This is a genomic window from Serratia sp. 201, assembly GCF_037027545.1.
GTDB classification, from domain to species: Bacteria; Pseudomonadota; Gammaproteobacteria; order Enterobacterales; family Enterobacteriaceae; genus Serratia; species Serratia bockelmannii.
Window position 1 is genome coordinate 398,632 of record NZ_JAXCHC010000004.1, and the last position, 57,671, is coordinate 456,302.

General features: G+C 59.7%; 48 protein-coding genes and 1 other annotated feature (1 of these 49 running past the window's edge). Of the genes, 32 read left to right on the forward strand and 16 right to left on the reverse strand.

Going from position 1 to position 57,671, the window contains the following annotated elements; all coding sequences use genetic code 11:
* Window positions 1-522, forward strand: the 3' portion of a protein-coding gene (gpmB, locus tag WA302_RS20685; protein ID WP_025305227.1) for a 2,3-diphosphoglycerate-dependent phosphoglycerate mutase GpmB. It extends 126 nt beyond the left edge of the window; 522 of the gene's 648 nt are visible here — the last part of the coding sequence; the start codon falls outside the window, past its left edge; its stop codon occupies window positions 520-522.
* Here gpmB and robA read toward each other — a convergent pair.
* Window positions 519-1,388: an MDR efflux pump AcrAB transcriptional activator RobA gene (gene robA / locus WA302_RS20690; RefSeq protein ID WP_025305228.1), complete on the reverse strand. Its 870-nt coding sequence runs from the start codon at window positions 1,386-1,388 to the stop codon at window positions 519-521. The two genes, gpmB and robA, sit on opposite strands and share 4 nt — an antisense overlap.
* A gap of 342 nt (window positions 1,389-1,730) precedes the next feature.
* Here robA and creA point away from each other — a divergent pair, with 342 nt between their 5' ends.
* A complete protein-coding gene (gene creA, locus WA302_RS20695; protein WP_004933005.1) occupies window positions 1,731-2,210 on the forward strand; it encodes a protein CreA in 480 nt (159 codons plus the stop codon).
* A gap of 51 nt (window positions 2,211-2,261) precedes the next feature.
* Here creA and arcA read toward each other — a convergent pair whose 3' ends face one another.
* Window positions 2,262-2,978, reverse strand: coding sequence for a two-component system response regulator ArcA (arcA, locus tag WA302_RS20700; protein WP_025305229.1), 717 nt, complete (start codon window positions 2,976-2,978; stop codon window positions 2,262-2,264).
* Between the two features lie 629 nt (window positions 2,979-3,607).
* Between arcA and WA302_RS20705 the strand changes: the two genes are divergently transcribed.
* The 5 genes from WA302_RS20705 (at window position 3,608) to thrC (ending at window position 9,339) form a co-directional block, all read left to right on the forward strand.
* Window positions 3,608-4,294: a tRNA/rRNA methyltransferase gene (locus WA302_RS20705; RefSeq protein ID WP_025305230.1), complete on the forward strand. Its 687-nt coding sequence runs from the start codon at window positions 3,608-3,610 to the stop codon at window positions 4,292-4,294.
* Window positions 4,295-4,506: 212 nt separating this feature from the next.
* Complete coding sequence (gene thrL, locus WA302_RS20710) at window positions 4,507-4,575, forward strand: thr operon leader peptide (protein WP_086581142.1); 69 nt, start codon at window positions 4,507-4,509, stop codon at window positions 4,573-4,575.
* Window positions 4,514-4,631, forward strand: a sequence feature (Thr leader region). Its footprint overlaps the gene before it by 62 nt.
* A gap of 24 nt (window positions 4,632-4,655) precedes the next feature.
* Window positions 4,656-7,115, forward strand: coding sequence for a bifunctional aspartate kinase/homoserine dehydrogenase I (gene thrA / locus WA302_RS20715; protein WP_049205431.1), 2,460 nt, complete (start codon window positions 4,656-4,658; stop codon window positions 7,113-7,115).
* A gap of 1 nt (window position 7,116) precedes the next feature.
* Entirely contained in the window at window positions 7,117-8,046 is a 930-nt protein-coding gene (gene thrB, locus WA302_RS20720; RefSeq protein WP_164068037.1) for a homoserine kinase, read from the forward strand.
* A 3-nt stretch (window positions 8,047-8,049) separates the two neighbouring features.
* Window positions 8,050-9,339, forward strand: coding sequence for a threonine synthase (gene thrC / locus WA302_RS20725; RefSeq protein WP_060448179.1), 1,290 nt, complete (start codon window positions 8,050-8,052; stop codon window positions 9,337-9,339).
* A 46-nt stretch (window positions 9,340-9,385) separates the two neighbouring features.
* Here the strand turns inward: thrC and yaaA are convergent, their stop codons facing one another.
* Both yaaA and WA302_RS20735 read right to left on the reverse strand, forming a co-directional pair.
* Window positions 9,386-10,162: a peroxide stress protein YaaA gene (gene yaaA / locus WA302_RS20730; RefSeq protein ID WP_336064717.1), complete on the reverse strand. Its 777-nt coding sequence runs from the start codon at window positions 10,160-10,162 to the stop codon at window positions 9,386-9,388.
* 105 nt (window positions 10,163-10,267) lie between these two features.
* The gene (locus WA302_RS20735; protein ID WP_033641226.1) at window positions 10,268-11,704 is read right to left on the reverse strand and encodes an alanine/glycine:cation symporter family protein; all 1,437 of its coding nucleotides are present in this window, start codon (window positions 11,702-11,704) and stop codon (window positions 10,268-10,270) included.
* Window positions 11,705-12,087: 383 nt separating this feature from the next.
* Between WA302_RS20735 and tal the strand changes: the two genes are divergently transcribed.
* The 3 genes from tal to WA302_RS20750 all read left to right on the forward strand — a co-directional run bounded on the left by tal (window position 12,088) and on the right by WA302_RS20750 (window position 15,212).
* Complete coding sequence (tal, locus tag WA302_RS20740; protein ID WP_004932982.1) at window positions 12,088-13,041, forward strand: transaldolase; 954 nt, start codon at window positions 12,088-12,090, stop codon at window positions 13,039-13,041.
* 151 nt (window positions 13,042-13,192) lie between these two features.
* Window positions 13,193-13,780: a molybdopterin adenylyltransferase gene (gene mog / locus WA302_RS20745; protein ID WP_015376607.1), complete on the forward strand. Its 588-nt coding sequence runs from the start codon at window positions 13,193-13,195 to the stop codon at window positions 13,778-13,780.
* A gap of 124 nt (window positions 13,781-13,904) precedes the next feature.
* Window positions 13,905-15,212: an MFS transporter gene (locus WA302_RS20750; protein WP_049205425.1), complete on the forward strand. Its 1,308-nt coding sequence runs from the start codon at window positions 13,905-13,907 to the stop codon at window positions 15,210-15,212.
* A 44-nt stretch (window positions 15,213-15,256) separates the two neighbouring features.
* Here the strand turns inward: WA302_RS20750 and satP are convergent, their stop codons facing one another.
* Window positions 15,257-15,856 carry an acetate uptake transporter gene (gene satP / locus WA302_RS20755; RefSeq protein ID WP_025301520.1) on the reverse strand — a complete coding sequence of 200 codons (600 nt, stop codon included), beginning with the start codon at window positions 15,854-15,856 and terminating at the stop codon, window positions 15,257-15,259.
* A 324-nt stretch (window positions 15,857-16,180) separates the two neighbouring features.
* Here satP and dnaK point away from each other — a divergent pair, with 324 nt between their 5' ends.
* From dnaK to nhaR, 4 genes are all read left to right on the forward strand, one after another.
* Complete coding sequence (gene dnaK, locus WA302_RS20760) at window positions 16,181-18,094, forward strand: molecular chaperone DnaK (RefSeq protein WP_004932972.1); 1,914 nt, start codon at window positions 16,181-16,183, stop codon at window positions 18,092-18,094.
* 106 nt (window positions 18,095-18,200) lie between these two features.
* Window positions 18,201-19,325, forward strand: coding sequence for a molecular chaperone DnaJ (gene dnaJ, locus WA302_RS20765; protein WP_004932969.1), 1,125 nt, complete (start codon window positions 18,201-18,203; stop codon window positions 19,323-19,325).
* A gap of 235 nt (window positions 19,326-19,560) precedes the next feature.
* Entirely contained in the window at window positions 19,561-20,727 is a 1,167-nt protein-coding gene (gene nhaA, locus WA302_RS20770; protein WP_025301521.1) for a Na+/H+ antiporter NhaA, read from the forward strand.
* 192 nt (window positions 20,728-20,919) lie between these two features.
* The gene (gene nhaR, locus WA302_RS20775; RefSeq protein ID WP_004932962.1) at window positions 20,920-21,819 is read left to right on the forward strand and encodes a transcriptional activator NhaR; all 900 of its coding nucleotides are present in this window, start codon (window positions 20,920-20,922) and stop codon (window positions 21,817-21,819) included.
* A 71-nt stretch (window positions 21,820-21,890) separates the two neighbouring features.
* Here nhaR and rpsT read toward each other — a convergent pair whose 3' ends face one another.
* Window positions 21,891-22,154, reverse strand: coding sequence for a 30S ribosomal protein S20 (gene rpsT / locus WA302_RS20780; protein ID WP_004932960.1), 264 nt, complete (start codon window positions 22,152-22,154; stop codon window positions 21,891-21,893).
* A gap of 390 nt (window positions 22,155-22,544) precedes the next feature.
* Here rpsT and ribF point away from each other — a divergent pair, with 390 nt between their 5' ends.
* From ribF to ispH, 5 genes are read left to right on the forward strand one after another with little or no spacing between them, the layout of a single operon-like run.
* Complete coding sequence (ribF, locus tag WA302_RS20785) at window positions 22,545-23,483, forward strand: bifunctional riboflavin kinase/FAD synthetase (RefSeq protein ID WP_049207243.1); 939 nt, start codon at window positions 22,545-22,547, stop codon at window positions 23,481-23,483.
* A gap of 32 nt (window positions 23,484-23,515) precedes the next feature.
* Entirely contained in the window at window positions 23,516-26,332 is a 2,817-nt protein-coding gene (ileS, locus tag WA302_RS20790; protein WP_025301523.1) for an isoleucine--tRNA ligase, read from the forward strand.
* Window positions 26,333-26,345: 13 nt separating this feature from the next.
* On the forward strand, window positions 26,346-26,855 hold the full coding sequence (gene lspA / locus WA302_RS20795) for a signal peptidase II (RefSeq protein WP_025301524.1): 510 nt from the start codon (window positions 26,346-26,348) through the stop codon (window positions 26,853-26,855).
* 1 nt (window position 26,856) lies between these two features.
* The gene (gene fkpB, locus WA302_RS20800; protein WP_038628869.1) at window positions 26,857-27,327 is read left to right on the forward strand and encodes an FKBP-type peptidyl-prolyl cis-trans isomerase; all 471 of its coding nucleotides are present in this window, start codon (window positions 26,857-26,859) and stop codon (window positions 27,325-27,327) included.
* A complete protein-coding gene (gene ispH, locus WA302_RS20805) occupies window positions 27,308-28,261 on the forward strand; it encodes a 4-hydroxy-3-methylbut-2-enyl diphosphate reductase (RefSeq protein WP_025301526.1) in 954 nt (317 codons plus the stop codon). Before fkpB ends, ispH begins: the two co-directional genes overlap by 20 nt.
* 272 nt (window positions 28,262-28,533) lie before the next feature.
* Here the strand turns inward: ispH and WA302_RS20810 are convergent, their stop codons facing one another.
* Window positions 28,534-29,460 carry a LysR family transcriptional regulator gene (locus tag WA302_RS20810; RefSeq protein ID WP_025301527.1) on the reverse strand — a complete coding sequence of 309 codons (927 nt, stop codon included), beginning with the start codon at window positions 29,458-29,460 and terminating at the stop codon, window positions 28,534-28,536.
* Window positions 29,461-29,651: 191 nt separating this feature from the next.
* Here WA302_RS20810 and pvcA point away from each other — a divergent pair, with 191 nt between their 5' ends.
* The 8 genes from pvcA (at window position 29,652) to kefC (ending at window position 41,379) form a co-directional block, all read left to right on the forward strand.
* The gene (gene pvcA / locus WA302_RS20815; RefSeq protein ID WP_025301528.1) at window positions 29,652-30,617 is read left to right on the forward strand and encodes an L-tyrosine isonitrile synthase; all 966 of its coding nucleotides are present in this window, start codon (window positions 29,652-29,654) and stop codon (window positions 30,615-30,617) included.
* A 95-nt stretch (window positions 30,618-30,712) separates the two neighbouring features.
* Complete coding sequence (locus WA302_RS20820) at window positions 30,713-31,576, forward strand: TauD/TfdA dioxygenase family protein (protein ID WP_025301529.1); 864 nt, start codon at window positions 30,713-30,715, stop codon at window positions 31,574-31,576.
* A 24-nt stretch (window positions 31,577-31,600) separates the two neighbouring features.
* Complete coding sequence (locus WA302_RS20825; RefSeq protein ID WP_025301530.1) at window positions 31,601-32,860, forward strand: glycosyltransferase; 1,260 nt, start codon at window positions 31,601-31,603, stop codon at window positions 32,858-32,860.
* A gap of 263 nt (window positions 32,861-33,123) precedes the next feature.
* Window positions 33,124-33,945, forward strand: a complete 822-nt coding sequence (gene dapB, locus WA302_RS20830; protein ID WP_043135993.1) for a 4-hydroxy-tetrahydrodipicolinate reductase — start codon at window positions 33,124-33,126, stop codon at window positions 33,943-33,945.
* Window positions 33,946-34,415: 470 nt separating this feature from the next.
* A complete protein-coding gene (gene carA, locus WA302_RS20835; protein WP_071826157.1) occupies window positions 34,416-35,564 on the forward strand; it encodes a glutamine-hydrolyzing carbamoyl-phosphate synthase small subunit in 1,149 nt (382 codons plus the stop codon).
* Between the two features lie 16 nt (window positions 35,565-35,580).
* A complete protein-coding gene (carB, locus tag WA302_RS20840) occupies window positions 35,581-38,805 on the forward strand; it encodes a carbamoyl-phosphate synthase large subunit (RefSeq protein ID WP_142590890.1) in 3,225 nt (1,074 codons plus the stop codon).
* Between the two features lie 170 nt (window positions 38,806-38,975).
* On the forward strand, window positions 38,976-39,533 hold the full coding sequence (gene kefF, locus WA302_RS20845; RefSeq protein ID WP_025301534.1) for a glutathione-regulated potassium-efflux system oxidoreductase KefF: 558 nt from the start codon (window positions 38,976-38,978) through the stop codon (window positions 39,531-39,533).
* A complete protein-coding gene (kefC, locus tag WA302_RS20850; protein ID WP_025301535.1) occupies window positions 39,526-41,379 on the forward strand; it encodes a glutathione-regulated potassium-efflux system protein KefC in 1,854 nt (617 codons plus the stop codon). The genes kefF and kefC overlap by 8 nt, the downstream gene beginning before the upstream one ends.
* Before the next feature lie 36 nt (window positions 41,380-41,415).
* On the opposite strand, the gene WA302_RS20855 is transcribed toward kefC, so the two are convergent.
* On the reverse strand, window positions 41,416-42,030 hold the full coding sequence (locus tag WA302_RS20855; RefSeq protein ID WP_025301536.1) for a LysE family translocator: 615 nt from the start codon (window positions 42,028-42,030) through the stop codon (window positions 41,416-41,418).
* Window positions 42,031-42,157: 127 nt separating this feature from the next.
* Here WA302_RS20855 and WA302_RS20860 point away from each other — a divergent pair, with 127 nt between their 5' ends.
* The 4 genes from WA302_RS20860 (at window position 42,158) to WA302_RS20875 (ending at window position 46,115) form a co-directional block, all read left to right on the forward strand.
* Entirely contained in the window at window positions 42,158-42,958 is an 801-nt protein-coding gene (locus tag WA302_RS20860) for a threonine/serine ThrE exporter family protein (protein WP_043135990.1), read from the forward strand.
* A complete protein-coding gene (locus tag WA302_RS20865; protein WP_015376621.1) occupies window positions 42,955-43,419 on the forward strand; it encodes a threonine/serine exporter in 465 nt (154 codons plus the stop codon). Before WA302_RS20860 ends, WA302_RS20865 begins: the two co-directional genes overlap by 4 nt.
* Before the next feature lie 143 nt (window positions 43,420-43,562).
* Entirely contained in the window at window positions 43,563-44,045 is a 483-nt protein-coding gene (gene folA / locus WA302_RS20870) for a type 3 dihydrofolate reductase (protein ID WP_025301539.1), read from the forward strand.
* A 180-nt stretch (window positions 44,046-44,225) separates the two neighbouring features.
* A complete protein-coding gene (locus WA302_RS20875; protein ID WP_142590888.1) occupies window positions 44,226-46,115 on the forward strand; it encodes a PhoX family protein in 1,890 nt (629 codons plus the stop codon).
* Window positions 46,116-46,165: 50 nt separating this feature from the next.
* Here the strand turns inward: WA302_RS20875 and apaH are convergent, their stop codons facing one another.
* The 6 genes from apaH to lptD all read right to left on the reverse strand — a co-directional run bounded on the left by apaH (window position 46,166) and on the right by lptD (window position 52,927).
* Window positions 46,166-47,017 (reverse strand): bis(5'-nucleosyl)-tetraphosphatase (symmetrical) ApaH, encoded by an 852-nt coding sequence (gene apaH / locus WA302_RS20880; protein ID WP_043135986.1) that lies wholly within the window; start codon window positions 47,015-47,017, stop codon window positions 46,166-46,168.
* 2 nt (window positions 47,018-47,019) lie between these two features.
* Window positions 47,020-47,397, reverse strand: a complete 378-nt coding sequence (apaG, locus tag WA302_RS20885) for a Co2+/Mg2+ efflux protein ApaG (RefSeq protein ID WP_016929119.1) — start codon at window positions 47,395-47,397, stop codon at window positions 47,020-47,022.
* 12 nt (window positions 47,398-47,409) lie between these two features.
* Entirely contained in the window at window positions 47,410-48,228 is an 819-nt protein-coding gene (gene rsmA, locus WA302_RS20890) for a 16S rRNA (adenine(1518)-N(6)/adenine(1519)-N(6))-dimethyltransferase RsmA (RefSeq protein ID WP_025301542.1), read from the reverse strand.
* A complete protein-coding gene (gene pdxA / locus WA302_RS20895) occupies window positions 48,221-49,222 on the reverse strand; it encodes a 4-hydroxythreonine-4-phosphate dehydrogenase PdxA (RefSeq protein WP_373276036.1) in 1,002 nt (333 codons plus the stop codon). Before pdxA ends, rsmA begins: the two co-directional genes overlap by 8 nt.
* The gene (gene surA / locus WA302_RS20900; protein WP_025301544.1) at window positions 49,200-50,501 is read right to left on the reverse strand and encodes a peptidylprolyl isomerase SurA; all 1,302 of its coding nucleotides are present in this window, start codon (window positions 50,499-50,501) and stop codon (window positions 49,200-49,202) included. The genes pdxA and surA overlap by 23 nt, the downstream gene beginning before the upstream one ends.
* A gap of 65 nt (window positions 50,502-50,566) precedes the next feature.
* Entirely contained in the window at window positions 50,567-52,927 is a 2,361-nt protein-coding gene (gene lptD, locus WA302_RS20905) for an LPS assembly protein LptD (RefSeq protein WP_336064718.1), read from the reverse strand.
* A 228-nt stretch (window positions 52,928-53,155) separates the two neighbouring features.
* Between lptD and djlA the strand changes: the two genes are divergently transcribed.
* Window positions 53,156-53,977: a co-chaperone DjlA gene (djlA, locus tag WA302_RS20910; RefSeq protein WP_025301546.1), complete on the forward strand. Its 822-nt coding sequence runs from the start codon at window positions 53,156-53,158 to the stop codon at window positions 53,975-53,977.
* Between the two features lie 45 nt (window positions 53,978-54,022).
* Here djlA and rluA read toward each other — a convergent pair whose 3' ends face one another.
* Together rluA and rapA are read right to left on the reverse strand one after the other, a co-directional pair.
* Window positions 54,023-54,673, reverse strand: a complete 651-nt coding sequence (gene rluA / locus WA302_RS20915; protein WP_043135978.1) for a bifunctional tRNA pseudouridine(32) synthase/23S rRNA pseudouridine(746) synthase RluA — start codon at window positions 54,671-54,673, stop codon at window positions 54,023-54,025.
* Between the two features lie 57 nt (window positions 54,674-54,730).
* On the reverse strand, window positions 54,731-57,637 hold the full coding sequence (gene rapA, locus WA302_RS20920) for an RNA polymerase-associated protein RapA (RefSeq protein ID WP_049205418.1): 2,907 nt from the start codon (window positions 57,635-57,637) through the stop codon (window positions 54,731-54,733).
* Window positions 57,638-57,671: the final 34 nt, after the last annotated feature.

Here is a 57,671-nt window from a genome sequence, read left to right on the forward strand (position 1 = left end):
GTCAGCAAAGAAGGCATTACGCACATCATTACCAGCGATCTGGGGCGCACGCGCCGCACCGCGCAAATCATCGCCGAAGCCTGTGGCTGCGAAGTGATTGGCGATCCGCGTTTGCGTGAGCTGCACATGGGGGTTCTGGAAGAACGCCTGATCGACAGTTTGACGCCGCAGGAAGAGCAGTGGCGCAAACAGATGGTCGATGGTACTCCTGACGGCCGTATCCCTCAAGGCGAATCCATGGAGGAACTCGGCGAGCGCATGCGCGCCGCGCTGGAGAGCTGCCTGATGCTGCCGGAAGGCAGCAAGCCGCTGCTCGTCAGTCATGGCATCGCTTTGGGGTGTTTGATCAGTACGGTGCTGGGGCTGCCGGCCTATGCGGAACGCCGCTTGCGCTTGCGCAACTGCTCACTGTCGCGCGTCGATCATCAGCAGAGCCCGTGGCTGGCTTCCGGCTGGATCGTGGAAACGGCGGGCGATGTCACGCATCTGGACATGCCCGCGTTGGACGAACTGCAGCGTTAACGCCGAATCGGGATCAGGTAATCGCACTTGATCTCGATAGGCGCCTGATGCGGACGGCGCTCGCCTTTCGGGTAGAAGCGTTCGATGTCGTGCCCTTTGCGGCGCGTCAGCTGGAGCGCCGGCAGGCAGGTGCCGTACACCGTCAGAATAAAGTCTTGCAGGTTCTCGGTTGGCCCTTCGTAGCTGAACATCGCAAACTCACCGCCCGGCAACACCAGCGGCTGGCCTTCCTGTACCTTGTCAGGCACCTGATCCGGCTCCAGCGCCGTGGTATACAGCACTTCCTGTTCGTCGTCCTTCTCCTGGCTTGGGCGCGAGTGGTGCAGCCCGTACAGCACCGGCGGCAGGGTTTCGACGTCACCGAGGAACTGACGCCAGAACTGCGAGCGCAGTTCAGTGCGCACGGTGGTGATCTGTTCCAGCGTACAGGAGTAGCTTTGGGTCAGGCCGACCAGGTGTTTGTCTGGCAGCGAGACGAATTCCGGCTGCGGCAGAGTGAAGGCCCCCAGACGGATCGGCGGACAGATGCCGAACGCATTCCAGTCCTCGGCGCGGCGGTACAGCGCCGGCGTTTGCGCAAACTGTTTTTTGAAGGCGCGGGTGAAGGTCTGCTGCGAGTCGAAACGATATTGCAGGGCGATATCCAAAATCGGCCGGCTGGTCAGACGCAGCGCGACGGCGGCTTTGGACAGTCTCCTTGCCCGGATGTAAGCACCGATGGCATTACCGGTAATATCTTTGAACATCCGTTGCAGATGCCATTTGGAGTAGCCGGCCTTGGCCGCCACGTTATCCAGCGACAAGGGTTGGTCCAAATGGCTTTCCAGCCAGCTAAGCAGATCACGAATGATACCGGCTTGATCCATAGATCTTCCTCGTAAAGCTTGGGGGTAGGAACCCGAACTGTTGATTCGTCACGCTGGTGCTGCGCTATCAGACCGATCCATGAGCCATTATGCGTTGCACTCTTTGCCTCTGCTGCGCATGCCGCGCCAGAGTTGGATTGGGGTACACCGTAGTGGGCGCAAAGAAATAACGACGCCGCATCATAGCAACTTTTTTACTCCGCGACTCTCAAAGATTTTTGTCACGCTCTGTGCTAAAACGGACGGTGCGGACCCGTATAAAACCGATTCCGTGAGCTTAGACATAAATAATGGCGATCGCCGAACCTATTTTTGCGGCAAGGTTATATCGGAGTTAAGTAAATGAAAAAAAGCTGGATATTTTTATTCGGTTTGGTTTGCGCAACCGTGGGAAGCGCACAGGCGGAGCAAGTGGGTTCCGTTGATACGGTGTTTAAATTGTTGGGGCCGGACCACAAAATCGTGGTCGAAGCGTTCGACGATCCGGATGTTAAAAATGTAACTTGTTATATCAGCCGCGCCAAAACCGGCGGCATCAAAGGCGGCCTGGGGCTGGCGGAAGACACCGCCGACGCGGCCATTTCCTGCCAGCAGGTCGGGCCTATAGAGCTGAGCGACAAGATCAAAAATGGCAAGGCGGAAGGCGATGTGGTGTTCCAGAAACGCACTTCGCTGGTGTTCAAGAAGCTGCAGGTGGTGCGCTTCTACGACGCCAAGCGCAATTCACTGATCTACCTGAGCTATTCCGACAAGGTGATCGATGGCTCGCCGAAAAATGCGCTGAGCGCGGTGCCGATCATGCCGTGGGCTGAGACGAAATAAAAAAACGGGGTTCAGCATGCTGAACCCCGTTTTCATGACGGCAGGCGGGAGTTACTCTTCCAGCTCGCCGCAGAAGCGGTAGCCTTCGCCGTGAATGGTGGCGATGATTTCCGGCGTGTCCGGCGTCGATTCGAAGTGTTTGCGAATGCGACGGATGGTGACGTCCACGGTGCGGTCATGTGGCTTCAGTTCGCGACCGGTCATCTTCTTCAGCAGTTCGCCACGGGATTGGATCTTGCCCGGGTTTTCGCAGAAGTGCAGCATGGCGCGGAATTCGCTGCGCGGCAGTTTGTACTGTTCGCCGGCCGGGCTGATCAGCGAGCGGCTGTTGATGTCCAGTTCCCACCCGTTGAACTTGTAGCTCTCGACCAGGCGGCGCTCTTCGCCCAGGCTGCCCAGATTCATGGTGCGCGACAGCAGGTTACGTGCGCGGATAGTCAGCTCACGCGGGTTGAACGGCTTGGTGATGTAATCGTCGGCGCCGATTTCCAGGCCGAGGATCTTATCCACTTCGTTATCGCGGCCGGTCAGGAACATCAAGGCGACGCTGGCCTGTTCACGCAGTTCGCGCGCCAACAGCAGGCCGTTTTTGCCTGGCAGGTTGATGTCCATGATGACCAGATTGATATCATTTTCAGACAGGATATTGTGCATCTCTGCACCATCATTGGCTTCATGAACAATGTAGCCTTCCGCCTCGAAAATGCTCTTCAGGGTGTTACGAGTGACTAACTCGTCTTCGACAATCAGAATGTGCGGGGTCTGCATATTTGCTACCTAAAATTGCCAACAAAATAGAAAATAGGAAGTACAGAAGTCTCTGTTTTCTTAGAGGAGGGCAGAGATAGCGCCACGTTCCCTCTCAGCAAATGACTAAAGTACGTAAACTCGTTCTTGATGCACTTTCCATCTCATGTCAACAAGATCGCTAGCCTGGTGGGGATGCTGTTCCCTACAACCCCTGGGGTGCCAAATCGGCGCATATCCTAACCCCATTAACAGCAATATAACAGCGCGTGCCGAATTCATCACCCAACAAAACTACGCTTTGTTGACATATATCAAATTCAATTGTAGCACGTTAACAGATTTGTGAAAAACACTTACAGAAATGCCAGTTTAAGTCACAGAACCTCAAATTCTGTGAACGATTCAGCATTATCGGGCCCGATAGGATACAATTATTCGCTTATTGATCATCGTCTTGTTTTAACTCATTGATAAATAAATACAGTAAAACATAAGCATGAATAATGACTATTACGGCGGATTTATTAGCTCAACGAGCCGTTTAATCTTGTTTGTTGCTATTAACGCGTTTATTGTTACGCAATTGTAAATATAAGCGGGCGCTGCGATACCGTCAAAAGCGCAGGCCCGCCTTCGGTGGAAGAGTGATGCAGCTTCATATTGTTTTAGTGGCTCCGGCGCGGCCGGAAAACGTCGGCGCGGCGGCGCGCGCGATGAAAACCATGGGCTTCGCTTCGTTGCGCATCGTCGACAGCGAGGCGCACCTGCAGCCGGCTGCACGCTGGGTGGCACATGGGGCCGGCGAGATCCTCGACGGCGTGCAAACGTTCGCCACGTTGGAACAGGCGCTGGCGGATGTAGACTTCACGGTCGCCACCACCGCCCGCAGCCGCGCGCGTTTTCACTACTACTGCACGCCGCCTGAGCTGCTGGAACAGCTGAGTGAGCGTAAGCAGTGGGTCGGCCAGGCCGCGCTGGTGTTCGGCCGCGAAGATTCCGGCCTGACCAACGAAGAGCTGGCGCTGGCAGATTTGCTGACCGGCGTGCCGATGCAGGCGGACTACCCGTCGCTTAACCTGGGCCAGGCGGTGATGGTGTACTGTTACCAGTTGGCGAGCCTGATGGGCGTCAGCACGCCGCAGGAAAAGGTGGCGTCGGAAGGGCAACTCAAAGCGCTGCGCCACCGCGCCGATGCCTTGTTGAACGCTTTGGATGTCGGCGATGACCAAAAATTGCGCGATTGGCTGCATCAGCGCCTCGGGGCGTTGCAACAGCGAGACACGGCGATGTTGCATACGCTGCTGCACGACATCGAAAAAAAACTCGCCAAGTGATAGCGGCTCCATCAGACGGTTACCCAGCGTGATCCACTAGTAAATCGGCTTTAAGTTGTTTTTTTGTTCTGTCGTTTTGCTTTTCACCTCCGATATCGCGCAATGTCGCCGCTGAACGGAAAATAAGCAAAAAAAAGAAATAGTTTGACTTGGGATAGCGATTGCTTTAACCAATAGAGGGGACAGAGTATTTCATGAGACAGACAGACAACATGCGCAACATCAGCCTGAAAACCACAATTATTACCACCACCGATACCACAGGTAACGGGGCGGGCTGACGCGCACAGGAAACACAGAAAAAAGCCCGCACCTAATCAGTGCGGGCTTTTTTTTCGGCTTAAATTCGGAGAGATGACACATGCGAGTGCTGAAATTTGGCGGAACCTCGGTAGCGAATGCGGAACGTTTTCTGCGCGTCGCCGACATCATGGAGAGTAACGCGCGTCAGGGACAGGTAGCCACGGTCTTGTCCGCCCCCGCAAAGATCACCAACCATCTGGTGGCGATGATCGACAAGACGGTGGCGGGTCAGGACATTCTGCCGAATATCAGCGACGCCGAGCGGATCTTTGCCGATCTGCTGAGCGGCCTGGCGCAGGCGCTGCCGGGCTTTGAATACGATCGCCTGAAAGGCGTGGTCGATCAGGAGTTCGCGCAACTCAAGCAGGTGCTGCACGGCGTCTCGCTGTTGGGGCAGTGCCCGGACAGCGTGAACGCGGCGATCATCTGCCGCGGCGAAAAACTCTCCATCGCCATCATGGAAGGGGTGTTCCGCGCCAAGGGCTATCCGGTCACGGTGATCAACCCGGTGGAGAAGCTGCTGGCGCAGGGCCACTACCTGGAGTCTACCGTGGACATCGCCGAGTCCACGCTACGCATCGCCGCCGCGGCGATCCCGGCCGACCACATCGTGCTGATGGCCGGTTTCACCGCCGGTAACGACAAGGGCGAGCTGGTGGTGTTGGGCCGCAACGGCTCCGACTATTCCGCCGCGGTGCTGGCCGCCTGCCTGCGCGCCGACTGTTGCGAAATCTGGACCGACGTCGACGGCGTGTATACCTGCGATCCACGCACCGTACCGGACGCCAGGCTGCTGAAATCGATGTCGTACCAGGAGGCGATGGAGCTCTCCTACTTCGGCGCCAAAGTGCTGCACCCTCGCACCATCACACCGATTGCCCAGTTCCAAATCCCTTGCCTGATTAAAAACACCTCTAACCCGCAAGCCCCCGGCACGCTGATCGGTAAAGACAGCACCGATGACGCGATGCCGGTCAAAGGCATCACCAACCTGAACAACATGGCGATGATCAACGTCTCCGGCCCGGGCATGAAAGGCATGGTCGGCATGGCCGCACGGGTGTTCGCCGTGATGTCGCGCGCCGGCATTTCGGTGGTGCTGATCACCCAATCCTCTTCCGAATACAGCATCAGCTTCTGCGTGCCGCAGGGTGAACTGCAGCGCGCCCGCCGGGCGCTGGAAGAGGAGTTCTATCTGGAGTTGAAAGACGGCGTGCTGGATCCGCTGGACGTCATGGAACGCCTGGCGATCATCTCGGTGGTCGGTGACGGCATGCGCACCCTGCGTGGCATCTCCGCGCGCTTCTTCTCCGCGCTGGCGCGCGCCAACATCAATATCGTCGCTATCGCCCAGGGCTCTTCCGAGCGTTCAATTTCGGTGGTGGTCAGCAATGATTCCGCCACCACCGGCGTGCGCGTCAGCCACCAGATGCTGTTCAACACCGATCAGGTGATCGAAGTGTTCGTCATCGGCGTCGGCGGCGTCGGCGGGGCGCTGATCGAGCAAGTCTACCGCCAGCAGCCGTGGCTGAAGCAAAAACATATCGATCTGCGGGTGTGCGGCATCGCCAACTCGCGCGTGATGCTGACCAACGTGCACGGCATCGCGCTGGACAGCTGGCGCGACGAGCTGGCCGGCGCGCAGGAGCCGTTCAATCTCGGCCGCCTGATCCGGCTGGTGAAGGAGTATCATCTGCTGAACCCGGTGATCGTCGACTGTACCTCCAGCCAGGCGGTGGCCGATCAATACGTGGACTTCCTGGCGGACGGTTTCCACGTGGTGACGCCGAACAAAAAGGCCAACACCTCGTCGATGAACTATTATCAGCAACTGCGCGCGGCCGCTGCCGGTTCGCACCGCAAGTTCCTCTATGACACCAACGTCGGCGCCGGTCTGCCGGTGATTGAGAACCTGCAAAACCTGCTGAACGCCGGCGATGAGCTGGTGCGCTTCTCCGGCATCCTGTCCGGGTCGCTGTCCTTTATCTTCGGCAAGCTGGACGAAGGGATGTCGCTGTCGGCCGCGACCCTGCAGGCCAGGGCCAACGGCTACACCGAACCGGATCCGCGCGACGACCTGTCCGGTATGGACGTGGCGCGCAAGCTGCTGATCCTGGCGCGCGAGGCCGGTTACAAACTGGAACTGAGCGATATCGAGGTTGAGGCGGTGCTGCCGCCGTCCTTCGACGCGTCGGGCGATGTGGATCAGTTCCTGGCGCGGCTGCCGGAGCTGGATAAAGAATTCGCGCGCAACGTGGCCAACGCCGCCGAGCAAGGCAAGGTGCTGCGCTATGTCGGCCTGATCGACGAAGGGCGCTGCAAGGTGTGCATCGAGGCGGTGGACGGCAACGATCCGTTGTATAAAGTGAAGAACGGCGAGAACGCGCTGGCCTTCTACAGCCGCTATTATCAGCCGCTGCCGCTGGTGCTGCGCGGCTACGGCGCCGGTAACGATGTGACCGCAGCGGGCGTGTTTGCCGATCTGCTGCGCACACTGTCATGGAAGTTGGGAGTTTAATATGGTTAAGGTGTATGCACCGGCCTCGATCGGTAACGTCAGCGTCGGTTTCGATGTGCTGGGCGCGGCGGTTTCGCCGATCGACGGCACGCTGCTGGGCGACTGCGTCAGCGTCGAAGCCGCCGAAACGTTCAGTTTGCAGAATGCCGGGCGCTTCGTCAGCAAGCTGCCGGCCGAGCCGAAAGAGAACATCGTTTATCAATGCTGGGAGCGCTTCTGCCAGGAGATCGGCCGCGAAGTGCCGGTGGCGATGCGGTTGGAAAAGAACATGCCGATCGGATCGGGGCTGGGTTCCAGCGCCTGTTCGGTGGTGGCTGGGCTGATGGCGATGAACGAATTCTGCGATCGGCCGCTGGATAAAATGACGCTGCTCGGCCTGATGGGCGAGCTGGAAGGGCGCATTTCCGGCAGCGTGCATTACGACAACGTGGCGCCATGCTATTTGGGTGGCCTGCAGCTGATGCTGGAAGAAGAAGGCATCATCAGCCAGGAGGTGCCGTGCTTCGACGATTGGCTGTGGGTCATGGCCTATCCCGGCATCAAGGTGTCCACCGCCGAAGCGCGCGCCATTTTACCCGCACAATACCGTCGTCAGGATTGTATCAGCCACGGCCGCTACCTGGCCGGCTTTATTCACGCCTGCCACACCCGGCAGCCGCGGCTGGCCGCCAAATTAATGCAGGACGTGATCGCTGAACCGTACCGCACCCGGCTGTTGCCGGGCTTCGCCGAAGCGCGCAAGGCGGCGCAGGACATCGGCGCGCTGGCCTGCGGCATCTCCGGCTCCGGCCCGACGCTGTTCGCCGTCTGCAACGACGGCGCCACCGCGCAACGCATGGCCGCCTGGCTGCAACAACACTATCTGCAAAACGACGAAGGTTTTGTTCATATTTGCCGTCTGGATACTGCAGGCGCTCGACTACTGGGATAACGCATGAAACTGTACAACCTTAAGGATCACAACGAGCAGGTCAGCTTCGCGCAGGCGATCAAACAAGGCCTGGGCAAGCAGCAGGGGCTGTTTTTCCCGCTGGAGTTGCCGGCGTTCGAACTGACCGAGATCGACCAGCTGCTGGAGCAGGATTTTGTCACCCGCAGCAGCCGCATTCTGTCGGCCTTTATCGGCGAAGAGGTGCCGGAAGCGGCGCTGAAGAAACGCGTACAGGCCGCCTTTGAGTTCCCGGCGCCGGTGGCGAAAGTGACGGAAGACGTCTCCTGCCTGGAGCTGTTCCACGGCCCGACGCTGGCGTTCAAAGACTTTGGAGGCCGCTTTATGGCGCAGATGCTGGCGGAAGTGGCCGGCGATCAGCCGGTGACCATTTTGACCGCCACCTCCGGCGACACCGGCGCCGCCGTGGCACACGCCTTCTACGGCCTGAAAAACGTCCGGGTGGTGATCCTGTATCCGCAGGGCAAAATCAGCCCGCTGCAGGAAAAGCTGTTCTGCACCCTGGGCGGCAACATTCATACCGTGGCGATCGACGGCGACTTCGACGCCTGTCAGGCGCTGGTGAAGCAGGCGTTCGATGATCAGGAGTTGAAAGATGCGCTACACCTGAACTCGGCCAACTCGATCAACATCAGCCGCTTGCTGGCGCAGATCTGTTACTACTTCGAAGCGGTGGCGCAGCTGCCGCAGGAAGCGCGCAATCAGCTGGTCATTTCGGTGCCGAGCGGCAACTTCGGCGATCTGACCGCCGGGCTGCTGGCCAAGTCGCTGGGTCTGCCGGTGAAGCGCTTCATCGCCGCCACCAACGCCAACGACACCGTGCCGCGCTTCCTGACCAGCGGCCAGTGGCAGCCGCACGCTACGGTCGCGACGCTGTCCAACGCCATGGACGTCAGCCAGCCAAACAACTGGCCGCGCGTGGAAGAGCTGTTCCGTCGTAAGGTCTGGCAACTGAAAGAGCTGGGTCACGCGGCGGTCAGCGATGAGACCACCAGGGAAACGATGCGTGAACTGGCCGAGCTGGGCTATATCTCAGAACCACACGCGGCCATTGCCTATCGCGCGCTGCGCGATCAGCTGCAGGAAGGAGAGTTCGGCCTGTTCCTCGGCACCGCGCATCCGGCCAAGTTTAAAGAGAGTGTGGAAGCGATCCTCGGCCAGGAGCTGCCGTTGCCGAAAGCGCTGGCGCTGCGGGCTGAGCTGCCGCTGCTGTCGCACACGCTGCCGGCCAACTTCGGCGAGCTGCGCACGTTCCTGATGGGGCTGCCGGCCTGAAGTTCGGCAGGCTAAAATGCGAAAGCCGTCTTGCGACGGCTTTTTTTTATGCCTGCTCCGGGCGTTTGAACACCAGTTCATTGCCTTGCGAGGCGGCTTCGTCGAAGGCGTAGCCTTCCAGGTTGAAGTCCACCAACTGTTCGCTGCGCGTCAGGCGGTTCTTGATGATAAAGCGGCTCATCAACCCGCGCGCTTTCTTGGCGTAGAAACTGATGACCTTGTACTTGCCGTTCTTCTCGTCGAGGAACACCGGTTTGATCAGCGCGCCGTGCAGTTTGGCTGGCTTCACCGCCTTGAAATACTCGTCGGACGCCAGATTGACCACCACGTCATCGCCCTGTTGCTCCAGCGCTTCGTTGAGCTTTTTGGTGATCTGATCGCCCCAGAAGCTGTACAGGTCTTTGCCCTTCGGGTTTTCCAGCTTGATGCCCATCTCCAGCCGATACGGCATCATCAGATCGAGCGGGCGCAGTACGCCATACAGGCCGGACAGCATGCGCAGATGCTGCTGGGCGAAGTCGAAATCGGCTTCGCTGAAATCCTGCGCCTGCAGGCCGGTGTAAACGTCGCCTTTGAACGCCAGCAGCGCCTGACGGGCATTGTCCGGGGTAAATGTCGGCTGCCACTCGCTAAAGCGCGCGGCGTTCAGCCCAGCCAGCTTGTCGCTGATGCTCATCAGGCTGGCGATTTGCGCCGGCGTCAGCTCGCGGCAAATTTTGATCAGCTGTTTCGACTTGTCCAGCAGTGCGGGCTGCGTGAAGCGTTCTGTCGCCAGCGGGCTTTCGTAATCGAGCGTTTTTGCAGGGGAAATAATAACGAGCATGGCCAGATCCTGTTTATCCAAGTGCGGATACTGTAGCAAAAAGCGCGGGAAAAAGGGGCAATCGGTCCAATAGGCGGGGCGCGTATCGCAGGCGCCCCGGAAAACTCAGCGCGGCGGCTTTTGATCGTCCCACACGCCCGGCTCCAGCTGCGACTTCAGCTCCGGGAATCGGGTGGCGTCGAAGGTTGGCAGTTTGCCCAGGCGGCGTTGGCGATGGTAGTCGTCGGCCAGTTTCAGCGCCACCCGCGACAGCAACAGGATCGCCGTCAGGTTGGTGATCGCCATCAGGGCCATGGAGGTATCCGCCATTTTCCACACCAGCGGCAGCTCCGCCAGCGCGCCGAACATCACCATGCCCAGCGCCACGCAGCGGAAAATCAGCAGGCCGCCCGGGTGGTTGTGCTCGAGAAACACCAGGTTGCTTTCGGCATAGGCATAGTTGGCGATAATCGAGGTGAACGCGAAGAAGAAGATGGCGATGGCGACGAACGGCGCTCCCCAACTGCCGACGGCAGTCGACAGCGCGCGCTGCGTCAGATCGATGCCGCTGATGCTGTCGGTCGGCTGATCGAGTATGCCGGAAGAGAGGATGATCGCCGCGGTGGCGCTGCAGATGACGATGGTATCGATAAACACCCCGAGCATTTGCACATAGCCTTGCGAAGCCGGATGCGGCGGATAAGGCGAGGCGGACGCCGCCGCGTTGGGCGCCGAGCCCATGCCGGCTTCGTTGGAGAACAGGCCACGCTGCACGCCCTGAGTCATCGCCTGGGAAATACCGTAACCGACGGCGCCGGCCGCGGCTTCCTGCAGGCCGAAGGCGCTTTTGAAGATCAGCGCCAAGATCGCCGGCATGTGTTCGATGTTATGGCCAATCACCCAGAGAGCCAACAGCAGGTAGGCGCCGGCCATCAGCGGCACCACCAGTTCGGCCACTTTGGCGATGGAACGGATGCCGCCGAAGATCACCACGCCGCTCAGCAACACCAGGCCGATGCCGACGTGCAGCGGCTGCAAATGGAAGGCGACGGCGGAGGCCTGGGCGATGGAGTTGGCCTGTACGGCGTTGAACACCAGACCGAACGCGATGATCAGGAAGATGGAGAACAGCACGCCCATCCAGCGCATGCCGAGACCTTTTTCCATGTAATAGGCCGGGCCACCGCGGTAGTTGCCGTTATCGTCTTTGGTTTTGTAGAGCTGAGCCAGCGAGCTTTCCACAAAGGAGGTGGCCATGCCGATAAACGCCACCACCCACATCCAGAAGATGGCGCCGGGGCCGCCGGCGGTGAGGGCAATGGCGACGCCGGTCAGGTTACCGGTGCCGACGCGCGCCGCCAGCGTGGTACAGAGCGCCTGAAAAGAGGAGATGCCGGCGCTGTCGCTTTTATTGCTGTTTTTCAACACCGAGAACATGTGGCTGAAGTGGCGAAGCTGGATAAAGCGGGTACGCAACGTGAAGTAGATGCCGGTGCCGAGCAACAGATAAATCAGCACTGACCCCCACAAAATGTTGTTTATAAAATTCATCAGGTCCGTCAAGGGATCCCTCCTCTTATCGAAATGTCATGCGCACCTGGCAGCATCCACCGCAGGTGAAAAACATTGGCCTATTTTTTACAAGAGCTTAGCTGGAATCGGTCCGGCGTCAGTCGATTAAGATTTTTCGCAGATTAGCGGACGAATTGCATCAATTTTTTCGAATTTAACATAATTTATTCGGGCGATAGCACGTTATTGCCTTTCCATCCGCTCGGTTATGGCGAAAGATATCGGCGTAAACGGTTGCTCGCCCAAGGATAAAACAGATGCTTGCGCGCCGCGGTTTTCCAGCCTTGCGCCGGGCTTGGCGCATGTTATTATCAGGGCAGGGCATGGTTGAACAATGCCAAAAGTTCATGCACAAACGATGAGATAATGCCAACATGACCGACAAATTAACTTCCCTGCGCCAGCTGACTACAGTGGTTGCAGATACGGGTGATATCGCGGCAATGAAGCTGTATCAACCGCAGGACGCCACAACCAACCCTTCGCTGATCCTCAATGCAGCCCAAATTCCTGAATACCGCAAACTGATTGACGAAGCCATCGCCTGGGCGCGCGGCCAGAGCAGCGATCGCGAGCAGCAGATCGCCGACGCCGCCGACAAGCTGGCAGTCAACATCGGTCTGGAGATCCTCAAACTGGTTCCGGGCCGCATCTCCACCGAGGTTGACGCGCGTCTGTCTTACGACACCGTTGCCAGCGTGGCCAAGGCCAAGCGCCTGATCAAGCTGTACAACGAAGCCGGCATCAGCAACGATCGCATTCTGATCAAACTGGCCTCGACCTGGCAGGGCATCCGCGCGGCGGAGCAGCTGGAGAAAGAAGGCATCAACTGTAACCTGACGCTGCTGTTCTCCTTCGCTCAGGCTCGCGCCTGTGCCGAAGCCGGCGTTTACCTGATCTCGCCGTTCGTTGGCCGTATCCTCGACTGGTACAAAGCCAACGGCGACAAGAAAGAGTTCGCCCCGCACGAAGATCCGGGCGTGATCTCCGTGACCGAAATTTACCAGTACTACAAACAGCACGGTTACAACACCGTGGTGATGGGCGCCAGCTTCCGTAACGTCGGCGAAATCATCGAACTGGCCGGCTGCGACCGCCTGACCATCGCGCCTGCGCTGCTGAAAGAGCTGGCGGAGAGCGAAGGCGCGCTGGAGCGCAAACTGTCTTACACCGGTGAAGTGAAGGCGCGTCCTGCCGCACTGACCGAACCTGAGTTCTACTGGCAGCACAACCAGGATCCGATGGCGGTTGAGAAACTGACCGACGGCATCCGCAAGTTCGCCGTAGACCAGGGTAAACTGGAAAAAATGATCGCCGACCTGCTGTAATTCCTGCAGATCGCGCAGTAAAAAGGTGGCTCAGGCCACCTTTTTTTATGCCCGACGCTCCCGCCGGCGGGGGAAGCCCTTATACTCTCGGCAATGACAACAGAACGGGAGACGAACCCGTTCGGACCCCATCAGGCTGTAGAGGTTACGCATGGATATTTTACGTATTGGTTTGGTTTCCGTTTCTGACCGCGCTTCCGGCGGCGTTTACCAGGATAAAGGCATTCCGGCGCTGGAGGAGTGGCTGGCCGGCGCGCTGGCGACGCCGTTCAAACTGGAAACCCGGCTGATCCCCGATGAGCAGACGCAAATTGAACAAACGCTGTGTGAGCTGGTGGACGAAATGGGCTGCCATCTGGTGCTGACCACCGGCGGCACCGGGCCGGCGCGTCGCGACGTCACCCCCGACGCCACGCTGGCGATCGCCGATCGCGTGATGCCCGGCTTCGGCGAGCAAATGCGTCAGATCAGCCTACACTATGTGCCAACGGCAATTCTTTCTCGCCAGGTGGGAGCGATCCGCAAGCAGGCGCTGATCATCAACTTGCCCGGCCAACCGAAGTCGATCAAGGAAACGCTGGAAGGGGTAAAGGATGAGCAGGGCAATGCGGTGGTGCACGGCATCTTCGCCAGCGTGCCTTATTGCATTCAACTGCTCGACGGGCCTTACGTCGAAACGCACGCCGCGGTGGTAGCAGCATTTCGGCCAAAGAGCGCGCGTCGCGAGATAAACCTCTAAATTTCAGCGTTCTGCGAGATCGGCTTCAGTCCGTCTGGTGTGAAAATAATTTGCCGTTATAGTAAGGATTCTTTTACAGAAAGCCTGCGGCTTTTATTTTTACAGCCTTTACCGACGGTGCCCTATGCCTCACGACAATAATCGCCGGCTGAACCGGCAAGACTACAAAACGCTGACGTTGGCCGCGTTGGGCGGCGCGCTGGAGTTTTACGACTTCATCATCTTCGTGTTCTTCGCCGCCGTGGTCGGCGATCTGTTCTTCCCGGCGGACATGCCGGAGTGGCTGCGGCTGGTGCAAACCTTCGGCATCTTCGCCGCCGGCTATCTTGCCCGCCCGCTGGGCGGCATCGTGATGGCGCACTTCGGCGATCTGGTCGGCCGCAAAAAGATGTTTACCCTGAGCATTCTGCTGATGGCGTTGCCGACGCTGGCGATGGGTCTGCTGCCGACCTACGCCAGCATCGGCATCGCCGCGCCGCTGCTGCTGCTGTTGATGCGCGTGCTGCAAGGCGCGGCGATCGGCGGTGAGGTGCCGGGCGCCTGGGTCTTCGTCGCCGAACACGTGCCGCGCCGGCGCATCGGCTTCGCCTGCGGTACGCTGACCGCCGGGTTGACGGTAGGCATCTTGCTGGGTTCGGTGGTGGCGACGGTGATCAACACCACGCTTAGCCCGCAGAGCATCGCCGGTGGCGGCTGGCGTATTCCTTTCCTGTTGGGTGGCATGTTCGGCTTGGTGGCGATGTACCTGCGCCGCTGGCTGCAGGAAACGCCAATCTTTATCGAGATGCAGGCGCGTAAAGCGCTGGCCGAAGAGCTGCCGCTGAAATCGGTGGTGCTCAATCACAAACGGGAAGTGGTGGTGTCGATGCTGCTGACCTGGTTGCTCTCTGCGGGTATCGTGGTGGTGATCCTGATGACCCCAACCTATCTGCAAAAACAGTTCGCCATTGCGCCGGCTTTGACGCTACAGGCCAACAGTATCGCCACCATCATGCTGATCGCCGGCTGCATTGTCGCCGGTTTGTCGGCCGATCGCTTCGGCGCCAGCAAAACGCTGGTGGTCGGCAGTGTGCTGCTGGCTGGCTGCAGCTGGCTGTTCTATCAAACGGTGGGCGTGCGCCCGGAAATGTTGTTCGCCTGCTATGCGCTGGTGGGCTTCAGCGTAGGCGTGGTGGGGGCCGTGCCGTATGTGATGGTGCGGGCCTTCCCGGCGGAAGTGCGGTTTACCGGCATCTCGTTCTCATATAACGTCTCGTACGCTATTTTTGGCGGTTTAACCCCTATTTTTGTGACGCTGATCATGAAATTGACCCCGTTAGCGCCCGCTTACTATGTGCTGGCGCTGTCGCTCATCGGGCTGCTGCTCGGCGTCTACCTGCATCGCGACCTGAACAGCGAAGCCGGCGAGCGGCGAGCCGATTCCTACAGCTAAAAAAAAGCCCTGCACTGCAGGGCTTTTTCGTCAGGGAAGGGCGATTACGCCGTGACCGGCGAGGCCGCGACGCGGGCCGGAGCCGGCTCGCCAATTGGCAGCACGGTGCGGCCGTATTGCTCGTTGAGCACTTCGGCCATCGCCAGGTAAATGGCGCTGGCACCGCAGATGATGCCCTCATAACCGGCGAAGGTCAGCAGCGCGTGATTGCCGGTGATGTTGCCGACGGCCAGCAGGGCGAACAGCAGCGTGAGGCTGGCGAACACGAACTGCAGCACGCGGTTGGCGGCCAGGGTGCCGAAGAACATGAACAGGGTGAAGACGCCCCACAGCGCCAGGTAGATGCCCAGCACGTGCGCCTCGGTGGCTTCAGCCAGGCCCAGACGCGGCAGCAGCAGCAGGCCGACCAGGCTCAGCCAGAAGCTGCCGTAGGCGGTGAACGCCGTCATGCCGAAGGTGTTGCCCTTCTTGTACTCCAGCAGACCGGCCAAGATCTGGGCCAGGCCACCGAAGAAAATCCCCATGCTGATGATGGCGGAGTTCAGTGGGAAAAAGCCCGCGTTGTGCAGGTTCAGCAAGACGGTGGTCATCCCGAAGCCCATCAGGCCGAGAGGGCCGGGATTCGCCAACTTGTTGGTGTGCATAAGTCCTCTGCGATAACAGAAAATTAACGGAAACAGCGAAGTAAAATCATAAATGGTCTGAATGGCCAAAAAATCGAAGTTTTCCATCAGAGCGCGCGCATCATAATGATCCCCGCAGCCGGAAACAATGATCTGAATGACGATAAAAAAAGAAATTTTTTTTGCCTTGCCCCTTGATGCCGAGCTGGATGGCCCCATCTTATTTGCAACCGCAGCTGCTAACCGCGGGTCGCACTGAGATATCGGGCAGTTGAAAAGCAAAAAATCGCCCGCATATAGGTTAGCAACCTGACTGATTATGAATTTTTTAGTGGAGACGTTTAGATGGGCAAAATTATTGGTATCGACCTGGGTACTACCAACTCTTGCGTAGCAATTATGGATGGTGCCAAGGCACGCGTGCTGGAAAACGCCGAGGGCGACCGCACCACTCCTTCTATTATCGCATATACCCAGGACGGTGAAACTCTGGTTGGCCAGCCGGCTAAGCGTCAGGCAGTGACCAACCCTGAAAACACCCTGTTCGCCATCAAGCGCCTGATCGGTCGCCGCTTCCAGGATGAAGAAGCGCAGCGCGACAAAGCGATCATGCCGTACAAAATCGTCGAAGCCGACAATGGCGACGCCTGGCTGGAAGTGAAAGGCCAGAAAATGGCTCCGCCGCAGATCTCTGCGGAAGTGCTGAAAAAAATGAAGAAAACGGCGGAAGATTACCTGGGCGAACCGGTAACTGAAGCGGTTATCACCGTGCCGGCTTACTTCAACGACGCCCAGCGTCAGGCGACCAAAGACGCCGGCCGCATCGCGGGTCTGGAAGTCAAACGTATCATCAACGAACCGACCGCTGCGGCCCTGGCCTACGGCCTGGACAAAGAAGTCGGCAACCGCACCATCGCGGTTTATGACCTGGGCGGCGGTACTTTCGATATCTCTATCATCGAAATCGACGACGTTGACGGCGAAAAAACCTTTGAAGTGCTGGCGACCAACGGTGACACCCACCTGGGTGGCGAAGACTTCGACAGCCGTCTGATCAACTACCTGGTGGAAGAGTTCAAGAAAGATCAGGGTATCGATCTGCGCAACGATCCGCTGGCGATGCAGCGCCTGAAAGAAGCCGCTGAGAAAGCGAAGATTGAACTGTCTTCCGCTCAGCAGACCGACGTTAACCTGCCGTACATCACTGCAGACGCGACCGGTCCAAAACACATGAACATCAAAGTGACTCGCGCCAAACTCGAGTCTCTGGTTGAAGATCTGGTTGCGCGTTCTATCGAGCCGCTGAAAGTGGCGCTGAAAGACGCTGGCCTGTCGGTTTCCGACATCCAGGACGTGATCCTGGTGGGCGGCCAGACCCGTATGCCAATGGTGCAGAAGAAAGTCGCAGACTTCTTCGGCAAAGAACCGCGTAAAGACGTGAACCCGGACGAAGCGGTTGCCGTAGGCGCTGCGGTACAGGGCGGCGTGTTGGCCGGTGATGTGAAGGACGTTCTGCTGCTGGACGTGACCCCGCTGTCGCTGGGTATCGAAACCATGGGCAGCGTGATGACGCCGCTGATCACCAAAAACACCACGATCCCGACCAAGCACAGCCAGGTGTTCTCTACTGCGGAAGACAACCAGTCTGCAGTAACCATCCACGTGCTGCAGGGTGAGCGTAAGCGCGCCAGCGATAACAAATCTCTGGGCCAGTTCAACCTGGACGGCATCCAGGCGGCACCGCGCGGCATGGCGCAGATCGAAGTGACCTTCGATATCGATGCTGACGGCATCCTGCACGTGTCTGCCAAAGACAAGAACACCGGTCGTGAGCAGAAGATCACCATCAAGGCATCTTCTGGCCTGAACGAAGACGAAATCCAGAAAATGGTGCGCGATGCCGAGCTGAACGCTGAAGCTGACCGCAAGTTCGAAGAGCTGGTACAGACGCGTAACCAGGCGGATCACCTGATCCACGGTACTCGCAAGCAGCTGGAAGAAGCGGGTGACAAACTGCCGGCGGAAGATAAAACGGCGATCGAAGCGGCGCTGAAAGATCTGGAAGCGGCGGTGAAAGGCGAAGATAAAGCCGAGATCGAAGCGAAGACTCAGGCGCTGGTGCAGGTTTCCGGCAAGCTGCTGGAAATGGCTCAGGCGCAGCAGGCTCAGCAGGGTGCTGACGCCGGCGCGGACAACGCGGCGCAGAAAGACGACGACGTGGTTGACGCTGAGTTCGAAGAAGTTAAAGACAAAAAATAATCGCCCTTAAGCGGGCACGGGGCGGCCGAGATGCCGCTACCGGAAACCAGCACGGGCGTCGAGGCAACTCTGCGCCCGTGCACGCATGTTAAGGGTAAGCGAAAGAATGGCGAAGAAAGACTATTACGAGATTCTCGGCGTCAGCAAGACGGCGGATGAACGTGAGATCAAAAAGGCGTATAAACGCCTGGCGATGAAATACCATCCTGACCGCAACCAGGAACAAGACGCCGAAACCAAGTTTAAAGAAGTTAAAGAAGCTTACGAAGTCCTGACCGACGACCAGAAACGCGCGGCCTACGACCAGTATGGCCACGCGGCCTTTGAACAGGGCGGCATGGGCGGCGGCGGCTTTGGCGGCGGTGCCGACTTCAGCGATATCTTTGGCGACGTGTTTGGCGATATCTTCGGCGGAGGCCGCCGTCAGCGCGCCAGCCGCGGTTCCGATCTGCGCTATAACATGGAGCTGACCCTCGAGGAAGCGGTACGTGGCGTCACCAAAGAGATCCGCATCCCGACGCTGGAAGAGTGCGACGTCTGCCACGGCAGCGGCGCCAAGCCGGGCAGTTCACCGGTCACCTGCCCAACCTGTCACGGTCAAGGCCAGGTGCAAATGCGTCAGGGCTTCTTCACCGTGCAGCAGGCGTGTCCACACTGCCATGGCCGCGGCCAGATCATCAAAGATCCGTGCAACAAGTGCCACGGCCACGGCCGGGTTGAGAAATCCAAAACGCTGTCGGTGAAAATTCCGGCCGGCGTCGATACTGGCGACCGCATCCGCCTGGCGGGTGAAGGCGAAGCCGGCGAGCACGGCGCACCGGCGGGCGATCTGTACGTTCAGGTGCAGGTGAAGGCGCACCCGATCTTCGAGCGTGAAGGCAACAACCTGTACTGTGAAGTGCCGATCAACTTCGCCATGGCGGCGCTGGGCGGCGAGATTGAAGTGCCGACGCTGGATGGCCGGGTGAAACTGAAGGTGCCTTCGGAGACCCAAACCGGCAAGCTGTTCCGCATGCGCGGCAAGGGTGTGAAATCGGTGCGTGGCGGCAGCCAGGGCGACCTGCTGTGCCGCGTAGTGGTGGAAACACCGGTCAATCTGAACGACAAGCAGAAGCAACTGCTGCGTGAGCTGGAAGAGAGCCTGGGCGGCCCATCCGGCGACAAGAACAGCCCGCGCTCGAAGAGCTTCTTCGACGGGGTGAAAAAGTTCTTTGACGATCTGACTCGCTAACCTTCTGTTTCTGTTGGTTTATGTTAGAACCCCGGGCATTTGCCCGGGGTTTTTATTTGCGTGCTACAACGCTCATTCCCTAAGAATAATGTGATTTACTCGTGCTTTTGATCGGTTTTTTCGAGTTATTTAGCATTTATAAACTTATTTTTTCGAACTAAAACGCCCTCTATACTCACTTCATGACTGTGGTTCGCAGGGCGCTACGTCCTGCACAGATTTGGAGAGACGTACTGTGACCAACATCATTCGTCAATTTTTACGTCAGGAAGCCGCGGGCGGCATCATTCTGATCGCGGCGGCGATCGTCGCCCTGATCATGGCCAACAGCCCGGCGCAGGGGATCTATCAGGCATTTCTTAACCTGCCGGTGATGGTGAAAATTGCTTCGCTGGAGATCGCCAAGCCGCTGCTGCTGTGGATCAACGACGGCCTGATGGCCATCTTCTTCCTGGTGGTGGGGCTCGAGGTCAAGCGCGAGCTGATGCAAGGCTCGCTGTCCGGGCGTGACAAGGCGGTGTTTCCGGCGATCGCCGCACTGGGCGGCATGCTGGCGCCGGCGCTGATTTACCTGTTATTCAACGGCGCGGATGAAGTTACTCGCCAGGGGTGGGCAATCCCGGCCGCGACCGATATCGCCTTCGCGCTGGGCGTAATGGCGCTGCTGGGCAACCGCGTGCCGACCAGCCTGAAAGTATTCCTGCTGGCGTTGGCGATCATCGATGACCTGGGCGTGATTATCATCATCGCGCTGTTCTACACCCACGAAGTGTCGATGGTGGCGCTGGGCGTGGCAGCGGCGGCGACGGTGCTGCTGGCGGTGATGAACTGGCGTGGCGTGGGAAAAACCTCGCTGTATATGATGGTTGGCCTGGTGTTGTGGGTGGCGATCCTCAAGTCCGGGGTGCACGCGACGTTGGCCGGGGTGATCGTCGGCTTTATGATCCCGCTGAACGTCAAGAAGGGGCCATCGCCATCGGAAACGCTGGAGCATGAGCTGCACCCGTGGGTCGCGTTTATGATCCTGCCGCTGTTCGCTTTCGCTAACGCCGGGGTCTCTTTGCAGGGCGTATCGCTGGAAGGATTGACGTCGCTGCTGCCGGTCGGGATTGCGGCTGGCTTGTTTATCGGTAAGCCGCTGGGGATTTTCCTCTTCAGCCTGCTGGCGGTAAAAATGGGCATCGCCCGTTTGCCTGAAGGCATCGGCTTCAAACAGGTATTTGCCGTTTCGGTGCTTTGCGGTATTGGTTTCACCATGTCGATTTTTATCGCCTCGCTGGCGTTCGGCGAGGCGGATATGGCGCTCAGCACCTATTCCCGTCTGGGGATCCTGTTGGGCTCGACGGCTGCGGCGGTGGTAGGGTATGGATTGCTGCGTCTGGCGTTGCCGCGCGTACGTTAATCCTGAATGTGCCCGGTAAGGGCACATAATAAAATGGCTGGTCGGAGCTGTACGGTATAAAATATGTGCAGCTTCGGCCGTTCTTCGTTGGGACTAATGGGGCTATACGTTGTCTGAAGCAGGGAAAGGAAGTTTGTCGCTCGTCACGGCACACCGTTTGCCGCTGCGAAACGTTGTTAAGGAGAGCCGCTCGTGAGGATGTCGCATATCAACTTTAATCACCTTTACTATTTCTGGCAGGTCTGCAAGGCCGGTTCCGTGGTCGGCGCCGCTGAAGCGTTGTTTCTGACGCCGCAGACCATCACCGGCCAGATCAAGGCGCTGGAAGAGCGGTTGGACGGCAAGCTGTTCAAACGCCAGGGGCGCGGGTTGGTGCCTTCGGAGCTGGGGCAGTTGGTGTTCCGCTATGCTGACAAGATGTTTATGCTCAGCCAGGAAATGCTGGATATCGTCAACTATCGCAAAGAGTCGAATCTGCTGTTCGACGTCGGCGTGGCGGACGCGCTGTCGAAGCGCCTGGTCAGCCAGGTGTTGGAAACGGCGGTGGTGGTGGACAACGAACAGATCCACCTGCGTTGTTTTGAATCGACGCACGAGATGCTGCTGGAGCAGCTCAGCCAGCACAAGCTGGATATGATCCTGTCGGATTGCCCGGTGGACTCCAGCCAGCAGGAAGGGCTGTTCTCGCTGAAGCTGGGCGAGTGCGGCATCAGCTTCTTCTGTCGCCAGCCGGCGCCGGAGTTGCCGTTCCCGGCCTGCCTGGAGCAGCGTAAGTTGCTGATCCCCGGCCGCCGTTCGATGCTGGGGCGCAAACTGCTCAACTGGTTCAATACGCAGGGCATCCAGGTGGAGATTCTGGGCGAGTTCGACGATGCGGCGCTGATGAAGGCTTTCGGCATGTATCACAACGCGATCTTCGTGGCGCCGACGCTGTATGCGCAGGATACCTACAACGATGATAACGTGGTGGAGATTGGACGTATAGACAGCGTGCAGGAGGAGTATTACATCATCTTCGCCGAGCGCATGATCCAGCATCCGGCGGTGCAGCGCGTCTGCAACAAAGACTTCTCGGCGCTGTTTTCCTGCTAGCGGTTCACTGAACGCAGGGCGTAAAAAAACCGGCCTGAGCCGGTTTTTTTATCAAGCAGATAACGAAATGCTTACTGCATTGCGTTGATGCGTGCAGTCAGGTTTGACTTATGACGCGCTGCTTTGTTTTTGTGGATCAGGCCTTTAGCTGCCTGACGGTCCACCAGTGGCTGCATTACCAGGAATGCATTTTGTGCTGCTTCTTTGTCGCCAGCTGCGATAGCTGCGTCTACCTTCTTGATGAAGGTACGCACCATTGAGCGACGGCTTGCGTTATGCTTGCGGCGTTTCTCAGACTGTACGGCGCGTTTCTTAGCTGATTTGATATTAGCCAAGGTCCAACTCCCAAATATATTCTATTGAGGACAATTCAAAGGCCGAGGAATATGCCCTTTTAGCCTTCGTTTGTCAATGGATTTGTGCAAATAAGCGCCGTTTGTACAGGCGGCACTCGCTACGTTGTGATGGCGCAGGATTTTACCAGCTTCGCTCTTGGGAATACAGTGTTTCGCGAGAAAATTCGCCAATGATTTGCCGCGGCGGGCGCAAGCCGTTGGCCGCGGTCGAGAATCGGCCCGGCGGCGCGGGATAAACTGCGGTGAAGCCGTTTCACGCGCAGATTATCTCCGGTATGGTATGTCTATTACATAAAGGCACCAATCGCGGGTTAACCTTACCGGCTGTACAAGGTATAATCCGCCGATTTCCACTGTTTTGAGCCAGCTATGGAGCTAATTCGCGGCATTCACAATATCCGGGCGCGCCACCATGGTTGCGTGCTCACCATCGGCAACTTCGACGGCGTGCATCGCGGTCATCAGGCGTTGCTGGAGCAGTTGAAGCAACAAGGGCAACGCCTCGGGCTGCCGGTGATGGTCATGATCTTTGAGCCGCAGCCGCTGGAGATGTTCGCCGCAGACAAGGCGCCGGCCCGTTTGACGCGCCTGCGCGACAAGGCCAACTACCTGGCGCAGGCGGGCGTCGATTACCTGCTGTGCGTCAAGTTCGATCCGCGTTTCGCCGCCAACACCGCGCAGGCGTTCGTCGCCGAGCTGCTGGTGGAAAAACTGGGCGTCAAATTCCTGATGGTGGGGGATGATTTTCGCTTTGGCGCCGGGCGTCAGGGCGATTTTCCGCTATTGCAGCAGGCCGGAAAAGAGTACGGCTTCGACGTGGTCAGTACCCCGACCTTCCGCGAAGGCGATCGGCGCATCAGCAGCACCGCGATCCGCACCGCGCTGAGCGAGGACGATCTGCCGCTGGCAGAGACCCTGCTGGGCCACCCGTACAGCATCTCCGGGCGCGTGGTGCACGGCGATGAGCTGGGCCGCACCATCGGCTTCCCGACCGCCAACCTGCCGCTCAAGCGCCTGGTGGCGCCGGTGAAAGGGGTGTATGCGGTGGAGGTATACGGCCTGGGGCCGCAGCCGCTGCCAGGCGTGGCCAACATCGGCACGCGTCCGACCGTCGCCGGCGTGCGCCAGCAGCTGGAAGTGCATCTGCTGGATGTCACAATGGATCTTTACGGGCGCCATATTGAGGTGGTGCTCCGCGCAAAATTGCGCAATGAACAACGGTTTGCTTCTCTCGATGCCCTGAAGCAGCAAATCGCCAATGATGTGGTGACGGCCCGGAAGTTCTTCGGGCTACAGACACCGGTTTAATCTCTATAGCCGAAAACGGAACCGAGAATCTAATGAGTGACTACAAGAATACCCTGAACTTGCCGGAAACAGGGTTCCCGATGCGCGGCGATCTCGCCAAGCGCGAACCTGGCATGCTGCAACGTTGGTATGAACAGGATCTGTACGGGATTATTCGTACTGCCAAAAAGGGCAAAAAAACCTTCATTTTGCATGACGGCCCTCCGTATGCGAACGGCAGCATTCACATTGGTCACTCGGTTAACAAGATTCTCAAAGACATTATCATCAAGTCGAAAGGGATGGCCGGCTTCGACTCGCCTTATGTGCCGGGTTGGGATTGCCACGGCCTGCCGATCGAACTGAAGGTGGAACAGCTGTACGGCAAACCGGGCGAGAAGCTGACGGCGGCCGAGTTCCGCCAGAAGTGCCGCGAGTACGCGGCCGAGCAGGTTGAAGGTCAGAAGAAGGACTTCATCCGCCTGGGCGTGCTGGGCGACTGGGATCGTCCCTACCTGACCATGGATTTCAAAACCGAAGCCAACATTATCCGCGCGCTGGGCAAGATCATCAGCAACGGCCACCTGCTGAAAGGCGCCAAGCCGGTTCACTGGTGCACCGACTGCGGCTCATCGCTGGCGGAAGCGGAAGTGGAGTACTACGACAAGACTTCGCCGTCTATCGACGTGACCTTCCATGCGGCCGACGCGGCTGCCGTGGCGGCCAAGTTTGGCGTGAGCCACTTCAACGGCGCCATCTCGCTGGTTATCTGGACCACCACCCCGTGGACCCTGCCAGCCAACCGTGCGATCTCGCTGCATCCGGACTTCACCTATCAACTGGTGCAGGTTGACGGCCAGTGCCTGATCCTGGCGGCCGAACTGGTGGAAAGCGTGATGAAACGCGCCGGCATCACCGAGTGGACGGTGCTGGGCAGCTGCAAAGGCGCCGATCTGGAGCTGCTGCGCTTCAAACACCCGTTCATGGACTTCGACGTGCCGGCGATCCTCGGCGAGCACGTGACGCTGGACGCCGGTACCGGTGCGGTGCACACCGCGCCAGGCCACGGCCCGGACGACTTCGTGATCGGCCAGAAATACGGCCTGGAAGTGGCCAACCCGGTAGGGCCGAACGGCTGCTACCTGACCGGCACCTACCCGCTACTGGACGGCAAGTTTGTTTTCAAGGCTAACGATCTGATCGTCGATCTGCTGCGTGACAAAGGCGCGTTGCTGCACGTCGAGAAGTTCCTGCACAGCTATCCGTGCTGTTGGCGCCACAAGACGCCAATCATCTTCCGCGCCACGCCGCAATGGTTCATCAGCATGGATCAGAAAGGCCTGCGTCAGCAGTCGCTGGAAGAGATCAAGGGCGTGCAGTGGATCCCGGATTGGGGCCAGGCGCGCATCGAAATGATGGTGGCCAACCGCCCTGACTGGTGCATCTCGCGTCAGCGCACCTGGGGCGTACCGATGTCGCTGTTCGTGCACAAAGAGACCGAGCAACTGCACCCACGCACCGTTGAGCTGATGGAAGAAGTGGCCAAGCGCGTCGAGCAAGACGGCATTCAGGCCTGGTGGGATCTGGACGCGGCCGACATCCTCGGCGCGGAAGCCACCGACTACGTGAAAGTGCCGGATACGCTGGACGTGTGGTTCGATTCCGGTTCTACCCACGCCTCTGTTGTCGATGTGCGCCCTGAATTCAACGGCCACGGCGCCGACATGTATCTGGAAGGCTCCGACCAACACCGCGGCTGGTTCATGTCATCGCTGATGATCTCCACCGCGATGAAGGGCAAGGCGCCTTACAAGGAAGTGCTGACTCACGGCTTCACCGTCGACGGCCAGGGCCGCAAGATGTCCAAGTCGATCGGCAACACCGTCAGCCCGCAGGACGTGATGAACAAGCTCGGCGGCGACATTCTGCGTCTGTGGGTGGCGTCGACCGATTACACCGGCGAGATCGCGGTATCCGACGAGATCCTCAAGCGTTCCGCCGACTCTTACCGCCGCATCCGCAACACCGCGCGCTTCCTGCTGGCCAACCTGAACGGGTTCGAGCCGAGCACCGACTGCGTGGCGCCTGAAGACATGGTGGTGCTGGATCGCTGGGCGGTCGGCCGCGCGCTGGCGGCGCAGCAGGATATCGAACAGGCTTACGCCAACTACGATTTCCATGAAGTGGTGCAGCGTCTGATGCAGTTCTGTTCGGTCGAGATGGGCTCCTTCTACCTGGATATCATCAAGGATCGCCAGTACACCGCCAAGAGCGACAGCGTCGCCCGCCGCAGCTGCCAGACCGCGCTGTATCACATCGTGGAAGCGCTGGTGCGCTGGATGGCGCCGATCATGTCGTTCACCGCAGACGAGATCTGGGGTTTCATGCCGGGCAAACGCGCGCAGTACGTGTTCACCGAAGAGTGGTACGACGGCCTGTTCGGGTTGGCGGAAGGCGAGCCGATGAACGACGCTTTCTGGGCTGAGCTGCTGAAAGTGCGCGGCGAAGTGAACAAGGTGCTGGAGCAGGCGCGTGCCGACAAACGCCTCGGCGGTTCGCTGGAAGCGGCGGTGACGCTGTATGCCGACAGCGAGCTAGCGGCTCGCCTGAACAGCCTGCAGGATGAGCTGCGCTTCGTGCTGCTGACCTCTGCGGCAAGCGTTGCGCCATTGGCGGATGCGCCGGCCGACGCGCAGGCCTCCGAGCTGCTGAAAGGGCTGAAGATCGCCTTCAGCACGGCGCCGGGTGAGAAGTGCCCGCGCTGCTGGCATTACACCACCGATATCGGTCTGGTGGCGGAGCACGCAGACATCTGCGGCCGCTGTGTGAGCAACGTCGCCGGTGACGGCGAGAAGCGTAACTTTGCCTGAGAACTCGCGCCTGATGAGTAAACCAATTTGTTCGACCGGCCTGCGTTGGCTGTGGGTTGTAGTGGCGGTGCTGGCGCTGGATTTCGGCAGCAAGCAGTGGATCCTCGCTAACTTTACGCTGGGCCAGTCCCAGCCGTTGATCCCGTCGTTCAACCTGTTTTACGCGCGCAACTACGGCGCTGCGTTCAGCTTCCTGGCCGATCACGGCGGTTGGCAGCGCTGGTTCTTCGCCGGCATCGCCATCGCCATCGTCGCGGTGCTGCTGGTGATGATGTACCGCAGCGCGGCGCAGCAGAAGCTGAACAACATCGCCTACGCCTTCATCATCGGCGGGGCGTTGGGCAACCTGTTTGATCGCCTGTGGCACGGTTTTGTGGTCGATTTCATCGACTTCTACGTCGGTGACTGGCACTACCCGACCTTCAATCTGGCGGACAGCTTTATCTGCGTGGGTGCGGCGATGATCGTGCTGGAAGGTTTCCTGTCGCCGGCGAACAAAGGCGCAAAGAGTAAAGGTGAGTAACATGACGGCTCAGATTATCAGTGACAGCGCGGTGCTGGTTCACTTTACGCTGAAACTGGAAGACGGTTCGACCGCCGAATCTACCCGCAGCAGCGGCAAACCGGCGCTGTTCCGTCTGGGTGACGGCAGCCTGTCGGCGCCGCTGGAAGCGCAGCTGCTCGGCCTGCGAGCGGGCGACAAGTGTGCCTTTACCCTGCAGCCGGAAGCGGCGTTCGGCGCGGAGAACCCGGATCTGGTCCAGTTCTTCTCGCGCCGCGACTTCGCGGAAACCGGCGTGCCGGACGTGGGTACCATTATGCTGTTTACCGCCATCGACGGCAGCGAAATGCCGGGCGTGGTGCGCGCGGTGGCGGAGGATTCAATCACCGTCGATTTCAACCATCCGCTGGCGGGCCATCCGGTGACCTTCGACATTGAAGTGCTGGAGATCGATCCGCAGCAGGAGGAGACGCATGCAAATATTGCTGGCTAACCCGCGTGGCTTCTGCGCCGGGGTTGATCGTGCGATCAGCATCGTGGAACGTGCGCTGGAGCTGTATGGCGCGCCGATCTACGTACGGCATGAAGTGGTGCACAACCGCTACGTGGTTGACAGCCTGCGTGAGCGGGGCGCCGTGTTTATCGAAGAGATCGCCGAAGTGCCGGACGGTTCTATCCTGATCTTCTCGGCGCACGGCGTGTCTCAGGCGGTACGCGCCGAAGCCAAGGCGCGCGATCTGACCATGTTGTTCGATGCCACTTGCCCATTGGTGACCAAGGTGCATATGGAAGTGGCGCGCGCCAGCCGCCGCGGCACCGAAGCGATTCTGATTGGCCATGCCGGTCATCCGGAGGTGGAAGGCACCATGGGCCAGTACAGCAACCCGAAGGGCGGCATGTACCTGGTCGAATCGCCGGAAGACGTGTGGAAGCTGCAGGTGAAAGACGAAAGCAATCTGTGCTTCATGACGCAGACCACGCTGTCGGTTGATGATACCTCGGACGTGATTGACGCGCTGCGTCAGCGCTTCCCGAGTATTATCGGTCCGCGTAAGGATGACATTTGCTACGCCACCACTAACCGTCAGGAAGCGGTGCGTAACCTGGCCGGCGATGCGGATGTGGTGCTGGTGGTGGGGTCAAAGAACTCTTCCAACTCTAACCGTCTGGCTGAACTGGCGCAGCGCGTGGGCAAACCGGCTTATCTGATCGATTCGGCGGCGGATATTCAGGAGAGCTGGCTGAGCGAAGCGCGCAATATCGGCGTTACCGCCGGCGCCTCGGCACCGGACGTGCTGGTGCAGGAGGTGATCTCTCGCCTGAAAGCGCTGGGCGGCCTGGACGTGCATGAAATCAGCGGGCGTGAAGAGAACATCGTGTTTGAAGTGCCTAAAGAGCTGCGGGTGGACGTTCGTCAGATTGACTGACATGCGCCGGCGGATGACAGCGGGGAGCTTAGGCTTCCCGTTTTTTTTGGAATCGTGCCGCGTTAAAAATAACATGCCATGCATATTCAAATTTTCTGCTAACTAAAGTCAAATTTATTCTGAGTATTTGAAATAACGTCGATGTAATTAATTATAAAGGCTGGCGAAAAGTCGTTAATCAGAATATCATTAGGCTGCAATCTAAATGAGGCCCGGTGTTGGCAAAGTGATTACAATAATTACAATAATGGACGTTGCAGATGTTTCTTATTTTATTCCTGTCGAATATGTTCTACGGCTGTTAATCCCTTCTCCTGCAAATAGAGTTTCATATGTTCCAGCAACCGTCTGACTTTTAATGGCTGGATCTCCCTGCGCGGCATAATGGCATAGCAATTAATTTCCGGTAACCGCCAATCAGGTAATATTTCAATCAGCTCACCGCTGCGCAATTCACGTTCAACGTTGGCGAAGAAATTGCGAATGATACCCTTGCCGGTCAGCGCCAACTCCTTCATCGCCATACCGCTGTTGGTGAACAAACGCCCCGTCATACGCATGCGGTGTTCGCCGCCGTCGCGATGGATAAGACGGACAAACTGCGGGTTGCCGAGCGGTGTAAAGGTGACCCAGTGGTGATGGCTCAGCGCCTGCGGTGAATCCGGCACGCCGTGGTGTGCCAGGTAGGCCGGTGAGGCGCATAACACTTCACGGCAGCGCGCCAGCCGCGTGGAAACGTAGCTGGAGTCGGCCAGCACGCCGCCACGTATCGCCAGATCGATGCGTTGCGTGATGAGGTCTATCTTCTCATCGTGGATTTCCAGTCGCAGCGTAAGCTGCGGGTGTTCATCGAGGAAGCTTTGCAGCGCCGGCACCAGATAGTGGGTGGCGAATTCAGTGGAGGTGGCGACACGCAGTTCACCGACCAGCTCGCCACGCAGCGCGGCGATCCGTTGTTGGCCACGTTCGGCTGCGTGGATCATCAGCAGGCAATCTTCATAAAAACACAATCCTGCTTCGGTCAGACTCAATGAACGCGTCGATCGCAACAGTAATTGAATGCCCAGATGTTCCTCCAGCTGGCGAATATGTTGGCTGACGGCGGAGGTCGTCATGCCCAATTCTTTTGCCGCCATGCTGAATGCGCCGCAATCGACCACTTTTGAGAAAATGGCCATGCGTTTTAAAATATTGCTCATAGTTTGTTAAGCACAACTTAACCAAGATTGTGAATTATACGGGCTAATAATATAGCACCATCTCTTCTATATTGCCTGAAGCATATAAACGCCGGGCTGATTATTATTTTGCAGAGATTTTTTCTCTTTTTGATAAATCTTATTGCGCTTATCAATAATACACCCGCGCCACATCGCAACAGGAGCTCATTGTGGACAGCGCTCAGAAAGAAGAAATATCGTTAAAGATCCTACGTGAATTATTGCAATACCGCCGCCGTTTCCCCGGCGACGACACCTCGATCGCCGAAGAAGAACGGCGGGTCACTCAGGTGCAATTGCCGCGCATTCGGGCATTCATCGAAAACGAGCAACGTATCGAATTCGTGCTACCGGCCTTCCCGACCAAGTCGCCCAACACCAACAAGGTGATCGGTGCGGTGCCGGACATGGCGGAGCGGCTGTCGCTGATCTTCCTCAACTCGCTGTGCCAGCGCATTCAGCTCTATTACCCGCCGGGGGCGCATATCGTTATCTGCTCCGACGGTCACGTGTTCGGCGATCTGATCCGCGTCAGCGACGACGCGATCAACCACTATCAGCGCGAGATTGAAAGCCTGCTGCATGAAGTGGGCGCGACATACCTGAGCGTGTTCAACCTCGGCGATGTCAAAGGCCTGGCGGAGCATACCGATGATTATGATCTGCTGCGCCGATTGTTGGTGGAGGGCTATGCCGAATCGGAAGAGGCGATCAAACAGCAACTGATGCAGGACGAACAGGGCCTCTTGCTGTACCGAGCCATCACGCGCTTCCTGTATGAAGACAGCCAACTGCCGGGCTACAGCGGTTCCAACGCCGCGCTGCAGAAAGACGCCAAACAGCGCGCTTGCGGCGTGATCCAGCGCAGCTGGGCCTGGGGCAATCTGCTGGCGCAGCACTTCCCGGCGGCGATCCGTCTGTCGATTCACCCGCAGCCGGTCGACAGTCTGAAAATGGGTATCCACATGATGCCGACCAAAGACGACTGGCTGACGCCGTGGCACGGCGTGGCAGCCAACGTGAACGGCCAGTTCGTGCTGATGAAACGTAAAGACGCGCAGAGCCTGGACGGCGAGCTGGTAGAGATCCGCGGCACGCCGAGCCATTACCTGATCGAACAACCGCAGATGGCCTGAGGCCGCTGCATGCTTTTGCGCCCGAAATCCTGACGGGCGCGTTTTTGACGGCACGTTGCCGTGTGAGCAGCACATTCGATGCAAGGAGAATACTGATGAACAACCAACCGCTTAATTGCCATATCCAACCGAATACCCCGTTCGGCGCGATCCTGACGCCGCAGCATCCGGGGCAAAAGATCGGCGAGCTACCGGTGGCGGCGCTGCGAGCGCTGGCGCAGGAGCACCACTTGCTGGTGCTGCGCGGATTCGACTCCGGTTTCAGCGATGGGGAGGTTCTGACGCGCTACGCCGAGCAGTGGGGCGAGATCATGATGTGGCCGTTCGGCGCGGTGCTGGACGTGAAGGAACATCCTGACGCCAAGGATCATATTTTCGACAGCAGCTACGTCCCGCTGCATTGGGATGGTATGTATAAGCCGACCATCCCCGAGTTCCAGCTGTTCCACTGCGTGGCGGCGCCGTCGCAGGACGAAGGCGGGTGCACTACCTTCGTCGATACCACGCGGCTGCTGGCCAATGCGGACGAAACGTTGCTGGATCAGTGGCTGTCGGTGTCGATCACCTACCGCATCAAGCAGGTGGTGCATTACGGCGGAGAAGTCTGTTCGCCGTTGGTGGTGCAGCACCCGAACGGCAGGGGCTTGATCATGCGCTACAATGAACCGCCGACGGAGGGGAAAAAATTCCTCAACCAGCATGCGCTGGAATATCACGGCGTGCCGGAACAACAGCAGGAACAGTTCCATCACACTCTGCAGCAGCACCTGTACGATCCGCGTCACTATTATGCCCATCAGTGGCAACAGGGCGACGTGGTGGTGGCGGACAACTTCTCGCTGCTGCACGGCCGTGAGGGCTTTACCGCTCGTTCCGCGCGTCATTTGCAGCGCGTGCATATTCAGAGCAACCCGGTGTGCGCCAATCTGGCGCTGAAGCCGGCCAACGCAGAAGCGTAAAGGAGCATTATGGCAAGGATACTGATGGCGGCGGTCGCCACTCCGGGGCACGTCTACCCGATGTTGGCCATCGCTCGCCACCTGGTTGCCCAAGGGCATCAGGTGCGGGTGATGACCGGCGCGCTGTTCCGCGAACGCGCCGAAGCGGCTGGGGCGAGCTTCGTGCCGTTCGACGCGCAGGTGGATTTCGACTATCGCCACCTGGAGGAGCATTTCCCCGAGCGCGCCGCGCTGCCGCCGGGCAATGCGCAGATGGCGCTGGCGCTGAAAGATTTCTTCGCCGCGCCGATCCCACTGTTGGATCGTCAGCTGCGTGCGGCCATCGCCGCCGAAAAGACCGATCTGCTGATGGTGGAGAACTGCTTCTACGGCGTGCTGCCGCTGCTGCAGTCCGCCGAACGGCCGCCGGTCTTCGGGATCGGCGTCACGCCGCTGTCGTATTCTTCGCGCGACGCCATTTTCTATGGCCCGCGCATCCCGCCGGCGCTGCTGCCGCGGGCGCTGACCCGCGAGCAATTGGTGGATGAAGCGACGCGGGTGTTGCTTGATGAGGTGCAGCAAAGCTTTGATGCCGCGCTGGTGCAAGCGGGCGGGCGGCCGCTGAATCGCCCGTTTACCGATGCGCTGATCGGCGGCTGCGAGCGTTTCCTGCAGTTGGCCACCACGGCGCTGGAATATGAGCGCGACGACCTGCCGAGCGGTGTGCGCTTCGTCGGGCCGCTGCGCAGCGGTGGTCAACCGGCCGCGGAAGAGGCGCTGTGGGAGGAGGACGATCGTCGGCCGCTGGTGATCGTGTCTCAGGGCACGCTGGCCAATGTCGATCTGCATCAGCTGATCGTGCCGACGCTGCAGGCGCTGGCGCATCTGCCGGTGCGGGTGTTGGCCACCACCGGCGGGCGAGCGACCGAAGGGCTGATGGACGCGTTGCCGGACAACGCCCGAGTGCGGGCGTTCATCTCCTTCGAACACTGGTTACCGCAGGCGGCGCTGCTGATCACCAACGGCGGTTACGGCTCGATCAACTATGCGCTGGACAGCGGCGTGCCGCTGATTGTCGCCGGCACCGGCGAGGACAAGCTGGAGGCTGCCGCGCGCGTGGTGGCCGCCGGCTGCGGCATCAGTCTGCACACCAGCACGCCGAGCGCAGAACAGATCCTGGCGGCGGCGTCGCGTATTCTGCAGCAGCCGATCTATCGGCAACGCGCAGCGCTGGTGCGTGAGGACTATGCCCGCCACGATGCGCTCACGGCGATCGCCAACGAAGTGGCCGCCATTACCGCCTGACCTCGCAGTGTTCCTTTCCCCAGGCGCCGTTTTCGGCGCCTTTTTTCTGCATTTTCTTGCCATGGAAACTGCATGATTATGTACAATCGTCGCAGGCCGCCAAATCGGTTGAATGTTAATCTCACGACAGCGCCGCTGATGAAAGCGGGGGAATATCATAATTTTCTAATTATGAAATGAATCCTCTGGCGACGCTGAAGTGGGACGGTTACCCTGAATCGATAGCCTAATGGGATAGGCGTCAAAACAAGAAGAGAGCAAGCATGAGTGATTCACAAATCCGCATTGCGATTGCGGGCGCCGGCGGCCGGATGGGCCGTCAGTTGATCCAGGCGGTGCAGCAGGCGGAAGGCGTGGTGTTGGGAGCGGCGCTGTCGCGCCCGGGTTCAAGCCTGATCGGCGTCGACGCCGGCGAGCTGGCGGGCATCGGCGCGCTGGGCGTCAAGGTGAGCGACAGTCTGGATAACGTGGCGAGCGAGTTCGACATTCTGATCGACTTCACCCGCCCTGAAAGCACCCTGGGCTACCTGGAATTTTGCATGGCGCACCATAAGGCGATGGTGATTGGTACCACCGGCTTTGATGACGCCGGCAAGCAGGCGATCCGCGATGCGGCGCAGCATATCGGCATCGTGTTCGCCGCCAACTTCAGCGTCGGCGTCAACCTGGTGCTGAAACTGCTTGAGAAGGCCGCGCAGGTGATGGGCGACTATACCGATATCGAAATCGTTGAGGCGCACCATCGCCACAAAGTGGATGCGCCGTCGGGCACGGCGTTGGCCATGGGCGAAGCGATCGCCGGCGCGCTGGGGCGCGATCTGAAAAGCTGTGCGGTCTATGCGCGCGAAGGCCATACCGGCGAACGCGATCCGAAAAGCATCGGCTTTGCCACCATTCGCGCCGGCGACATCGTCGGCGAGCACACCGCGATGTTCGCCGACATCGGTGAACGGGTGGAAATCACCCATAAGGCCTCAAGCCGTATGACTTTTGCCAGCGGCGCGGTGCGCGCGGCTTCCTGGTTGCATAACCGGGATAAAGGCCTGTTTGATATGCGCGATGTGCTAAGTTTGGACCAGATATAACTAAATTGAATACCATCGTGATGTGGTTGTGTTGATCATAATGATATGATAATAGGGCAATAATTTTGTTGTCCTTTTTTTTAACATGATAAATATTATGTTTTGTTGACTTTGTCATTGAAGTGGTTGTTTTTGTGTGTTTATCCTGCTGATTACCTCCGTTTTTTCCGCTGACAGTTTTTTTAGCGTCTTTTTCGTCCCATTCTGGCCGCGTTTTCCGTCATTCTTCCCCGCAACCGTTTCCTAGCCCCGGTTTTCTGTGTTTTTATCGCCGCTCACGCCGCATGAGCGCCGAGAACTGCAAAAATAAAACAAAAAATGGCAGTTTGGGTAGACAAGCCAGGCACTCATCATTAAAATGCGCCCAATTTGCCAAAAATTGGCCTCGCGGACGGTTTTTGCATTGATTTAGATCGCGATATCTGAATTAATATGCAAATATTGTGATTGATTATTCCTCGGAGGATGTTTTGATAAAGTCAGCGCTATTGGTTCTGGAAGACGGAACCCAATTCCACGGTCGGGCCATCGGGGCAGAGGGAACGGCAGTGGGGGAAGTGGTCTTCAATACGTCGATGACCGGTTATCAAGAAATCCTCACTGATCCTTCCTATTCCCGCCAGATCGTTACTCTTACTTATCCTCATATCGGCAATGTCGGCACCAATGCTTCCGACGAAGAATCCTCCGCAGTACACGCCCAAGGCCTCGTCATTCGTGACCTCCCGCTGATCGCCAGCAACTACCGCAGTGAAGAAAGCCTGTCCGACTACCTCAAGCGTCACAACATCGTGGCGATCGCCGATATCGATACCCGTAAATTGACCCGCCTGCTGCGCGAAAAAGGTGCCCAGAACGGCTGCATCGTTGCCGCCGATTCGCCGGACGCCGCGCTGGCCCTGGCCAAGGCGCAAGGCTTCCCGGGGTTGAAGGGCATGGATTTGGCGAAAGAGGTCACCACTCAAGAGGCCTACAGCTGGCAGCAAGGCAGCTGGACGCTTGAAGGCGATCTGCCGGAAGCCAAAACCGCCGCGGAACTGCCGTTCCACGTGGTGGCTTACGACTACGGCGCCAAGCGCAACATCTTGCGCATGCTGGTGGATCGCGGCTGCCGCCTGACCGTGGTGCCGGCGCAGACCCCAGCCGACGAAGTGCTGAAAATGAATCCGGACGGCATCTTCCTGTCCAACGGCCCGGGCGACCCGGAGCCGTGCGACTACGCCATCGCCGCCATCAAACAGTTCCTGGAAACCGACATTCCGGTGTTCGGCATCTGCCTGGGCCACCAGCTGCTGGCGCTGGCCAGCGGGGCGAAAACCATGAAGATGAAGCTCGGCCACCACGGCGGCAACCACCCGGTGAAGGATCTGGACAACAACACGGTGATGATCACCGCGCAGAACCACGGCTTTGCGGTAGATGAAAACAACCTGCCGGCGAATCTGCGCGTGACGCACAAATCGCTGTTCGACCACACGGTGCAGGGCATTCACCGCACCGACAAGGCGGCGTTCAGCTTCCAGGGGCACCCGGAAGCCAGCCCAGGCCCGCACGACGCCGCGCCGCTGTTCGATCACTTTATCGAACTGATTGAGACTTACCGTTCTAACGCCAAATAATCAGGAGCAGTAAAAAATGCCAAAACGTACAGACATAAAAAGCATCCTGATCCTCGGCGCGGGTCCGATCGTTATCGGCCAGGCGTGTGAGTTCGACTACTCGGGCGCCCAGGCGTGTAAAGCGCTGCGCGAAGAGGGCTACCGCGTCATTCTGGTCAACTCCAACCCGGCGACCATCATGACCGACCCGGAGATGGCCGACGCGACCTACATTGAGCCGATCCACTGGGAAGTGGTGCGCAAGATCATTGAAAAAGAGCGCCCGGATGCGGTGCTGCCGACCATGGGCGGCCAGACGGCGCTGAACTGCGCGCTGGAGCTGGAGCGTCAGGGCGTGCTGGCCGAGTTCGGCGTCACCATGATCGGCGCGACCGCCGATGCCATCGACAAGGCCGAAGACCGCCGCCGTTTCGACGTGGCGATGAAGAAAATCGGTTTGGATACCGCGCGTTCCGGCATCGCGCACACCATGGAAGAAGCGCTGGCGGTAGCCGCTGACGTCGGCTTCCCGTGCATTATCCGTCCTTCCTTTACTATGGGCGGCACCGGCGGCGGCATCGCCTACAACCGCGAAGAGTTCGAAGAGATCTGCGAACGCGGTCTGGACCTGTCGCCGACCAACGAGCTGCTGATCGACGAATCGCTGATCGGTTGGAAAGAGTACGAGATGGAAGTGGTGCGTGATAAGAACGACAACTGCATCATCGTTTGCTCCATCGAAAACTTCGACGCCATGGGCATCCACACCGGCGACTCGATCACCGTTGCGCCGGCCCAGACCCTGACCGACAAGGAATACCAAATCATGCGCAACGCCTCGATGGCGGTGCTGCGTGAGATCGGCGTTGAAACCGGCGGCTCCAACGTGCAGTTCTCGGTTAACCCGAAAACCGGCCGCCTGATCGTCATCGAGATGAACCCGCGCGTGTCGCGCTCTTCGGCGCTGGCGTCGAAAGCCACTGGCTTCCCGATCGCCAAGATCGCCGCCAAACTGGCGGTGGGCTATACCCTCGATGAGCTGATGAACGACATCACCGGCGGCCGCACTCCGGCGTCGTTCGAGCCGTCCATCGACTACGTCGTGACCAAGATCCCGCGCTTCAACTTCGAGAAGTTCGCCGGCGCCAACGATCGCCTGACTACCCAGATGAAGTCGGTCGGCGAAGTGATGGCCATCGGCCGCACTCAGCAGGAGTCGCTGCAGAAAGCGCTGCGCGGTCTGGAAGTGGGCGCCACCGGCTTCGATCCGAAAGTGAGCCTGGACGATCCGGAAGCGCTGACCAAAATCCGCCGCGAGCTGAAAGACGCCGGTTCCGACCGCATCTGGTACATCGCCGACGCCTTCCGCGCCGGTCTGTCGGTCGACGGCGTCTTCAACCTGACCAACGTCGATCGCTGGTTCCTGGTGCAGATTGAAGAGCTGGTGCGCCTGGAAGAGCAGGTAGCCGAAGCGGGCATCAATGGCCTGGACAAAGACTTCCTGCGCACGTTGAAGCGCAAGGGCTTCGCCGATGCGCGTCTGGCCAAGCTAGCCGGTGTCGCCGAGAGCGAAATTCGCAAGCTGCGTCACAGCCACGGTCTGCATCCGGTGTACAAGCGCGTGGATACCTGCGCGGCGGAATTCGCCACCGACACCGCCTACATGTACTCCACCTATGAAGAAGAGTGCGAGTCCAACCCGACCAACGACCGGCCGAAAGTGATGGTGCTGGGCGGCGGGCCGAACCGTATCGGCCAGGGCATCGAGTTCGACTACTGCTGCGTGCACGCCTCGCTGGCGCTGCGCGAAGACGGTTACGAGACCATCATGGTCAACTGCAACCCGGAAACCGTCTCTACCGACTACGACACCTCCGACCGCCTGTACTTTGAGCCGGTAACGCTGGAAGACGTGCTGGAAATCGTGCGTATCGAGAAGCCGAAAGGCGTTATCGTGCAGTACGGCGGCCAGACCCCGCTGAAGCTGGCGCGCGAGCTGGAAGCTGCAGGCGTGCCGATCATCGGTACCAGCCCGGATGCCATCGACCGTGCCGAAGACCGCGAGCGCTTCCAGCAGGCGGTCAACCGCCTGGGCCTGAAGCAGCCGGCCAACGCCACCGTCACCGCCATCGAGCAGGCGGTAGAGAAGGCGGCGGGCATCGGCTATCCGCTGGTGGTGCGTCCTTCCTACGTGCTGGGCGGTCGGGCGATGGAAATCGTCTATGACGAAATCGACCTGCGCCGCTACTTCCAGACCGCGGTCAGCGTGTCCAACGATGCACCGGTGTTGCTGGACCGCTTCCTGGACGACGCGGTGGAAGTGGACGTCGATGCTATCTGCGACGGCGAGCGCGTGCTGATTGGCGGCATCATGGAGCACATCGAGCAGGCGGGCGTGCACTCCGGCGACTCCGCGTGTTCGCTGCCGGCGTACACCCTGAGCCAGGAAATTCAGGACGTGATGCGTCGTCAGGTGGAAAAACTGGCGTTCGAGCTGCAGGTGCGCGGCCTGATGAACGTGCAGTTCGCGGTGAAAGACAACGAAGTCTACCTGATTGAAGTCAACCCGCGCGCCGCGCGTACCGTGCCGTTCGTGTCCAAAGCGACCGGCGTGCCGCTGGCCAAAGTGGCCGCGCGCGTGATGGCGGGCAAAACGCTGGTTGAGCAGGGCGTGACCGAAGAAATTATCCCGCCGTACTACTCGGTGAAAGAAGTGGTGCTGCCGTTCAACAAATTCCCGGGCGTCGACCCGATTCTGGGGCCGGAAATGCGCTCTACCGGGGAAGTGATGGGCGTAGGCCGCACCTTCGCGGAAGCCTTCTCCAAAGCGATGCTGGGCAGCAACTCGGGCATGAAGAAGCAGGGCCGCGCGCTGCTGTCGGTGCGCGAAGGCGATAAAGCCCGCGTGGTCGATTTGGCCGCCAGCCTGCTGAAGCAGGGCTTCGAGTTGGATGCCACCCACGGCACCGCGGTGGTGCTGGGCGAAGCGGGCATCAACCCGCGCCTGGTCAACAAGGTGCACGAAGGGCGTCCGCACATTCAAGACCGTATCAAGAACGGCGAGTACACCTACATCGTCAACACCACGGCAGGCCGCCAGGCGATTGAGGACTCCAAGCTGATTCGCCGCAGCGCCCTGCAGTACAAGGTGCACTACGACACCACGCTGAACGGCGGCTTTGCCACCGCGATGGCGCTGAAAGCGGATCCGACCGAGCAGGTGACTTCGGTGCAGGAAATGCACGCGCGTATCGGCAAGTAACCGCGCGAGAACGTTATGCCAGGGCGCTGCAGATGCAGCGCCTTTTTTTATTCAGCGAATTTGTCGGCTGGCGTTAAAAATTTCCGCTATCAATCAGTGGGCAAACTGTCACTCTGTGTGATTGGTATATGCTTGGTGTATTGGCAAGAAACGAAGGAACGACGATAACAATGATTCTGATAATTTATGCTCACCCGTATCCCCGGCATTCGCATGCCAATCAGCGCCTGCTGCAGGCGGTGAGGGATCTCCCCGAGGTAGAGGTGCGCTCGCTGTATGAGCTGTACCCCGATTTCAATATCGATATCAACGCCGAGCAACAGGCGCTGGAGCGCGCCGACCTGGTGGTGCTGCAGCATCCGATGCAGTGGTACAGCTTCCCGCCGCTGTTGAAGCTGTGGATCGACAAAGTGCTGGAGCACGGCTGGGCCTACGGCCACGACGGCAATGCGCTGGTGGGTAAAGACTGCCTGTGGGCAGTGACCAGCGGCGGCGACGAGCACCACTTCGAGCTGGGCGACTTTCCTAACTTCGCTACGCTGGCGCAGCCGCTGCAGGCTACGGCGATCTATTGCGGCATGAACTGGCAACCTTATTTCGCCGTGCACAACACCTTTACCTGCAACGAGCCGGCGCTGCTCGCCGCCGGCGAAGCCTACCGCCAGCGGTTGGTTGACTACCTGATGGAACATGCCGAAGCGGAAACCCGGGAGGCCAGCCATGGATAACCATCACATGATGATCGAGGGACTGATCTACCTCGGCTCCGCGGCGCTGTTCGTGCCGATCGCGGTGCGACTGGGGCTGGGCTCGGTGCTTGGCTACCTGATCGCCGGCTGTATTATCGGCCCCTGGGGGCTGAAGCTGGTGTCGGATGCCGAGTCGATCCTGACCTTCGCCGAGATCGGCGTGGTGCTGATGCTGTTTATCATCGGCCTGGAGCTGGATCCCAAGCGGCTGTGGACGCTGCGCGCCTCGGTGTTCGGCGGCGGCAGCATCCAAATGGTGGGCTGTGGCCTGGCGCTGAGCGCCTTCTGTTACTTCCTCGGCCTCAACTGGAAGGTGGCGCTGCTGATCGGTTTGACGCTGGCGCTTTCATCTACCGCCATCGCCATGCAGGCGATGAGCGAACGTAATTTGACGCCGTCGCCAATCGGCCGCAGCGCGTTTGCGGTGCTGCTGTTCCAGGATATCGCGGCGATCCCGCTAGTGGCGATGATCCCGCTGCTCGCCAGCAGCGGCGCCACCACCACGCTGGGCGCTTTCGTACTGTCGGCGGCCAAGGTGGTGGGCGCGTTGACGATGGTGGTGCTGCTCGGCCGCTACGTCACCCGCCCGCTGCTGCACTTCGTCGCCCGTTCGGGCATGCGCGAGGTGTTCAGCGCCGTGGCGCTGTTCCTGGTGTTCGGTTTTGGCATCCTGCTGGAGATGGCCGGACTGTCGATGGCGATGGGGGCGTTCCTCGCCGGGGTACTGCTGGCGAGCTCGGAATACCGTCACGCGCTGGAGAGCGATATTCAGCCGTTCAAGGGGTTGCTGCTGGGGCTGTTCTTTATCGGCGTTGGCATGTCGATTGACTTCGGCACCCTGTTCCATCACCCGCTGCTGATCGCCTCGCTGCTGCTGGGCTTTATGTTGATCAAGGCGGCGCTGCTGTGGCTGATTGGGCCGCTGCTCGGGGTGCCGAAGCGCCAGCGCGGCCTGTTCGCCATTCTGCTGGGCCAGGGCAGTGAGTTTGCCTTTGTGATTTTCAGCGCCGCGCAGCTGGCCGGCGTATTGCCGGTCGAATGGGCCAAATCGCTGACGCTGGCGGTAGCGCTGTCGATGGCGGCCACGCCGCTGTTGTTGGTGATCGCCGCGCAGCTGGAAAAAAATGCGCCGAAAGAGGAGCGCCCGGCTGACGTCATCGACGACGAGAATGCCAGCGTGATCATTGCCGGCTTCGGCCGTTTCGGCCAGATCGCCGGCCGTTTGCTGTTGGCCAACGGCGTGCACACCGTGGTACTGGATCACGATCCGGACCATATTGAAACGCTGCGCAAATTCGACACCAAGGTGTTTTACGGCGACGCCACGCGGGCCGATCTGCTGGAGGCCGCCGGCGCCGCTCACGCCAAGGTGCTGATCAACGCCATCGACGATGTGGAAGACAGCCTGGCGTTAACCGAGCTGGCCAGGCAGCACTTCCCGCATCTGAAGGTGGTGGCGCGGGCGCGCGACGTCGATCATTGGTATCAGCTGCGGCAGCTAGGGGTGGAAAAACCGGAGCGCGAAACTTTCGAAAGCTCGCTGCGCATCGGCCGTGAAACGCTGGAACTGCTGGGGCTGGACGCCTATGAGGCGCGCGAGAAGGCGGACACGTTCCGCCGCTATAACCTGAAGATGCTGGAAGACACGCTGGAGAATTATCAGGATACTGAATTCCGTATCGCCAGCCTGCAGCGAGCCAAGGAGATGCTCAGTGCGGCCATCGAGCAGGATCAGAATCGGCTGTCGCGGGTGCAGCAGACCGGCTGGCGCGGCAGTATCGACGGCAAGGCGCCGGAAGATGAGGTGGTGGAAGCCAAAGGATAACAGCAGGGGCGCCGTAATGGCGCCCCGTTTTTTTGCTTAGCTCAACGCGACCTTGATCCCTAAGGCGATCAGCATGCCACCCAGCAATTTGTCGACGACCTTCTGCGTCTTTTCCAGCCCGCGGCGCACCGGCCCGCTTTGGATCAGGAACACCAGCAGCGGCCACCAGATGACCGACAGGCCGAGAATAATCCCCGCGTACCACAGCTTGTCGCCCAGGCCGGAATCGATCTGCAGCACCTGGGTAAATACCGCCAGGAAGAACAGGGTGGCTTTCGGGTTCAGCAGGTTGCACAGGTAGCCTTGCGCAAAGGCGCTCTTCAGGCTGACCTGCTGCTGCGGCAGATTGCTGACGTTCATTTTGCCGCCGCCGCGCGACAGCAGCGCCTGGATGCCGATCCACACCAGATAGACCGCCCCGGCGTATTTCAGCAGGTTAAACAGCCACGGCGTGGTGGTGATCACCACCGCCAGCCCGGCGACGCAGTAGGACATGTGGGTGGCGACACCGCATATCACGCCGAATGCGGTCATCATGGCGGCTAGCCGAGGATAGCGGGCGGCGTTTTTGATCACCAGGAAAAAATCCGGGCCGGGGGAGAGCATGCCGAGGGCGGCAATGCCGGCGACGAACAGCGAAGTTTCAAGCATGGGAGCGTCTCGCGCAAAAGACAGAGTTCTGGCGATAATAACGCCGCTTCCTCTGATGCGCATCAACCCAATGAGGTATTGTTAGGCTCTATGATAATAATTCATCTACCGCCAGCGACGGAGCACCATGCAGCAGACTACCGCCACAGAGAGGCCGGAGCCGCACCGGCAACAGCGTGAAATTACCCGCTTGTGCATTCAATGCGCGCTGCTGCTGTTGCAGCACGGCGCCGAGAGCACGGTGGTGGAACAGCTGTCGACCCGCCTGGGGTTGGCGCTGGGGATGGACAGCGTGGAAAGTTCAATCTCCGCCAATGCGGTGGTGTTGACCACCCTCAGCCACGGCGCCTGCCTGACCACCACCCGCAAGAATGTCGATCGCGGCATCAATATGCAGGTGGTGACCGAAGTGCAGCATATCGTGATCCTCGCCGAGCATCGCCTGGCGGATGCGCACGACGTGGCGCGTCGCTTTGAAAGGATCCGGCCGCTGCGCTACCCGCGCTGGCTGGTGGTGCTGATGGTGGGCCTGTCCTGTGGATGTTTCAGCATGCTTAACGGCGGCGGCGGCGACGCCTTTTTGGTGACCTTTATCGCCAGCGGCGCGGCGATGCTGGTGCGCCAGATCCTCACCGCCCGCCAGATGAATCCGCTGATCAATTTTTGCCTGACGGCGTTTGTCGCTACGTCGATATCTGGGCTGCTGCTGCGCCTACCGGTGTTTAAAGAGACCTCGAGCGTGGCGATGGCCGCCAGCGTGCTGTTGCTGGTGCCGGGCTTCCCGCTGATCAACGCAGTGGCCGATATGTTTAAGGGGCACGTCAACACCGGGCTGGCGCGCTGGGCGATGGCCAGCCTGCTGACGCTGGCCACCTGCATCGGGGTGGTGATGGCGATGTCGCTGTGGGATCTGCGGGGGTGGTCATGAATCTGCTGTGGGCATTGTTGCAGGAGATGCTGTTGGCGGCGGTACCGGCGCTGGGCTTCGCCATGGTGTTCAACGTACCGTTGCGTGCGCTGCGCTATTGCGCGTTGCTCGGGGCAATCGGGCGCGGCTCGCGCATGTTGATGATGCACGCTGGCATGAATATCGAGTGGGCGTCGCTGCTGGCGGCGATCCTGATCGGTATCATCGGCATCTACTGGTCGCGCTGGCTGTTGGCGCATCCGAAGGTGTTCACCGTGGCGGCGGTGATCCCGATGTTCCCCGGCATTTCCGCCTATACCGCGATGATAACTGTGGTAGAGATCTCGCATCTTGGCTACAGCGAAGCCTTGATGGAGACCATGATCACCAATTTCCTCAAGGCCAGTTTCATTGTAGGCGCGTTGTCGATCGGCCTGTCGTTACCGGGCCTGTGGCTGTATCGCAAACGCCCCGGCGTGTGAAATTTCCCGGCGGGCGATCGTTGGTTATTAGATATGCTGATAAGAGCTATCTTATATATTCATCTTGCTTGATTAGCCTATCGACGGCACTCAGGCCTTTACGTATAGTGTCACCAATTTTGCTGCCTACACAGGGTTAAACAATGATTATCAGCCTGATCGCTGCCTTGGCGGCGGATCGCGTTATTGGCATGGAAAACGCCATGCCGTGGCACCTGCCGGCGGACCTGGCGTGGTTTAAACGCAACACGTTGAATAAGCCGGTTATTATGGGCCGCAAGACCTTCGAGTCCATCGGCCGCCCGCTGCCGGGCCGCCACAATATCGTTTTGAGCAGCCGCCCAGGTAATGCCGCCGGGGTGACCTGGGTGACCTCGCTGGATGAGGCGCTGGCCGCCGCGGGTGAGGTGGAAGAAGTGATGGTGATCGGCGGTGGGCGCATCTATACCCAGCTGCTGCCGCGCGCCGATCGCCTGTACCTGACGCACATCGACGCCGAAGTCGGCGGCGATACTCACTTCCCGGATTACGAGCCGGACGAGTGGGAAACCACGTTCAGCGAATTCCACGACGCCGACGAGCTGAATTCGCACAGCTACTGCTTCGAAATCCTGCAGCGCCGCTGATTTCAGCGCGTTAGCCAGCTATCCCCGGGGGCGCAAGCAATTGCGCCCCCGGTCTTTTTGCGCCGGTCATTCGTAACCTTTCCGTCACATTACCTGATTAGTATGAAGCCCAACTCCGAGCGCCACGGCAACTCTGGTGAATCTTGACCGCGGCGCCATAACTAAAAAGGTAACCACGTTATGACCAAGCAAATTGAGCAATTAGACGCCGACCGCCTGATCGATCCCACTCGCCGCAAGCTGCTGCTCGGCAGCGCCGGCGCCGTCGGCCTGGCCGGTTTTCTCGGCGGCGGCATCTGGTCGGTCTCCGCCGAGGCGTTAGCCGAGGATCTGCCGCCGAACACGCTGCTGGGTTTCCGGGGCATCGCCGCGTCTACCGCCGATGAAGTGACGATAGCGCCAGGCTACCGCGCCGAGGTGCTGATCTCCTGGGGCGAGCCGCTGGTGGACGGCGCGCCGGCCTTCGATCCGCAGGGCAACAACAGCGCCGCCGATCAGGAAAAACAGTTTGGCGACAACAACGATGGCATGAGCTTCTTCCCTATCGATGACAATCACGGCGTGATGGCCATCAATAACGAATACGTTAACGAGCAGTACCTGTTCGCCCACGGCGGCGCCAAGGCCACCAGCCTGGAAGAGGTGCGCAAATCGCAGGCGGCGCACGGCGTCTCCATTGTCGCGGTCAAGCGGGTCGGCGACGGCCAGCGCTGGGCGGTGGAGCGCCCGTCGCGCTATAACCGCCGCATCACCGCCAACAGCGAGATGCAATTCAGCGGCCCGGCCGCCGGACATCCGCTGTTGCAGACCGCCGCCGATCCGAGCGGCCGCAAGGTGCTGGGCACGTTCGGCAATTGCGCCAACGGCAAGACGCCGTGGGGCACCTACCTGACCTGCGAGGAAAACTTCGACACCTATTTCGGCACCCGTCAGGCCGATTATCGAACCACGCCGGAACAGAAGCGCTACACGCTGAAGGTCAACGAACCGGAGCGCAACTGGCCGGACTATGACGAGCGCTTCGATGTGGCGAAGAACCCCAACGAATTCAACCGCCACGGCTGGATCGTCGAGATCGATCCGTTGAATCCGACCTCGACGCCCATCAAGCACACCGCGCTCGGCCGCTTCAAACATGAAAACGCGGCGGTGACCGTGGCCAAAGACGGCCGTCTGGTGGTGTATATGGGCGACGACGAGCGCGGTGAACATATCTATAAGTACGTTTCCAAAGGCGTGGTCGACGCCGCCAATCCGGCCAACAATCGCACGCTGCTGGACGAGGGAACGCTGTACGTGGCGCAGTTCGACGGCGACGAAGCCGGCACGCCGCTGAAGGGCAAAGGGCGCTGGATTGCGCTCGAGTTCGGCAAGAACGGCCTGACGCCGGAGAACGGCTTCCGCGACGAGGCCGAAGTGCTGATCTTCGCCCGCAAGGCGGCGCAGCAGGTCGGCGCCACCAAGATGGATCGCCCTGAGTGGATCGCGGTCAACCCGCATGACGGACGCGCGTACTGCACGCTGACCAACAACAGCAAGCGCGGCGAGGAAGGGATGCCGTTGAACGCCGCCAACCCGCGACCGAACAATATCTACGGCCAAATCATTCGCTGGGACGAGGGCGGCGACGCCACCGCCGACGTCTTCGCCTGGGACATCTATGCGTTGTGCGGCAACCCGATCGCCCACCCCGAAGGCGTCAACCGCGGCACGCCGAATATCACGGCGGAAAATACCTTCAACAGCCCGGACGGGCTGGGCTTCGATCGCGCCGGCCGCCTGTGGATCCTCACCGACGGCAAGTACAGCAACAAGGGCGATTACGTCGGGCAGGGCAACAACCAGATGCTGGTGGGCGATCCGGTCAGCGGCGAGATCCGCCGTTTCATGGTGGGGCCAAAGTCCTGCGAACTGACCGGCATCACCTTCACCCCGGACTACAAGACGATGTTCGTCAACGTACAGCATCCGGGAGAAGAGGGCGATTCGCACTTCCCGAACAACAGCCCGTGCCCGCGTTCATCGGTGTTGATGATCACGCGTGAAGATGGCGGAGTGATTGGAGCGTAAGGCGGCAATCAATACAGAACAAAGGCGGCCACCGGGCCGCCTTTATCGTTTCAGGATGCGGCTAATCTGCCGGCGTGGTCAGGCGCTTCGCCGCGATTGGCGGGTTGCGTGAAGTAACGGCGGTCTTCCCAGCGCAGCATCGTCAGATCGCCGCCCCAGCAGCAGCCGGTATCCAGCCCGATCACGCCCTCCGGCGTACCCTTGCCTTCCAGCGAGGCCCAGTGGCCGAAGATGATGGTGTATTCCGGATCCACCAGGCGCGGCAGCTCGAACCACGGTTTCAGCGGCGCCGGCGCGCTGCCCGGCGCATCTTTGCAGATCATGTCGAGCTGGCCGTTGGGGAAGCAGTAGCGCATGCGCGTCAGCGCATTGGTGCTGAAACGCAGGCGCGCCAGGCCGCTCAGCTCCGGCGCCCAGTTGTTCGGCATGTCGCCGTACATGGCGTCGAGGAACAGCGGATAGCTGTCGCTGCTCAATACCGCCTCCACTTCGCGTGCGCACATTTTCGCGGTGTCGATGTCCCACTGCGGGGTGATGCCGGCGTGGGCCATCACCAGCTTTTGCTCATCATCCACCTGCAGCACCGGTTGGCGGCGCAGCCAATTGATCAGTTCGTCGGCGTCCGGCGCTTCCAGCAGCGGCGTGATGCGATCTTTGGGTTTGTTGCGGCTAATGCCGGCGTAAACCGCCAGCAGGTGCAGATCGTGGTTGCCCAGCACCATGCGCACCGCCGGGCCGAGCGAGCGCACATAGCGCAGCACGTCCAGCGAGGCGGGGCCGCGCGCCACCAGATCGCCGGTCAGCCACAGTTGATCGCGCTCGGGATCGAAAGCAGCCTGAGCCAGCAGCGACTTCAGTTCATCGAAACAGCCGTGAACGTCGCCGATAAGGTATGTCGACATAGTTAATGGATCAGCGTTGGAATGGCTAAGCGGAACACGGGAATAGCGGTGCGGAACGGCTGACCCTGATGGTCCACCATTTCGTAATGGCCTTCCATGGTGCCCAGCGGCGTTTCCAGAATGGCGCCGCTAGTGTACTGAAACTCGCCACCGGGCGGAATGACGGGCTGTTCGCCGATCACGCCTTCGCCCTGGACTTCGGTCTGACGGCCGTTGCTGTTGGTGATCAGCCAGTAACGGCCCAACAGTTGCACGTCGGTCCGCCCCAGATTGCGGATGGTGATGGTATAGGCGAAGACGTAACGCTCTTCTTCAGGGATCGACTGTGATTCCACATAGATGCTCTGAACCTGAATACACACGCGGGGCGAATCAATCATGACAACAACTCCTTATTGCTGCGGCGCCGGATTGGCTGACAGCCAGTTCGCCAGCTTGCAGTACTGCGCCACAGAAATATTTTCTGCTCTGAGCGAAGGATCGACGCCCAGCTCCGTCAGCTGCTCCGGCGTGAACAGGTCGCCCAGGCTATTGCGGATGGTTTTCCGCCGCTGGTTGAATGCCTGCGTGGTGATGCGGCTCAGCATGCGCACGTCGCCCACCGGGTTCGGCAGCTCGGTGTGCGGCACCAGACGCACCACGGCGGAATCGACCTTCGGCGGCGGCGCGAACGCGGTCGGCGGCACTTCCAGCACCGGAATGACGTTGCAGTAGTACTGCGCCATCACGGTCAAACGCCCGTAGGCCTTGCTGTTCGGGCCGGCCACCAGACGGTTGACCACCTCTTTTTGCAACATAAAGTGCATGTCGCGGATTGCCTGAGTATAGCTGAAAAGGTGGAACATCAGCGGCGTCGAAATATTGTACGGCAGGTTACCAAATACGCGCAGCGGTTGGCCAGCTTCCTCGGCCAGTTCGGCGAAATTCACCGTCATGGCGTCCTGCTGGTGGATGGTCAGCTTGTCTTTCAGGCGCGGGTGGTTCTCCAGCCGGGTGGCCAGATCGCGGTCCAGTTCGATCACCGTCATGCGGTCCATGCGTGCGCCGACCGGCTCGGTCAACGCGCCGAGGCCGGGGCCGATCTCAACCACCGCTTCGCCCGGCTGTGGGTGAATGGCGGAGACAATGCTATCGATGACAAACTGATCGGTTAAAAAGTTTTGTCCAAAGCGTTTGCGGGCAAAGTGCCCTTGGTGGACTCTGTTATTCATTACAATTAATTATCATTTTAATGGCGAGATTCAGGGCCGTTTGGAAACTGCCGACATCGGCGGTGCCGGTGCCGGCCAGTTCCAGAGCGGTACCGTGGTCGACCGAGGTGCGTATGAAAGGCAAACCGAGGGTGATATTCACCGCGCGGCCGAACCCTTGGTATTTTAGCACCGGCAGCCCCTGATCGTGATACATCGCCAGCACCGCATCGGCATCTTGCAGATATTTGGGCTGGAACAGGGTGTCCGCCGGCAGCGGGCCGACAAGATGGATGCCGTCAGCGCGCAGCGCGTCGAGCGCCGGGATGATGGTATCTATCTCTTCGTGCCCCATATGGCCGCCTTCCCCGGCGTGGGGATTCAGACCGCAAACGTAAATGTGCGGCTGGGCGATGCCAAATTTGGTTTTCAGATCGTGGTCGAGGATGCGGATGACTTCGAACAGGCTCTGCTGCGTGATGGCGCCCGGCACCGCCAGCAGCGGCAGGTGGGTGGTCGCCAGCGCCACGCGCAGCTCTTCGGTCGCGAGCATCATCACCACGCGATCGCAGCGGCTGCGATCGGCAAAGAATTCGGTATGGCCGATAAACGGCACGCCGGCGTCGTTGATCACGCCCTTGTTCACCGGGCCGGTGATCAGCGCCGCGAACTCGCCGTTCAGGCAGCCGTCGCAGGCGCGCGCCAGGGTTTCCACCACGTAGGCGCTGTTGCCGACGTTCAACTCACCGGCGGTAACCGGGTGAGCGAGCGGGACCGGTAGCACGGTCAGCGTGCCGGCGCGTTGCGCTTCGGCCGGTTGCTGCGGCTGGTAGTCGCGCAGCGTCAGCGGCAGGCCCATACGCTTGGCGCGTTCAAGCAGCAGGGCCGGATCGGCGCACACCACCAGCTCAACAGGCCAATCCTGTTGCGCCAGCGCGGCTACCAAATCCGGCCCCACCCCGGCGGGTTCGCCGGGGGTAATGACGACGCGTTTATTGCTGTGCATCGCTGCCATCGAGGATCTTCACGTAAGCCTGGGCGCGCTGTTCCTGCATCCAGGTCTGCGCTTCTTCAGCGAACTTACGGTTGAACAGCATACGGTAAGCACGGTCTTTTTGCGCAGCGTCGGTCTTATCCACCTGACGGGTATCCAGCAGCTGGATCAGGTGCCAACCGAAGGAGGAGTGGACCGGCGCGCTGATTTCACCCTTGCTCAGCTTTAGCAACGCATCGCGGAAGGCCGGATCGTAGATGTCCGGGGAAGCCCAGCCCAGATCGCCGCCTTGCATCGCAGAACCCGGATCTTGCGACAGCTGTTTGGCTTCGTCGGCAAACTTGGCGCGGCCGCTCTTGATCGCTTCCGCCACGGATTGCAGTTTGGCGCGAGCCTGGTCGTCGGTCAGCACCACTGAAGGTTTCAGCAGGATGTGACGGGCGTGCACTTCGGTGACCGACACCGACTGGCTGGCGCCGCGAATGTCGTTCACTTTCAGGATGTGGAAGCCGACGCCGGAACGGATTGGGCCGACGACGTCGCCTTTCTTGGCGCTCACCAGACGTTCCGCGAACAGGGTCGGGATTTCTTGCAGTTTGCCCCAGCCCATGTTGCCACCTTTCAGCGCCTGAGAGTCGGCGGAGTAGGTGATCGCCAGCTTGCCGAAGTCGGCGCCGCTGTTGATCTCACCCACCAGACGTTTGGCCAGCTCTTCGGCTTTGTCGACCTGCTGCTGCGACGGGTTTTCCGGCAGCGGGATCAGGATGTGGCTGATGTTCATTTCGGTGTCGCTGCCGTTCTGTGCGCCCACCTGTTTGGCCAGTGCGTCCACTTCCTGTGGCAGGATGGTGACGCGGCGGCGCACTTCGTTGTTACGCACTTCGGAGATCAGCATCTCTTTGCGGATCTGCGCGCGGTAGGTGTTGTAGTTCAACCCTTCGTACGACAGGCGGCTGCGCAGCTGATCGACGCTCATCTTGTTTTGCGCGGCGATGTTGGCGATCGCCTTGTCCAGATCGGCATCGGACACGGTGATGCCCATTTTCTTGGCCATCTGCAGCTGGATGTTATCCATGATCAGGCGTTCGATGATCTGATGGCGCAGCGTCTTGTCGTCCGGCAGTTGCTGGCCGGCCTGCTGGGCGTTGAGCTTGACTGACTGCAACAGACCGTTGACGTCGCTTTCGAGTACCACGCCGTTATCCACGACGGCGGCGACTTTATCCACTTCTTGGGGTGCTGCGAACGCGGCATTGGCGCAAACCACCAATCCGAGAATAAGCGTTCTCCAGTTCTTCATACATTTCCCATTATGTAATCCGCAAATGCGGGTGAAAGTTCTCGTTTTCAAAGTGTTGCAAAGCGTCAGAATGCGCGCTGATACGGCAGAATGCCGGAGCGCAGCATTTCTGCGGAGCCGAGACTATGATCGCTGCTCAGGCCGCGCAGTTCGACGTTGAACGAAACTCTGTTGTCGTAAACGCTGGTATTGTTGCTGTTGTTCCAGTCGGTGATCTTGCGCTCATAGCCCAGCGTCACCGCCCAGCAGCAGGTGTTGTACTTCAGCCCCACCAACTGATCGGCGGATTGTTTGGCGCGGGTGTCGTAGTAGTACGCCCCGACCACCGCCCAACGATCGGCGATCGGCCAACTGCCGGTGATGCCCACCTGCGAGATGCCGTCCTGGAAGGCCGGAACCGTTTTGGTGTTCAACGCCGTCTGGATATATTCCGGCGTGGCGTAACGGTAGTTCAACTGCACCACGCGCTCGGCGTCCTGGCGGTATTCCACCACGCCGTTGCCCAGCGAGACGCTGTTCAGGCGGGTGTCGTACTGCAGGCCGCCGCGCAGGCCCCAACGATCGTCGATTTTCCAATAGGTATCGCCGGCCCAGGCTACGCTGCCGGTATCGTCGTTGTTGTCGTAACCGGTCATCTGGTCACCGGTACGCGAACGGCTGAAGTAGTAGATTTGACCCACGGAAGCGTTAAAACGTTCAACCAGGGCGTCATCATAAATGCGGGTGGTCAAACCGGTAGAGACGCGGTTCTGCGAAGCGATGCGATCCAGGCCGCTGTAGGTGCGATCGCGGAACAGGCCGGAGTAGTCGGTCTGCAGCAGCGTGGTGTCGTAGGTGTAGATGTTGCTCTGGTCGCGGTACGACACATACAGGTACTGCACGCGCGGCTCCAGCGTCTGGGTAGCGCCCTCGGCCCAGATCATCGGCCTCTCGAACACCAGCTTGCCGTCGACTTTGAACTGCGGCAGTACGCGGTTGACCGAATCATCGAGCTCCGGCGCGGCAGCGTTTTTGCGGCTCTGGTAGTTGGCAGCGAAACCGTCAGGAATATCCTGCTGGTAGTGGGTCGCCATCACCTTGGCTTCGGTGTTCAGGCTGGCCCAGCCGTTAGTGAGCGGCAGACTCAGCGTCGGCTCCATGTGCAGACGGGTGGCGTCAGGGCTATATGGGTTGACGCTGGTGAACTTGGCCGCCTGGCCGTAAATATGGAAGTCGAACGGGCCGATGTCGTTCTTGTAGTAGTTCAGGTCCAGCTGCGGCTGAACTTTATACGAGTCCGACTGTGAACGATCGGTGTCGTCGTAGATCTGGAACTGCTTGGAGCTCAGCGTGGCGTTCCAGTTTTCGTTGGCGTAGCCGAGGCTGAATTTCTGCGTGGCGTAGCCGTCGGTGGTGGAACCGTATTTGGAGTCCAGATCGGTGAAGTATTTGGAATCGCTGACCTTGGTGTAGTCGACGTTGAAGCGCCATACCTGATCCATGACGCCGTTATGGTTCCAGTAGAACAGCCAGCGTTTGTTGTCGTCATGATCTTTGCCGTATTCCTTGTCGTCCGGCAGCCAGTCGAACTCCATCAGGCCGAGGCCCGGCTGCACCAGATAACGGAACTCGGTCTGCCACTGCAGGCCGCGCTTGGACATATAGTGCGGCGTGATGGTGGCGTCGTAGTTCGGCGCGATGTTCCAATAGTACGGCAACATGAACTCGAAGCCATTGTTGCTGCCGTACTTGGCGTTTGGGATCAGGAAGCCGGAACGGCGCTTGTCGCCGACCGGCAATTGCAGGTACGGGCTGTAGAACACCGGCACGCCGCCGATGCGGAAGCGGGCGTTCCAGATTTCCGCCACCTGCTCTTCGCGATCGTGGATCACTTCGGAACCGACCACGCTCCAGCTGTCGTCGCCCGGCAGGCAGGAGGTAAAGGTGCCGTTTTCCAGGATGGTGTAACGGTTGGCGCCGCGCATTTTCATCTTGTCGGCGTCGCCGCGACCCTGACGGCCTACCATCTGGTAGTCGCCTTCATAGACGTCGGTATCTTTGGTATTCAGGTTCGACCAGGCCTTCGGGCCTTTCAGTTTGATCTGATTGTCGCTGTAGTGCACGTCGCCGGTAGCGGTGACGGTGCGCACCGGATCCGTCTGGCCGGGGTTTTCCGTCTGGTTCAGCTCAACTTCTTTGGCGGTCAGGGTGCTGTTACCCTGCTCGATATGCACGTTGCCGCTGAACAGGGCGCTTTTCGGGTAGTCGGCGCGCGAGTCATCGGCATTGATGGTCACCGGCTGGCTGTTCGGATCGCCGCTGACCAAAGGCTTGTCGTAAACGGGAACGCCAAGCATGCATTGCTCGGCCAGATCAGCCAGCGCATGCTGACTGTAGAGTGCCGTCCAAATCATCGTGGCCAGCAGTGTTGGGAAACTTTTTTTCATACGCGGTTTTGGTGTTCCGTCATCAGAGGCGTCGTGTCCGGCAAACGGTCAGAGACTATATTACTCATCTGCGTTGCGCTAGTGCTAAATCCAGCCGTTTACTTGCGTCGTCGTTAGGCGCAAAGATAAATGACAGGTATGATAATCCAAATTCTAGGAAAAATCGCCTGCGCCCTTTCCTGAAACGGAGGAGAGCGGGCGGCTTTCGGCATGATAATTGAGGAGTATATGCAGTATTGGGGAAAACTGCTCGGCGTCATCGTCGCCATCTGGTCTGGCGCGGGATTCTGGGGTGTAGTTCTGGGGCTGATTATCGGTCATATGATCGATACGGCGCGCAGCAACAAGCGCAGTCGGGGGTTTTTCACCGACCAGCAAACGCGGCAAACGCTGTTTTTCCGCACCACTTTTCAGGTGATGGGCCACCTGACCAAATCCAAAGGACGCGTCACCGAGGCGGATATTCAGATCGCCAGCCTGTTTATGGATCGCCTTCAGCTGCACGGCGAAGCGCGCACCGCGGCGCAGCAGGCGTTCCGCGAGGGCAAACAGAGCCAGTTCCCGCTGCGTGAGACGCTGCAGCAGTTCCGCAGTATCTGTTTCGGCCGCTTCGATCTGATTCGGATGTTTCTGGAAATTCAGATACAGGCGGCGTTCGCCGACGGCTCGCTGCACCCGAACGAACGTCAGGTGCTGTATGTCATCGCCGAAGAGCTGGGCATTTCGCGCGCGCAGTTCGATCAGTTCCTCAGCATGATGGAGGGCGGGCGTCAGTTCGGCGGCGGTCAGCAGGGCGGGTATTCGCAGGGCGGCTATCAGCAGGCTCAGCGCGGCCCGACGCTCGACGATGCGTGCAAGGTGCTTGGCGTGCGCAGCAGCGACGATGCCGCCACCATCAAACGCGCCTACCGCAAGCTGATGAGCGAACACCATCCGGATAAGCTGGTGGCGAAAGGCTTGCCGCCGGAGATGATGGAAATGGCCAAGCAGAAAGCGCAGGAGATCCAGGCGGCGTACGACCTGATCAAACGCGAGAAAGGTTTTAAATAAGCGATGAAAGCGGGCCCGGCATGCCGGGCCCGTTTAACATGGGGTTCAGAAATCCGGCTCGGCGCGAAAGTGCATCGGCGTCTGGAAGGCGGGGTGGGTGATGCGCAACTCCTGCGCGTGCAGCTGCAGCCGCGGCGCCATCGCTTTGGCTTCCGGCGGGGCGTAGAAACCGTCGCCGAGGATCGGGTGTCCCAGCGCCAGCATGTGCACCCGCAGCTGGTGCGAGCGGCCGGTGATCGGCGTCAGCTTCACGCGGGTGCTGCCGTCGGCGTCGCGCGACAGCACCCGATATTCCGTCTGCGCCGCTTTGCCGGTGTCGAAACACACTTTTTGCAGCGGCCGGTTCGGCCAGTCGCAGATCAGCGGCAAATCCACTAACCCTTCATCATGCGCCATATGTCCCCAAACGCGGGCGATATAGGATTTCTTCGGTTCGCGTTCGCGAAATTGACGCTTCAGCTCACGCTCGGCGGCCTTGTTGAGCGCCACCACGATCACCCCGCTGGTGGCCATATCCAGCCGGTGCACTGATTCGGCGGCCGGATGATCGGCCTGAATGCGGGTCATCAGGCTGTCTTTGTTTTCCGGGGCGCGGCCGGGTACCGACAGCAAGCCGCTGGGCTTGTTGACCACCATGATGTGTTCATCCTGATACAGGATGTGCAGCGGGTCCTGCGGGGGATTGTAGGGTTCCATCTTGGCTCCGCGAAAAGGGCCGAACGGGGAGACGGTGGCCTCCCCGCATCGCGCCGGTTATTGGTGGGTGACCACCACCAGTCGAATGGCGTCGAGACGCCAGCCGGCTTCATTGAGGTTGGCCAGCACCTGACGGCGGTTGAACTCCAGCGTCTCGACTTCGTCGTCGCGGATGTTCGGGTTGACCGCCTTCAGCGCTTCCAGACGCGCCAGCTCGGCGCTCAGCTTGTCGTCCGCCTCTTGCTTCGCCTGTTCGATAAGCTGGCGCGCCTGCGCTTCCACCAGGCTTTCCGCCTGCTGCAGCATGGCGTGCACGTCTTGTTGCACGGCATTGACCAGCTTGCTGGAGGTGTGGCGGTTGACCGCGTTCAACTGACGGTTGAAGCTTTCGAACTCGACCTGCGCCGCCAGGTTGGTGCCCTTGCGATCCATCAGCATGCGGATCGGCGTCGGTGGCAGGAAGCGGGTCAGCTGCAGGTGTTTCGGCGCCTGGGCCTCCACCACATAGACCAGTTCAACCAGCAGGGTGCCAACCGGCAGCGCTTTGTTTTTCAACAGGGACACCGCGCAGCTGCCGGTATCGCCGGACAGGATCAGATCCAGGCCATTGCGGATGATCGGGTGCTCCCAGCTGACGAACTGCGCGTCTTCGCGCGACAACGCCTGATCGCGGTCGAAGGTCACGGTGCAGCCGTCCTGCGGCAGGCCCGGGAAGTCCGGCACCAGCATATGGTCGGACGGCGTCAGCACGATCAGGCTGTCGCTGCGGTCTTCCTGATTGATGCCGACAATGTCGAACAGGTTGAGCGCGAAGCCTACCAGGTTGACGTCGTTATCCTGCTCGGCGATGGCGGCGGCCAGCGCCTGGGCTTTGTCGCCGCCGTTGGAGTGCATCTCCAGCAGGCGGTCGCGGCCCTGTTCCAGTTGCGCTTTCAACTGATCGTGCTGCTGGCGGCAGGCGTGGATGAATTCGTCGAAGCCTTCTTGTTCAGTCGGCGCGGCCAGATAGCCGATCAACTGCTCGTAGCAGCTGTCGTAGATGGTGCGGCCGGTTGGGCAGGTGTGTTCGAAGGCGTCCAGCCCCTCGTGGAACCAACGGCCCAGCACCGCCTGCGCGGTGTGCTCCAGGTAAGGCACCATGATCTGGATATCGTGCATTTGGCCGATACGGTCCAGACGGCCGATACGCTGTTCCAGCAGATCCGGGTTGAACGGCAGATCGAACATCACCAGCTGGCTGGCGAACTGGAAGTTGCGGCCTTCGGAGCCGATCTCGGAACACAGCAGCACCTGCGCGCCTTCCTCTTCGGAGGCGAAGTAGGCGGCGGCGCGGTCGCGCTCGATGATCGACAGCCCTTCGTGGAACACCGCGGCGCGGATCGCTTCACGTTCGCGCAGCACCTGCTCCAGCTGCAGCGCGGTGTCGGCTTTGGCGCAGATCACCAGCACTTTTTCGTTACGGTTGGCCAGCAGGTAGTCCAGCAACCATTCGACGCGCGGGTCGAAGTTCCACCAGGTGGCGTTTTCGCCTTCGAATTCCTGGTAGATCTGCTCCGGGTACAGCATATCGCGCGCGCGCGCTTCGACGGACTTCTTGGCGCCCATGATGCCGGAGACTTTGATCGCGGTCTGATACTGGGTCGGCAACGGCAGCTTGATCTGGTGCAGGTTGCGGTGCGGGAAGCCCTTCACGCCGTTACGGGTGTTGCGGAACAGCACGCGGCTGGTGCCGTGGCGATCCATCAGCATGGAAACCAGCTCCTGACGCGCCTGCTCGGCGTTGTCGCCTTCGCTGTTGGCCGCTTTGAGCAAAGGTTCGATGTCCTGTTCGTCGATCAGCTCGCCCAGCAGGTTCAGCTTGTCGTCGGCCAGGCGTTCACCGCTCAGCAGCAGGGTGACGGCGTCGGCCACCGGACGGTATTTCTGCTGTTCGGCGACGAACTCGCCGTAGTCGTGGAAACGGTTCGGATCGAGCAGGCGCAGGCGCGCAAAGTGGCTCTGTTGGCCCAGCTGCTCCGGGGTGGCGGTCAGCAGCAGCACGCCGGGGATATGCTCGGCCAGCTGTTCGATCACCTGATATTCGCGGCTCGGCGCTTCTTCACTCCAGGCCAGGTGGTGCGCTTCATCGACCACCAGCAGATCCCACTGGGCGTCCGCCAGCTCTTCCAGGCGCTGCTTGTTGCGGCGCACGAAGTCCAGCGAGCAGATCACCAGCTGTTCGGTCTCGAACGGGTTGCTGCTGTCGAGCTTAGCTTCGGCGTAGCGGCTGTCGTCGAACAGCGAGAAGTAGAGGTTGAAGCGGCGCATCATCTCCACCAGCCACTGGTGCTGCAGCGTTTCCGGCACCACGATCAGCACGCGTTCGGCGCGGCCCGCCAGCAGTTGCTGGTGGATGATCATGCCGGCTTCGATGGTTTTGCCGAGGCCGACTTCGTCCGCCAGCAGAACGCGCGGCGCATGGCGCTGGCCGACTTCATGAGCGATGTGCAGCTGGTGCGGGATCAGGCTGGCGCGCATGCCGCGCAGGCCGGCGAACGGCAGGCGATACTGCTCGCTCTGGTATTTGCGGGCGCGAAAACGCAGCGCGAAACGATCCATGCGGTCGATTTGGCCGGCGAACAGGCGATCCTGCGGCTTGCTGAAGGTCAGTTTGCTGTCCAGCAGCACTTCGCGCATCGCCACGCCGCTTTCCTGGGTGTCCAGGCGGGTGCCGATATAGGTCAACAGACCGTTTTCCTCTTTCACCTCTTCCACCTGCAGCTGCCATCCCTCGTGGCTGCTGACGGTATCGCCCGGGTTGAACATCACGCGGGTGATCGGCGAATCGTTTCTGGCATAGAGGCGGTTTTCACCGGTGGCGGGGAAAAGCAGGGTAATCATGCGCGCATCCAGCGCCACGACGGTGCCCAGTCCTAATTCGCTTTCCGTGTCGCTGATCCAGCGTTGACCAAGAGTAAAAGGCATATATTGTCGGCTCGATTCTTTGTAAGTAAGTCTT

Coding starts and splice junctions, on each gene's coding strand:
- yaaA (WP_336064717.1), bottom strand. CDS start 10,162: ATGCTCGTTATTATTTCCCCTGCAAAAACGCTCGATTACGAAAGCCCG.
- WA302_RS20855 (WP_025301536.1), bottom strand. CDS start 42,030: ATGCTTGAAACTTCGCTGTTCGTCGCCGGCATTGCCGCCCTCGGCATG.
- ribF (WP_049207243.1), top strand. CDS start 22,545: ATGGAGCTAATTCGCGGCATTCACAATATCCGGGCGCGCCACCATGGT.
- ispH (WP_025301526.1), top strand. CDS start 27,308: ATGCAAATATTGCTGGCTAACCCGCGTGGCTTCTGCGCCGGGGTTGAT.
- mog (WP_015376607.1), top strand. CDS start 13,193: ATGGATATTTTACGTATTGGTTTGGTTTCCGTTTCTGACCGCGCTTCC.
- WA302_RS20875 (WP_142590888.1), top strand. CDS start 44,226: ATGACCAAGCAAATTGAGCAATTAGACGCCGACCGCCTGATCGATCCC.
- pdxA (WP_373276036.1), bottom strand. CDS start 49,222: ATGGCAGCGATGCACAGCAATAAACGCGTCGTCATTACCCCCGGCGAA.
- lptD (WP_336064718.1), bottom strand. CDS start 52,927: ATGAAAAAAAGTTTCCCAACACTGCTGGCCACGATGATTTGGACGGCA.
- WA302_RS20860 (WP_043135990.1), top strand. CDS start 42,158: ATGCAGCAGACTACCGCCACAGAGAGGCCGGAGCCGCACCGGCAACAG.
- apaG (WP_016929119.1), bottom strand. CDS start 47,397: ATGATTGATTCGCCCCGCGTGTGTATTCAGGTTCAGAGCATCTATGTG.
- tal (WP_004932982.1), top strand. CDS start 12,088: ATGACCGACAAATTAACTTCCCTGCGCCAGCTGACTACAGTGGTTGCA.
- carB (WP_142590890.1), top strand. CDS start 35,581: ATGCCAAAACGTACAGACATAAAAAGCATCCTGATCCTCGGCGCGGGT.
- arcA (WP_025305229.1), bottom strand. CDS start 2,978: ATGCAGACCCCGCACATTCTGATTGTCGAAGACGAGTTAGTCACTCGT.
- djlA (WP_025301546.1), top strand. CDS start 53,156: ATGCAGTATTGGGGAAAACTGCTCGGCGTCATCGTCGCCATCTGGTCT.
- surA (WP_025301544.1), bottom strand. CDS start 50,501: ATGAAGAACTGGAGAACGCTTATTCTCGGATTGGTGGTTTGCGCCAAT.
- ileS (WP_025301523.1), top strand. CDS start 23,516: ATGAGTGACTACAAGAATACCCTGAACTTGCCGGAAACAGGGTTCCCG.
- WA302_RS20750 (WP_049205425.1), top strand. CDS start 13,905: ATGCCTCACGACAATAATCGCCGGCTGAACCGGCAAGACTACAAAACG.
- WA302_RS20810 (WP_025301527.1), bottom strand. CDS start 29,460: ATGAGCAATATTTTAAAACGCATGGCCATTTTCTCAAAAGTGGTCGAT.
- robA (WP_025305228.1), bottom strand. CDS start 1,388: ATGGATCAAGCCGGTATCATTCGTGATCTGCTTAGCTGGCTGGAAAGC.
- lspA (WP_025301524.1), top strand. CDS start 26,346: ATGAGTAAACCAATTTGTTCGACCGGCCTGCGTTGGCTGTGGGTTGTA.
- kefC (WP_025301535.1), top strand. CDS start 39,526: ATGGATAACCATCACATGATGATCGAGGGACTGATCTACCTCGGCTCC.
- WA302_RS20825 (WP_025301530.1), top strand. CDS start 31,601: ATGGCGGCGGTCGCCACTCCGGGGCACGTCTACCCGATGTTGGCCATC.
- WA302_RS20865 (WP_015376621.1), top strand. CDS start 42,955: ATGAATCTGCTGTGGGCATTGTTGCAGGAGATGCTGTTGGCGGCGGTA.
- folA (WP_025301539.1), top strand. CDS start 43,563: ATGATTATCAGCCTGATCGCTGCCTTGGCGGCGGATCGCGTTATTGGC.
- dnaJ (WP_004932969.1), top strand. CDS start 18,201: ATGGCGAAGAAAGACTATTACGAGATTCTCGGCGTCAGCAAGACGGCG.
- dapB (WP_043135993.1), top strand. CDS start 33,124: ATGAGTGATTCACAAATCCGCATTGCGATTGCGGGCGCCGGCGGCCGG.
- rluA (WP_043135978.1), bottom strand. CDS start 54,673: ATGGAACCCTACAATCCCCCGCAGGACCCGCTGCACATCCTGTATCAG.
- creA (WP_004933005.1), top strand. CDS start 1,731: ATGAAAAAAAGCTGGATATTTTTATTCGGTTTGGTTTGCGCAACCGTG.
- rsmA (WP_025301542.1), bottom strand. CDS start 48,228: ATGAATAACAGAGTCCACCAAGGGCACTTTGCCCGCAAACGCTTTGGA.
- thrB (WP_164068037.1), top strand. CDS start 7,117: ATGGTTAAGGTGTATGCACCGGCCTCGATCGGTAACGTCAGCGTCGGT.
- thrC (WP_060448179.1), top strand. CDS start 8,050: ATGAAACTGTACAACCTTAAGGATCACAACGAGCAGGTCAGCTTCGCG.
- kefF (WP_025301534.1), top strand. CDS start 38,976: ATGATTCTGATAATTTATGCTCACCCGTATCCCCGGCATTCGCATGCC.
- apaH (WP_043135986.1), bottom strand. CDS start 47,017: ATGTCGACATACCTTATCGGCGACGTTCACGGCTGTTTCGATGAACTG.
- WA302_RS20820 (WP_025301529.1), top strand. CDS start 30,713: ATGAACAACCAACCGCTTAATTGCCATATCCAACCGAATACCCCGTTC.
- fkpB (WP_038628869.1), top strand. CDS start 26,857: ATGACGGCTCAGATTATCAGTGACAGCGCGGTGCTGGTTCACTTTACG.
- satP (WP_025301520.1), bottom strand. CDS start 15,856: ATGCACACCAACAAGTTGGCGAATCCCGGCCCTCTCGGCCTGATGGGC.
- dnaK (WP_004932972.1), top strand. CDS start 16,181: ATGGGCAAAATTATTGGTATCGACCTGGGTACTACCAACTCTTGCGTA.
- thrA (WP_049205431.1), top strand. CDS start 4,656: ATGCGAGTGCTGAAATTTGGCGGAACCTCGGTAGCGAATGCGGAACGT.
- WA302_RS20705 (WP_025305230.1), top strand. CDS start 3,608: ATGCAGCTTCATATTGTTTTAGTGGCTCCGGCGCGGCCGGAAAACGTC.
- rapA (WP_049205418.1), bottom strand. CDS start 57,637: ATGCCTTTTACTCTTGGTCAACGCTGGATCAGCGACACGGAAAGCGAA.